This window comes from Roseateles sp. P5_D6, from assembly GCF_054049415.1.
Window position 1 is genome coordinate 109116 of record NZ_JBFUMK010000006.1, and the last position, 53375, is coordinate 162490.

At 68.1% G+C, this 53375-nt stretch carries 63 protein-coding genes (2 of these 63 cut by a window edge); 28 read left to right on the forward strand and 35 right to left on the reverse strand.

Translation table 11 applies throughout. The annotated features are described in order from the left end of the window. Positions 1-383, reverse strand: partial view of an Lrp/AsnC ligand binding domain-containing protein gene (locus tag ACXJKM_RS09910; protein ID WP_457352036.1) — the 5' portion only. Its footprint begins 88 nt before the window's first position; only the first 383 of its 471 coding nucleotides appear in the window; it begins with the start codon at positions 381-383; its stop codon lies off the left edge, out of view. A gap of 89 nt (positions 384-472) precedes the next feature. Here ACXJKM_RS09910 and ACXJKM_RS09915 point away from each other — a divergent pair, with 89 nt between their 5' ends. Continuing rightward, a complete protein-coding gene (locus ACXJKM_RS09915) occupies positions 473-4030 on the forward strand; it encodes an L-glutamate gamma-semialdehyde dehydrogenase (RefSeq protein ID WP_457352038.1) in 3558 nt (1185 codons plus the stop codon). Positions 4031-4068: 38 nt separating this feature from the next. Here the strand turns inward: ACXJKM_RS09915 and ACXJKM_RS09920 are convergent, their stop codons facing one another. After that, positions 4069-4938 (reverse strand): type 2 periplasmic-binding domain-containing protein, encoded by an 870-nt coding sequence (locus ACXJKM_RS09920; RefSeq protein ID WP_056201072.1) that lies wholly within the window; start codon positions 4936-4938, stop codon positions 4069-4071. Positions 4939-5099: 161 nt separating this feature from the next. Between ACXJKM_RS09920 and ACXJKM_RS09925 the strand changes: the two genes are divergently transcribed. The 4 genes from ACXJKM_RS09925 (at position 5100) to ACXJKM_RS09940 (ending at position 8076) form a co-directional block, all read left to right on the forward strand. Further along, the gene (locus tag ACXJKM_RS09925) at positions 5100-5471 is read left to right on the forward strand and encodes a hypothetical protein (protein ID WP_056201071.1); all 372 of its coding nucleotides are present in this window, start codon (positions 5100-5102) and stop codon (positions 5469-5471) included. A gap of 87 nt (positions 5472-5558) precedes the next feature. Further along, complete coding sequence (locus ACXJKM_RS09930) at positions 5559-7040, forward strand: alpha/beta fold hydrolase (RefSeq protein ID WP_457352040.1); 1482 nt, start codon at positions 5559-5561, stop codon at positions 7038-7040. Positions 7041-7063: 23 nt separating this feature from the next. Next, on the forward strand, positions 7064-7615 hold the full coding sequence (locus ACXJKM_RS09935) for an RNA polymerase sigma factor (RefSeq protein WP_056201067.1): 552 nt from the start codon (positions 7064-7066) through the stop codon (positions 7613-7615). Next, positions 7612-8076: a hypothetical protein gene (locus ACXJKM_RS09940; protein WP_457352042.1), complete on the forward strand. Its 465-nt coding sequence runs from the start codon at positions 7612-7614 to the stop codon at positions 8074-8076. The genes ACXJKM_RS09935 and ACXJKM_RS09940 overlap by 4 nt, the downstream gene beginning before the upstream one ends. A 207-nt stretch (positions 8077-8283) precedes the next feature. On the opposite strand, the gene ACXJKM_RS09945 is transcribed toward ACXJKM_RS09940, so the two are convergent. The 3 genes from ACXJKM_RS09945 to ACXJKM_RS09955 are packed head-to-tail and all read right to left on the reverse strand — an operon-like array spanning position 8284 to position 9317. Beyond that, the gene (locus tag ACXJKM_RS09945; RefSeq protein WP_457352044.1) at positions 8284-8706 is read right to left on the reverse strand and encodes a hypothetical protein; all 423 of its coding nucleotides are present in this window, start codon (positions 8704-8706) and stop codon (positions 8284-8286) included. After that, a complete protein-coding gene (locus ACXJKM_RS09950; RefSeq protein ID WP_457352046.1) occupies positions 8699-8986 on the reverse strand; it encodes a hypothetical protein in 288 nt (95 codons plus the stop codon). The genes ACXJKM_RS09945 and ACXJKM_RS09950 overlap by 8 nt, the downstream gene beginning before the upstream one ends. Before the next feature lie 4 nt (positions 8987-8990). Continuing rightward, complete coding sequence (locus ACXJKM_RS09955; RefSeq protein ID WP_056201061.1) at positions 8991-9317, reverse strand: YbjQ family protein; 327 nt, start codon at positions 9315-9317, stop codon at positions 8991-8993. Between the two features lie 144 nt (positions 9318-9461). Between ACXJKM_RS09955 and ACXJKM_RS09960 the strand changes: the two genes are divergently transcribed. The 5 genes from ACXJKM_RS09960 to ACXJKM_RS09980 all read left to right on the forward strand — a co-directional run bounded on the left by ACXJKM_RS09960 (position 9462) and on the right by ACXJKM_RS09980 (position 12973). Next, positions 9462-9641, forward strand: a complete 180-nt coding sequence (locus ACXJKM_RS09960) for an oxidoreductase-like domain-containing protein (RefSeq protein ID WP_457352048.1) — start codon at positions 9462-9464, stop codon at positions 9639-9641. Between the two features lie 15 nt (positions 9642-9656). Beyond that, the gene (locus ACXJKM_RS09965) at positions 9657-9935 is read left to right on the forward strand and encodes a DUF2277 domain-containing protein (RefSeq protein WP_057298967.1); all 279 of its coding nucleotides are present in this window, start codon (positions 9657-9659) and stop codon (positions 9933-9935) included. A gap of 42 nt (positions 9936-9977) precedes the next feature. Beyond that, positions 9978-10373, forward strand: coding sequence for an MAPEG family protein (locus tag ACXJKM_RS09970; protein WP_457352050.1), 396 nt, complete (start codon positions 9978-9980; stop codon positions 10371-10373). A gap of 200 nt (positions 10374-10573) precedes the next feature. After that, positions 10574-10999 (forward strand): hypothetical protein, encoded by a 426-nt coding sequence (locus tag ACXJKM_RS09975; protein WP_056201050.1) that lies wholly within the window; start codon positions 10574-10576, stop codon positions 10997-10999. Between the two features lie 138 nt (positions 11000-11137). Beyond that, the gene (locus ACXJKM_RS09980) at positions 11138-12973 is read left to right on the forward strand and encodes an ABC transporter ATP-binding protein (protein ID WP_457352052.1); all 1836 of its coding nucleotides are present in this window, start codon (positions 11138-11140) and stop codon (positions 12971-12973) included. On the opposite strand, the gene ACXJKM_RS09985 is transcribed toward ACXJKM_RS09980, so the two are convergent. Together ACXJKM_RS09985 and ACXJKM_RS09990 are read right to left on the reverse strand one after the other, a co-directional pair. Further along, a complete protein-coding gene (locus tag ACXJKM_RS09985) occupies positions 12956-13957 on the reverse strand; it encodes a hypothetical protein (protein ID WP_457352054.1) in 1002 nt (333 codons plus the stop codon). The genes ACXJKM_RS09980 and ACXJKM_RS09985 overlap by 18 nt on opposite strands. Positions 13958-13992: 35 nt before the next feature. Further along, entirely contained in the window at positions 13993-15021 is a 1029-nt protein-coding gene (locus tag ACXJKM_RS09990) for a hypothetical protein (protein WP_457352056.1), read from the reverse strand. A 71-nt stretch (positions 15022-15092) separates the two neighbouring features. On the opposite strand from ACXJKM_RS09990, the gene proC reads away from it, so the two are divergent. From proC to ACXJKM_RS10020, 6 genes are all read left to right on the forward strand, one after another. Continuing rightward, positions 15093-15908 (forward strand): pyrroline-5-carboxylate reductase, encoded by an 816-nt coding sequence (gene proC, locus ACXJKM_RS09995; protein WP_457352058.1) that lies wholly within the window; start codon positions 15093-15095, stop codon positions 15906-15908. After that, positions 15909-16451, forward strand: a complete 543-nt coding sequence (locus ACXJKM_RS10000) for a chorismate--pyruvate lyase family protein (protein WP_457325482.1) — start codon at positions 15909-15911, stop codon at positions 16449-16451. A gap of 235 nt (positions 16452-16686) precedes the next feature. Further along, positions 16687-17235 (forward strand): hypothetical protein, encoded by a 549-nt coding sequence (locus ACXJKM_RS10005; RefSeq protein WP_056201038.1) that lies wholly within the window; start codon positions 16687-16689, stop codon positions 17233-17235. 229 nt (positions 17236-17464) lie between these two features. Beyond that, on the forward strand, positions 17465-18619 hold the full coding sequence (locus ACXJKM_RS10010) for an HPP family protein (RefSeq protein WP_056201035.1): 1155 nt from the start codon (positions 17465-17467) through the stop codon (positions 18617-18619). Further along, complete coding sequence (locus ACXJKM_RS10015) at positions 18609-19640, forward strand: Gfo/Idh/MocA family protein (RefSeq protein WP_457321734.1); 1032 nt, start codon at positions 18609-18611, stop codon at positions 19638-19640. The genes ACXJKM_RS10010 and ACXJKM_RS10015 overlap by 11 nt, the downstream gene beginning before the upstream one ends. After that, positions 19637-20674, forward strand: coding sequence for a Gfo/Idh/MocA family protein (locus tag ACXJKM_RS10020; protein WP_457352060.1), 1038 nt, complete (start codon positions 19637-19639; stop codon positions 20672-20674). Before ACXJKM_RS10015 ends, ACXJKM_RS10020 begins: the two co-directional genes overlap by 4 nt. Positions 20675-20690: 16 nt before the next feature. Here the strand turns inward: ACXJKM_RS10020 and ubiA are convergent, their stop codons facing one another. Then, on the reverse strand, positions 20691-21605 hold the full coding sequence (gene ubiA / locus ACXJKM_RS10025) for a 4-hydroxybenzoate octaprenyltransferase (RefSeq protein WP_457352062.1): 915 nt from the start codon (positions 21603-21605) through the stop codon (positions 20691-20693). Between the two features lie 73 nt (positions 21606-21678). Between ubiA and ACXJKM_RS10030 the strand changes: the two genes are divergently transcribed. The 3 genes from ACXJKM_RS10030 to ACXJKM_RS10040 all read left to right on the forward strand — a co-directional run bounded on the left by ACXJKM_RS10030 (position 21679) and on the right by ACXJKM_RS10040 (position 23261). After that, positions 21679-22053 (forward strand): nuclear transport factor 2 family protein, encoded by a 375-nt coding sequence (locus ACXJKM_RS10030; protein ID WP_056201024.1) that lies wholly within the window; start codon positions 21679-21681, stop codon positions 22051-22053. Positions 22054-22110: 57 nt separating this feature from the next. Then, positions 22111-22470, forward strand: a complete 360-nt coding sequence (locus tag ACXJKM_RS10035; RefSeq protein ID WP_457321729.1) for an OsmC family protein — start codon at positions 22111-22113, stop codon at positions 22468-22470. An 86-nt stretch (positions 22471-22556) separates the two neighbouring features. Further along, positions 22557-23261, forward strand: coding sequence for a glutathione binding-like protein (locus ACXJKM_RS10040; RefSeq protein WP_457352064.1), 705 nt, complete (start codon positions 22557-22559; stop codon positions 23259-23261). A gap of 159 nt (positions 23262-23420) precedes the next feature. Here the strand turns inward: ACXJKM_RS10040 and ACXJKM_RS10045 are convergent, their stop codons facing one another. From ACXJKM_RS10045 to ACXJKM_RS10070, 6 genes are all read right to left on the reverse strand, one after another. Next, the gene (locus ACXJKM_RS10045) at positions 23421-24758 is read right to left on the reverse strand and encodes an aminotransferase class I/II-fold pyridoxal phosphate-dependent enzyme (RefSeq protein WP_457321725.1); all 1338 of its coding nucleotides are present in this window, start codon (positions 24756-24758) and stop codon (positions 23421-23423) included. 128 nt (positions 24759-24886) lie between these two features. Beyond that, positions 24887-25768, reverse strand: a complete 882-nt coding sequence (locus tag ACXJKM_RS10050; RefSeq protein ID WP_457321723.1) for a DUF2145 domain-containing protein — start codon at positions 25766-25768, stop codon at positions 24887-24889. Continuing rightward, positions 25765-26199, reverse strand: a complete 435-nt coding sequence (locus ACXJKM_RS10055) for a hypothetical protein (RefSeq protein WP_056201014.1) — start codon at positions 26197-26199, stop codon at positions 25765-25767. Before ACXJKM_RS10055 ends, ACXJKM_RS10050 begins: the two co-directional genes overlap by 4 nt. Positions 26200-26244: 45 nt before the next feature. Continuing rightward, entirely contained in the window at positions 26245-26655 is a 411-nt protein-coding gene (cueR, locus tag ACXJKM_RS10060; RefSeq protein ID WP_457352327.1) for a Cu(I)-responsive transcriptional regulator, read from the reverse strand. An 8-nt stretch (positions 26656-26663) separates the two neighbouring features. Next, complete coding sequence (locus ACXJKM_RS10065; protein ID WP_457352066.1) at positions 26664-28859, reverse strand: heavy metal translocating P-type ATPase; 2196 nt, start codon at positions 28857-28859, stop codon at positions 26664-26666. 59 nt (positions 28860-28918) lie between these two features. Beyond that, positions 28919-29803: a LysR family transcriptional regulator gene (locus ACXJKM_RS10070; RefSeq protein WP_457352329.1), complete on the reverse strand. Its 885-nt coding sequence runs from the start codon at positions 29801-29803 to the stop codon at positions 28919-28921. Between the two features lie 78 nt (positions 29804-29881). Here ACXJKM_RS10070 and ACXJKM_RS10075 point away from each other — a divergent pair, with 78 nt between their 5' ends. From ACXJKM_RS10075 to ACXJKM_RS10095, 5 genes are all read left to right on the forward strand, one after another. After that, positions 29882-30292: a DoxX family protein gene (locus tag ACXJKM_RS10075; protein WP_056201006.1), complete on the forward strand. Its 411-nt coding sequence runs from the start codon at positions 29882-29884 to the stop codon at positions 30290-30292. Continuing rightward, positions 30289-31002, forward strand: coding sequence for a glutathione S-transferase family protein (locus tag ACXJKM_RS10080; protein WP_457352068.1), 714 nt, complete (start codon positions 30289-30291; stop codon positions 31000-31002). Before ACXJKM_RS10075 ends, ACXJKM_RS10080 begins: the two co-directional genes overlap by 4 nt. Positions 31003-31172: 170 nt before the next feature. Then, the gene (locus ACXJKM_RS10085) at positions 31173-31382 is read left to right on the forward strand and encodes a hypothetical protein (protein WP_082532848.1); all 210 of its coding nucleotides are present in this window, start codon (positions 31173-31175) and stop codon (positions 31380-31382) included. Between the two features lie 108 nt (positions 31383-31490). Continuing rightward, complete coding sequence (locus ACXJKM_RS10090) at positions 31491-31841, forward strand: RNA recognition motif domain-containing protein (protein ID WP_056201001.1); 351 nt, start codon at positions 31491-31493, stop codon at positions 31839-31841. A 99-nt stretch (positions 31842-31940) separates the two neighbouring features. Continuing rightward, positions 31941-33104: a serine hydrolase domain-containing protein gene (locus tag ACXJKM_RS10095; protein WP_457352070.1), complete on the forward strand. Its 1164-nt coding sequence runs from the start codon at positions 31941-31943 to the stop codon at positions 33102-33104. A 7-nt stretch (positions 33105-33111) separates the two neighbouring features. On the opposite strand, the gene ACXJKM_RS10100 is transcribed toward ACXJKM_RS10095, so the two are convergent. Beyond that, positions 33112-33354 carry a glutaredoxin domain-containing protein gene (locus ACXJKM_RS10100; RefSeq protein ID WP_457352072.1) on the reverse strand — a complete coding sequence of 81 codons (243 nt, stop codon included), beginning with the start codon at positions 33352-33354 and terminating at the stop codon, positions 33112-33114. 64 nt (positions 33355-33418) lie between these two features. Here ACXJKM_RS10100 and ACXJKM_RS10105 point away from each other — a divergent pair, with 64 nt between their 5' ends. Next, positions 33419-33811 carry a hypothetical protein gene (locus ACXJKM_RS10105; protein WP_457352074.1) on the forward strand — a complete coding sequence of 131 codons (393 nt, stop codon included), beginning with the start codon at positions 33419-33421 and terminating at the stop codon, positions 33809-33811. Between the two features lie 36 nt (positions 33812-33847). Here ACXJKM_RS10105 and ACXJKM_RS10110 read toward each other — a convergent pair whose 3' ends face one another. The 4 genes from ACXJKM_RS10110 to ACXJKM_RS10125 form a co-directional block, all read right to left on the reverse strand. Next, positions 33848-34411 (reverse strand): hypothetical protein, encoded by a 564-nt coding sequence (locus ACXJKM_RS10110; protein ID WP_457352076.1) that lies wholly within the window; start codon positions 34409-34411, stop codon positions 33848-33850. A gap of 20 nt (positions 34412-34431) precedes the next feature. Continuing rightward, positions 34432-34680, reverse strand: a complete 249-nt coding sequence (locus ACXJKM_RS10115) for a hypothetical protein (protein ID WP_082532847.1) — start codon at positions 34678-34680, stop codon at positions 34432-34434. 223 nt (positions 34681-34903) lie between these two features. Next, positions 34904-35278, reverse strand: a complete 375-nt coding sequence (locus ACXJKM_RS10120) for a GFA family protein (RefSeq protein WP_457321708.1) — start codon at positions 35276-35278, stop codon at positions 34904-34906. Between the two features lie 63 nt (positions 35279-35341). Further along, positions 35342-35899, reverse strand: coding sequence for a carboxymuconolactone decarboxylase family protein (locus tag ACXJKM_RS10125; protein ID WP_457352078.1), 558 nt, complete (start codon positions 35897-35899; stop codon positions 35342-35344). 63 nt (positions 35900-35962) lie between these two features. On the opposite strand from ACXJKM_RS10125, the gene ACXJKM_RS10130 reads away from it, so the two are divergent. Further along, positions 35963-36316 carry a winged helix-turn-helix transcriptional regulator gene (locus tag ACXJKM_RS10130; protein WP_457352080.1) on the forward strand — a complete coding sequence of 118 codons (354 nt, stop codon included), beginning with the start codon at positions 35963-35965 and terminating at the stop codon, positions 36314-36316. Here the strand turns inward: ACXJKM_RS10130 and ACXJKM_RS10135 are convergent. From ACXJKM_RS10135 to ACXJKM_RS10145, 3 genes are all read right to left on the reverse strand, one after another. Next, positions 36313-37449: a response regulator gene (locus tag ACXJKM_RS10135; protein WP_457352082.1), complete on the reverse strand. Its 1137-nt coding sequence runs from the start codon at positions 37447-37449 to the stop codon at positions 36313-36315. The two genes, ACXJKM_RS10130 and ACXJKM_RS10135, sit on opposite strands and share 4 nt — an antisense overlap. A gap of 122 nt (positions 37450-37571) precedes the next feature. After that, on the reverse strand, positions 37572-37718 hold the full coding sequence (locus ACXJKM_RS10140; protein ID WP_157281872.1) for a hypothetical protein: 147 nt from the start codon (positions 37716-37718) through the stop codon (positions 37572-37574). Between the two features lie 78 nt (positions 37719-37796). Beyond that, on the reverse strand, positions 37797-38699 hold the full coding sequence (locus ACXJKM_RS10145; protein ID WP_157281870.1) for a helix-turn-helix domain-containing protein: 903 nt from the start codon (positions 38697-38699) through the stop codon (positions 37797-37799). Positions 38700-38801: 102 nt separating this feature from the next. On the opposite strand from ACXJKM_RS10145, the gene ACXJKM_RS10150 reads away from it, so the two are divergent. After that, the gene (locus ACXJKM_RS10150) at positions 38802-39713 is read left to right on the forward strand and encodes a DMT family transporter (protein ID WP_457352084.1); all 912 of its coding nucleotides are present in this window, start codon (positions 38802-38804) and stop codon (positions 39711-39713) included. Here ACXJKM_RS10150 and ACXJKM_RS10155 read toward each other — a convergent pair. The 13 genes from ACXJKM_RS10155 to ACXJKM_RS10215 form a co-directional block, all read right to left on the reverse strand. Beyond that, positions 39646-40629, reverse strand: a complete 984-nt coding sequence (locus ACXJKM_RS10155; RefSeq protein ID WP_056200982.1) for a branched-chain amino acid ABC transporter permease — start codon at positions 40627-40629, stop codon at positions 39646-39648. The two genes, ACXJKM_RS10150 and ACXJKM_RS10155, sit on opposite strands and share 68 nt — an antisense overlap. Beyond that, positions 40626-41513, reverse strand: coding sequence for a branched-chain amino acid ABC transporter permease (locus ACXJKM_RS10160; RefSeq protein ID WP_056200980.1), 888 nt, complete (start codon positions 41511-41513; stop codon positions 40626-40628). The genes ACXJKM_RS10155 and ACXJKM_RS10160 overlap by 4 nt, the downstream gene beginning before the upstream one ends. 160 nt (positions 41514-41673) lie before the next feature. After that, on the reverse strand, positions 41674-42870 hold the full coding sequence (locus tag ACXJKM_RS10165) for an ABC transporter substrate-binding protein (RefSeq protein WP_457352086.1): 1197 nt from the start codon (positions 42868-42870) through the stop codon (positions 41674-41676). Positions 42871-42896: 26 nt separating this feature from the next. Then, positions 42897-43610, reverse strand: a complete 714-nt coding sequence (locus ACXJKM_RS10170) for an ABC transporter ATP-binding protein (protein ID WP_056200976.1) — start codon at positions 43608-43610, stop codon at positions 42897-42899. A 118-nt stretch (positions 43611-43728) separates the two neighbouring features. Then, positions 43729-44499, reverse strand: a complete 771-nt coding sequence (locus tag ACXJKM_RS10175) for an ABC transporter ATP-binding protein (protein ID WP_457352088.1) — start codon at positions 44497-44499, stop codon at positions 43729-43731. Positions 44500-44559: 60 nt separating this feature from the next. Next, positions 44560-45402, reverse strand: a complete 843-nt coding sequence (locus tag ACXJKM_RS10180) for an alpha/beta fold hydrolase (RefSeq protein ID WP_457352090.1) — start codon at positions 45400-45402, stop codon at positions 44560-44562. After that, positions 45399-46490, reverse strand: coding sequence for a branched-chain amino acid ABC transporter permease (locus ACXJKM_RS10185; RefSeq protein WP_457352092.1), 1092 nt, complete (start codon positions 46488-46490; stop codon positions 45399-45401). Before ACXJKM_RS10185 ends, ACXJKM_RS10180 begins: the two co-directional genes overlap by 4 nt. A gap of 139 nt (positions 46491-46629) precedes the next feature. Next, a complete protein-coding gene (locus ACXJKM_RS10190; protein WP_457352094.1) occupies positions 46630-47604 on the reverse strand; it encodes a branched-chain amino acid ABC transporter permease in 975 nt (324 codons plus the stop codon). A gap of 703 nt (positions 47605-48307) precedes the next feature. Next, complete coding sequence (locus tag ACXJKM_RS10195; protein ID WP_457352096.1) at positions 48308-49042, reverse strand: ABC transporter ATP-binding protein; 735 nt, start codon at positions 49040-49042, stop codon at positions 48308-48310. Continuing rightward, positions 49039-49782, reverse strand: coding sequence for an ABC transporter ATP-binding protein (locus tag ACXJKM_RS10200; protein WP_457352098.1), 744 nt, complete (start codon positions 49780-49782; stop codon positions 49039-49041). Before ACXJKM_RS10200 ends, ACXJKM_RS10195 begins: the two co-directional genes overlap by 4 nt. A 13-nt stretch (positions 49783-49795) precedes the next feature. Continuing rightward, positions 49796-50995 (reverse strand): substrate-binding domain-containing protein, encoded by a 1200-nt coding sequence (locus ACXJKM_RS10205; protein ID WP_457352100.1) that lies wholly within the window; start codon positions 50993-50995, stop codon positions 49796-49798. A 193-nt stretch (positions 50996-51188) separates the two neighbouring features. Beyond that, positions 51189-51566: a hypothetical protein gene (locus ACXJKM_RS10210; protein WP_457352102.1), complete on the reverse strand. Its 378-nt coding sequence runs from the start codon at positions 51564-51566 to the stop codon at positions 51189-51191. Then, positions 51563-53056: a sigma-54 interaction domain-containing protein gene (locus ACXJKM_RS10215; RefSeq protein ID WP_457352104.1), complete on the reverse strand. Its 1494-nt coding sequence runs from the start codon at positions 53054-53056 to the stop codon at positions 51563-51565. The genes ACXJKM_RS10210 and ACXJKM_RS10215 overlap by 4 nt, the downstream gene beginning before the upstream one ends. Before the next feature lie 94 nt (positions 53057-53150). Between ACXJKM_RS10215 and ACXJKM_RS10220 the strand changes: the two genes are divergently transcribed. Beyond that, on the forward strand, positions 53151-53375 hold the 5' end (the start) of the coding sequence (locus ACXJKM_RS10220; protein ID WP_457352106.1) for a PEP-CTERM sorting domain-containing protein. It continues 444 nt past the right edge of the window; the window shows 225 of its 669 coding nt (coding positions 1-225); the start codon lies at positions 53151-53153; its stop codon lies off the right edge, out of view.

Below are 53375 nucleotides of genomic sequence, written 5' to 3' on the forward strand. Positions count from 1 at the left end.
CTGCCGATGAACTCCCGGTAGGCGCCCATATCGCGCACCCGGGTCTTCAGCAGATAGTCGAAGCCTCCGGCCACGAGATGGCATTCCAGGATCTCGGGCCGGGCCTGGATGGCGGCCTTGAAGGTGTCCATCACGTCCTGCACGGTGCGGTCCAGGTGCACTTCGATGAAGACCAGCATGGCCGCGCCCAGCTTGGCCGGGTTCAGCCGCGCCTCGTAGCCGAGGATGTAGCCGTCGCGGGTCAGGCGCTTGACGCGCTCCAGCACGGCGGTGGGCGACAGGTGCACGGCTTCGGCCAGCTTGAGGTTGGAAATACGCCCGTCGGCCTGCAGCACGCGCAAGATGCGGGCGTCGATCTTGTCGAGTTTGGTTTCGTCGTCCATCGGGATTTTTGTCGGCCGTTCCTGTAATCCTTGGAATTTAATCCAAGCGAAGCGTCGATAGAGTGCGAAACCTCACCAGGAGCTCTGCCATGCCCACGCCCTTCGTCGCCCCGACCGAACAGCCCCGCCTGCCCGATCCCTACCGGGCCGAGCACGGCGTCGTGCAGGCCCTGGCCGAGCGTGTTGGCGGTGCGCTGGACTGGCCTGGCGTCATCGCCATGGCCGCGCCCTGGGTGGAGCAGGTGCGCAAGAACCCGGCGCCTTTCTGGGCCATGGAATCGCTGCTGCGCGAATACCCCATCACCAGCGCCGAAGGCCTGGCCCTGATGCGCCTGGCCGAGGCGCTGCTGCGGGTGCCCGACGCGCCCACGGCCATTGCGCTGACGGCCGACCAGCTCGGCCGCGCCGACTTCGACGGCGCCAGCGAGGGCAGCCCGCACAAGATGCTGGCCGCGCTGTCGGCCTCGGCCATCTCGATGTCCAAGCGCTTCCTGCCGGGCGCGGAGGACGACGGCGGCCTGTTCAAGCGCCTGGGTGCGCAGACGGTGGTGGCCGCCACCGTGCGCGCCATCCAGCTGCTGGGCCGGCAGTTCGTGCTCGGCCGCAACATCAATGAGGCGATGAGCGAGGCCGACAGTGCCCGCAAGGCGCAGAAGCAATTGCGCTTCAGCTACGACATGCTCGGCGAAGGCGCCCGCACGGAGGCCGATGCGCTGCGCTATCACGCGGCCTATGTCGGCGCCATCAAGGCCATCGCAGCGGGCCAGCGCGCCGCATCGCCCGAGGCTTCCGACGGCATCTCCATCAAGCTCAGCGCGCTGTTCAGCCGCTACGAGGTGCTGCAGCGCGAGCGCGTCTTCGCCGAGCTGCTGCCGCGCGTGTGGGCGCTGATCGAGCTGGCTGCCGAGGCCAACATCAACCTGACCATCGATGCCGAGGAGGTCGACCGCCTGGAGCTGTCGCTGGACGTGCTGGACACGCTGGCCGCGCGCATCGCCACCCACTACCCGCATTGGCGCGGCTTCGGCCTGGCGGTGCAGGCCTACCAGTCGCGCGCCCTGGCCGTCGTCGACGAAGTTGCGGCCATCGCGCGCAAGCACGGCCTGCGCTTCATGGTGCGCCTGGTCAAGGGTGCCTACTGGGATGGCGAGATCAAGAGAGCCCAGGAGCTGGGCCTGACCCACTACCCGGTGTTCACGCACAAGCAGCACACCGACGTCTCGTATCTCGCCTGCGCCCGCGCGCTGATCCAGCATGCCGACGTCATCTATCCGCAGTTCGCCAGCCACAACGCCGGCACCATCGCGGCCATCGTGCAGATGGCCCGCGCCACCGGCGCGCCGTTCGAGATGCAGCGCCTGCACGGCATGGGCGAAGGTGTCTACCGCGAGGTGCTGAAGGACGGCAGCATCCCCTGCCGCGTTTACGCGCCGGTGGGCGAGCACCGCGACCTGCTGGCCTATCTCGTGCGCCGCCTGCTGGAAAACGGCGCCAACTCGTCCTTCGTGCACCAGTTGGCCGACCCCAGCGTGCAGGTGCCCGAGCTGCTCGGCTCGCCGCTGGCCGAGGTGCGTGCGACGAGCGCGCTGCCGTTGCCGCCGGCCCTCTACCTGGACAGCGAAGGCCGCGGCCGCGCCAACTCCACCGGCGCCGACCTGACCGCGCCGGCCCAGCGCGTGGCCCTGCAGGTCGCGCTGGAGACGACGCCTGTGCGTGCCGTCCCCGAGGCCTCGGCAGCTGAAGTCGACGCTGCGATGCAACGCCTGCACGCCGGCTTCCCCGCCTGGAACGGCACGCCCGTTGCCCAGCGCGCCGCCATCCTGCGCCGCGCCGCCGACGACCTCGATGCCCGCCTGGCCGAGTTCTGCGCCCTGCTCGTCAAGGAAGCCTTCAAGACGCAAGCCGATTGCGTCGCCGAGGTGCGCGAGGCCGTGGACTTCCTGCGCTACTACGCCGACCAGGCGGAAAGCGATGCGAGCCTGATGCAAGGCCGCGGCGTCTTCGTCTGCATCAGCCCGTGGAACTTCCCGTTGGCGATCTTTGCCGGCCAGGTCGTCGCCGCACTGGTGGCCGGCAATGCCGTCGCCGCCAAGCCCGCCGAGCAGACGCCTTATGTCGCGCTGAAGATGGTTGAGTTGCTGCACGCCGCCGGCGTGCCGGCCGATGCGCTGGCGCTGTTGCATGGCCCCGGCGAGACCGTCGGCGCCGGCCTGGTCGCCCATGCGCACACGGCCGGCGTCTGCTTCACCGGCTCCACGGCCGTGGCCCAGATCATCAACAAGGCGCTCGCCGCCAAGCCCAACTCGCCGATCCCGCTGATCGCCGAGACCGGCGGTCTCAATGCCATGGTCGTCGACTCGACGGCCTTGCCCGAACAGGTCATCGACGCCGTCGTGCAATCGGCCTTCCGCTCCGCCGGCCAGCGCTGCTCGGCACTGCGCCTGCTGTGCGTGCAGTCCAGCATTGCCGAGGGGGTCATCGAGATGCTCAAGGGTGCGTTGTCGCAGCTGCATGTCGGCCAGCCCGCGCAACTTGCCACCGACGTCGGTCCCGTCATCGACGACGAGGCCCATGCCAACATCAGCAAGCATGTCGAGCGCCTCAAGCGCGACGCCAAGCTGCTGGCCGAGGCGCCGGTGGCCGAGGCCATGCCGCGCCAGATCCGCCCCGTCGCCTTCGAGCTGCCGCGCGTGTCGCACCTCGGCGAAGAGATCTTCGGCCCGGTGCTGCACGTGGTGCGCTTCGAGGACTCGGTCGACGACGTCATCAAGGAGATCAACGCGCTGGGCTATGGCCTGACGCTGGGCATCCAGACGCGCATCGACAGCCGCGCCCAGCGCCTGGCCGACGAGGCGCGCATCGGCAACGTCTACGTCAACCGCAACATCATCGGCGCGGTGGTGGGCGTGCAGCCCTTTGGCGGTGAAGGCCTGTCCGGCACCGGCCCCAAGGCCGGCGGCCCCGACTACCTGCGCCGCTTCTGCGCCGAGCCCCAGCTCGACGCGCCCTTGCCGACCCTCGCGATGGACGGCCGCAGCGAGGCCTTGGCCGTGGCTGCCGACGCCGGTTGGCGCGACACACCGCTGCTTGAGCGCATCGCCACGCTGCGTCGCGCTGCCGACACGTTGGACGCGCCGACCGCTCTCGCCTTGCGCGGCCTGTTCGTCGCGGCGCAGGCGCAGTTCGCTGACATCGTGCTGCCCGGCCCCACCGGCGAGAGCAACACGCTGCGCCACCACGCGCGCGGTGTCTTCGCCGTGCTCGGCCGTGACGAAGCGGGCCTGGCCGCGGTCGTCAGCGCCCTGCTGGCCGGCAACAGCGCCATCTGGCTGGGCGGCGACGAACGCGCCCGCCAGGCCCTGCTGCGCGCCGGCCTGCCGGTCAACGCGCTGACGCTGCTGCCCGACGCGACGCTGCCGGGGCTGCTCGCCGCGCCGCAGCTCGCTGGCGTCGCGCTGGCATCGTCCGACTCCGCGGCCGCCCATGTGCTCGCGCAAGCCCTGGCCACGCGGGCTGGGGCCATCTTGCCGCTGGTCACTGGCGCCGGCCATGTGCGCCAGCTCTACCGCTTCGCGGCCGAGCAGACGCTGACGGTCAACACGGCGGCAGCTGGGGGCAATGCGGCCCTGCTGGCAGGGGTGCGCTGAGGGCGCTTGACGCAGCGGCCTGCGGCATCAATGCGGCGTCATTGTGGGATTGGGGCTCGCAGGCAGGTCGCCGGCGCGGTGGGGTGGTCCAGCTCGAAGACCAGGCGCTTGTCGAGCTTTGCGGCCTGCACCGCCTTGCCGAAGAACTGCTGGAAGAGCTGCTCGAACGACCCGTCCTTCTGCGCGCGCCGCAGGCCCTGCTCGATGTGCTCGGCCAGCTCGGTGTTCTGCCGGGCGACAAAGAAATAGCTGCACATCGGGTAGTGCAGCGCCAGGTGCGATTCAACGGCCAGGCCCAGGTGGCCGTAGTTGCTCAACTCGCCGTAGATCTCGCCGACGCCGCGCGGCAGGTAGCGAAAGCGCTGCGCCGCCAGCATCGTGAACAGGTTCTCGTAGCGCGCGGCGGCGACGACGGGCAGGCCGTTGCTCTGCAGGACGCCCGTGTCGACCCATTCCCTGACCAGCCCGGCTGGCAGCGCCTTGAGCTGCTCCAGCGAACGGATGCTCTCGAACTGGCCTCGGTCGTCCTCGCCGATCAGGAAGATGCGCCAGCCGAGGATGCCCTTGTCGACCGGGATCCGCACGGGCAGATAGTCGCGCTCGAGCTGGACCGTGGTCGGTGCCCAGACGACGTCGATATCCTGCCCCGCGGCCATGCTTACGAAGGCTCGCACGGCCACGCTCGGCTTCGCGGAGGGCTGCACGGCGAAGTGGCCATCCGCCTTGCCCAAGGCCAGCTTGAGCAGGCTGGCGTAGTAGTCGCCGCGCTTGTCTCCGGCGGCACCGGACGAAGGGTAGGTCACGACCTGCGGCGCGCCAGGCGAAGGTTCGGCCGACGCGCCGAACCCGCCAAACCCTAGCAGTGCCACGCTGGCCAGGGCTAACGCCCGGCTTGCGATGTGGATCACCGACTGCCTGCAATCACGCATTTTTCAGAGAGCCAATTAGGAATCGCGGTGAGCAGCATGGTGGCCGGCGGGCCATGACGGGAGGCGAGCTTGCCATGCGCGCGACCGTACGCCACCATCTCCCCACACGCCAGCCGTTCGGCGTGCAAGGGAGAAAAAGAATGTTCCCATGGTTTTGGCTCTGGGCGCCGCAGTTGCGCCTGCCCTTCAGCGGCGACGTGGCGCAGGACATCGAGCCGCGCCTGGACTGGTTCTTTGCCGGCATCAAACCCCAGGCCGGCAACGCGCGCATCGAGGCGCGGGCCTTCGACGTGGCGAGCTACGGCGACCAGCTGGGCGTGATCACCCAGCTGTTGATCGAGATGGCCGAGCGGCAGCCGGCCGAGGCCCAGGCCGCGTCCGCGCCACTGCAGGAGCTGCGCCGCATCCACGGCGAGATCGAGGCGATCAAGGCGCAGGAGTGTGATCGCGAGCTGGCCGAGCTGCAGGCGCGCATCCGCCTCCTCGAAAGCCGTCGTCGGCCTGCGGGCTGAGCCCGCGCGCCCAGGCCAGGCCTGGGCGCGCGGCGCGATGAACCTTTTTGTGGATCCTCCGACTACAGGTTGCAACGAGGAGGATTCATGAAGGAACTCAATGCCGGTATTTCCATGGCCCGTCTGGCGCCCCGCTTCGCCGTGTTCGCGCTATGGCTGCCGCTGGTGGGCACAGCTGCGCCAACTACGCTCATCGATCCCCAGGATGCACCACTGATCGCCACGGATGGCACCGCGTTCGTGGTTACTCGCGGGCGCGTGCGGGTTCCGGAGTTGCGTTCAGAGGCGGAAGGTCCTGCCATTGAATTGGCGGTGGTGCGTGTACGGCGTGCCGGTGCCGACGCCGAGAAGGCCCATGTGATCCTGGCGGGCGGCCCCGGCGATTCCGGCGTCAGGCAGGTGATCGATCTGGCCAGGCATGGTGGCGCGGCGCTGGCGGAGTTCATCGATGGCGACCTGGTTGGCATCGACCAGCGTGGCGTGGGCGCCTCCACCCCGAATCTGCGCGCCACGATGCGCTATGGCTTGCCACTCGACAGGCCGGCCTCGGTCGCCGCCTGGCTGCCCTTGATGGAGCAAGCAGCGCGTGCCGTCGCCGCAGAGATGCGTGGGCGCGGCATCCGCCTGGAGGCCTACAACACCGAGGAAAGCGCCGACGACGTCGATGCGGTGCGCCAGTCCTTCGGCTATGGCAAGGTGACCTTGTGGGGCCGCAGCTATGGCACCCACCTGGCGCTGGCCACTGCGCGGCGCCACCCGGGCGCGGTCGAGCGCATGGTTTTGATCAGCCCGGAAGGGCCGGATCACACATGGAAGCTGCCGTCGCAGGTGGATCGGGTGCTGCTGCGCATCGGCGAACGTGCGGGCGCGCCTGGGATGACCGGGCAACTGCGCGCCGTCATCGCCGGGCTGGCGCAGTCGCCGGTGGAGGTGGCTGTGACTGATCCGGCCACCGGGCAGGAAGCCAAGGTGGTGATCGGGGCGATGGACGTGCAGTGGGCGATCGCGCAAACCCTCGGCGATCCGCGCGCGGTCGCGACACTCCCCGCCACCGTGCAGGAGATGAGTGCCGGCAACTTCCGGCGCGTGGCGCAGCTGACCCTCTTGCTGCGGCGCCAATTCGGCATCGATTCAGCCATGAAGCACATGACGGACCTGAGCTCGGGAGCGAGTGCGGCGCGCAGCGCACGGATCGAGGGCGAGGCCGGCAACGCCCTGCTCGGCGACACGATGAATTTCCCGGGGCGCTATCTGTACGCTGCATGGAACGCGCGGCAGATCGGGGACGCGTTCCGTGAGCCGGTCGCGGTTCCGGTCCCCACGCTGATGCTGGTGGGCGACCTGGATGCACGCACGCCGGTGGAAAACGCACAGGAAATCGCTGCCACGCTGCCGCAGGCGCATTTGGTCGTCGTGGAAAACGCGGCGCACCAGTTCGACGTGTTCGGGAACGCAGCCATGAGAGCGCTGTTGGGCCGCTTTGTCCGCGGCGAAACCGGCCTGGACTCGCGCATCGCCTTGCCCCTGCCACGCTTCGAAAAGGTCGGCTCGATCCGCACTGAAAGATGACAAGCCCACACCGTGAGTCATCCATGCACAACCCGCTCGCTGACGAATTGCTGGTGATCCGCTGTCAGCTCGGCGAACGGCCGGCCTTTGATGAACTGATCGCGCGTTGGCATCAGCCGTTGTGGCGTTATGCACGTCAGCTTTCAGGCAATGACGCCGCCGCCGATGACGCTGCGCAGGAAGTCTGGCTGCGCGTGTTGCGCGGGATCTCCCGTCTGCGCGAAGGCGCCAAGCTGCGGTCCTGGCTGTTCGGCATTGCACACCGGGTGCTGATGGACCGGCTGCGTGAGCAATACAAACAGCCGATTTGTGTCGACACCGATATCGAGCTCGAAGAGCAGCCCGGCGACGACGGCGCGCTCGCCCTCGAATTCGAACTGGCCGCCATGCTGGAGGCGCTGGCGCGCCTGCCGCCGGTTGAGAAGGAGGTGCTGACGTTGTTCTATTTGCAGGAGCTGTCGCTCGACGAGGTTGCCCAGGTGCTGGACATCCCCATCGGCACCATCAAATCCCGGTTGCACCGGGCCCGAAAAATACTCCGGCATCAGCTTGGCATCCAAGGAGTGCAGTCGTGAATCCCGTTTCCATCTCCGCCTTGGCCAACCGCGAGCTGTCAGCCAAGGCGCGCTTCGGCCATGTTGCGCTGTTGCTGGCTGCATTGGCGATGTCGGTCGTCGTCGGCTCGCTGTGGCTGACCGAACCCGCATTGCCGCCACGGACCGTGATCGCCTTCGCCGCCATGACCGGCATCGGCCTGTGCTGGGTTGTCTATGCCGTGTGGGTGCTGGCGTCGCGCCGTGTGCTGCTGGCGTTTCAGCAAGTCGTTGCGGCTCGCATGGCAGTCGGGTTCAGCGCGGTAGCGCTGGCTGGCGCCTTGGCCCTGGGAATGGGCGAAGGCATCGCGGCGGCATGGCCAGCGGCGGCCGTGTTCGCCGTGATGCTGGTGATTGCTGTCATCACGCTGGTGCGCGCGCGCGGCAAGCACAGGCAGCTGACGCAGCGGCGCGCCGAGCTTGAACGCCAGCTTGGCTCTTGAAGGAGTGCTTTCGGCTGGCCGCGCCAAAGGCAGCCGGACAAGAAAAGGCCCTCTGCGGGTGGCAAGCCACCGAGAGGGCCAAATCCACCCAGGGGCGGTGGAGGAGACAAGCGGTATTGCGACGTTGCAATGTTGCGGCGCAGCATAACCGAATCCGGGCTGGATTTGTGTAACGGCGCTGCTCACCAAACGTGAGACGCGCGGGCGTCAGAAGAAGGCATCGAGAAAGCTGGCGGCCCGGTCGCCGAGCGCGACGATCTTGTTCGTCGCCTGGCGGTAGAACTTGAAGTTCAGCTCGGTCTCGGGCCGGCCATCGTTCCAGTCGGCAAAGGGCTTGAGCTCGGCGCGGCCCAGGCGGCGTTTCACAAGTGCAGCCCGCTTGACAGTGATGCTGACGCGCGGCGTCTGGCGCTCGATGCCCGGCTTTCTAGGCATGGCCTCAGCGGACGTGACCACGCCGCGTGCAACCAACCCCACGCCGCCCTCGTTCTCGCTGGCGAAGAGGTAGATCACGTCGCCGACGGCAATGCGCTTGCCGTCGTACATCGTCTTCTGCGCCGCAAAGGTCCAGGTGCCGGCCCGCGTGTCGGCGATCTCGGCCTTGATGGCGTAGCTCGAACGCTCAGGCATGCGGAGCCTGTTCGTAACGGCGCTCGCCGGTGTGCGGGTTGTAGAACACCAGCATGGTCTGCCCGGATTCCGGATCGACGAAGCGCTCCTCGGTCTGCTGCCAGTCGCCACCCGGCGTCGCGTCGCGGGACCGGTAGCGCCAACGCTCCACCAGCACGGCGGCGGCAATGATGCAGCCCCAGATCGCGAAGGGCGCCGCGTCGCGATGGCCGGCCAGGCGCGCGCCCAAGCCGATCATGCCGGCCGCCAGTGCCACGATGAGCAACAGGTTGCGCAGCATGGCGTCAGGCCGGCAGCCGCTCGACCACCACGGCCGTGCCGTAGGCGACGATCTCGCTCATGGTCTGGCCCATCTCCGACGAATCGAAGCGCATCATGACCACGGCATTGCCGCCCATCAGCTGGGCGTTCTTGACCATGCGGTCGATGGCGTGGCGTCGCGCCTCCTCCAGCAACTGCGTGTACTCGGTGATCTCACCGCCGACGAGGGAGCGCAGCCCCGCCATGATGTTGCCGGCCAGCCCGCGGCTGCGCACGACGACGCCAAAAACCTGGCCCTTGACCTCGACGACGCGGTGGCCGGCGAGGTTCTCGGTGGTGACGATGATCACGCGACTCTCCTTGTGATGTTGGGGTGGTGTGATCCTGGGCGCATGGGCGTTAGCAAGGCATAAGTGAAGCCGGGCATCGGTCCGCGGCATGGCCATCTCGCAGTGGAATGGGCGGATTTTCGCCACGCCGGACAATCGAGCGCGATGACGCCGCCGCCGCCACCCGACCCCGATCCGATGCCCCTGCCGCCGCCAGAGCCTGACCTGGACGCCTGCTGCGGCAATGGCTGCGACCCCTGCATCTTCGATCTCTACGACCTGGCCAAGGACGAGTACCGCCAAGCCCTGAGGGCCTGGCGCGAGCGCCATCCGCAGGCCAGTTGAATCAAGGACAGCCCCATGTGCCGCAACATCCGCACCCTGTTCAATTTCGAGCCACCGGCCACTGAACTCGAGATCCGCGACGCTGCGCTGCAGTTCGTGCGCAAGCTCAGCGGCTTCAACGTGCCGTCCCAGGCCAACGCGGCGGCCTTCGACCATGCAGTGGCGGCGATTGCCGACGAGGCGCGTGCGCTGATCGCCTCGCTCGTGACGACGGCGGAGCCCAAGAACCGCGAGATCGAGGCCGAAAAGGCGCGGGTTCGTTCTCAGGCCCGTTTCGGCAGCCCGGGGGGATGATCCGCGCGCGTCGGTCCGGCGCGGTATCCCTCGAGGAACTCCATGCCCAAGCTGATGTCGCTCGTCGTCTGCATGACCGTGCTCACCTGGCTCAGCGCCCTCATGGCCAGTCTCATCCGGGCGCGGGCCTGGACGCCCAAGGGCCTGATGCTGGCCATGGGCAACCGCGACCACATGCCCGAGGCCACGCCGCTGGCCGGCCGTGCGCAGCGCGCGGCGGCCAACACCTTGGAGAACCTGCTGTTCTTCGCGGCATTGGCCCTGGTTGCGCAGGCGTCCGGTGCGACGGGCGAACGCGTGCTGCTCGGCGCCCAGGTGTTCCTGTGGGCCCGTGTAGCCTTTCTGGCCGTGTACCTGGCCGGCATTCCCTACCTGCGCACGGCGGTATGGACGGTCAGCATCGTGGGGCTGGGCATGATGTTGATGGGCATGGTCTAAGGGAGCGCCGAACAAGCCCTCGCGCGCAGCGCATCCCCGCTTTGGGCGGCTTGCGGCGTTGCAAATGCTCGCCATAGCCTGAGCTATGACTGTGCTTTGCGCCTGGCAATCCATCCCAAACCAGGGCGCGCTGCATCGCACGGGCTTATCCGGCGCTCCCTGACGCACAATCGCCGCGCCCCGGCTCCCCAGACATCGCCATGCGCCTGAAGATCGCCCTGTCCTTCGTCGCCCTGCTGCTGCTCGTTGCGGCCTGGTTCGCCTTCGCCTGGCGCTGGAGCTATTCGGACGGCGAGCGTGCCGGTTGGGTGCAGAAGCTCTCACGCAAGGGCTGGGTCTGCAAGACCTGGGAGGGCGAGCAGGCGCTGGTGTCGCTGCCGGGCACGGCCAGCGTCGAGAAGTTCTACTTCACGGTGCACGATGAGGCCGCAGCCCAGGCCATCAACAAGCTCATGGGCCGGCGCGTCAACCTGCACTACGAGGAGAAGGTCGGCCTGCCGGGCTCCTGCTTCGGCGAGACGCGCTACTTCGTCACCGGCGTCACGCTGGTTGATGAAATCTCTCTGTCGCCGGGCGTTGTCGTGCCAGTCGCCCCGAACGCACCCGCATCGGCGGCCAGCCAGTAAGCGCCTCTCGACGAGCGCGTCGGCCATGTCGCCGCCGCTGACGCCAAGCCCCGTGGCCGGCACCGATGACATGACTGGACAGCGTTGTCCGGCGAAACTAGCGGGATGTCCTCGCTGTTCCAACCGCTTCTTCAATCGGTGACATCGCGCTTCGAGCGCCTCGTCGACCCCTATCCGGAAACCAGCGGCGCGGCGCCGCCGGCGCGCTTCTTCGCCTTCCTGTGGCGCTGCGCGGACGGCGTGCGGCGGCATCTGCTCGCGGTCACGCTGTTCACGGCCGGCATCGCGGCGGCCGAGGCGCTGCTGTTCAGCCTGATGGCCTCGCTGGTGGACTGGCTGGCGACCGTCAAGCCCGCCGAGCTGTGGAGCAAACCCCAGCCCGTCATCGCGATGCTGCTGGCCGTGCTCGGCGTCAGCATCGTGCTGGCCAGCGTGCAGGCGCTGCTGAAGTACCAGGGCGTGTTCGGCAACTTCCCGATGCGGCTGCGCTGGATCTTCCATCGCCGCATGCTGGCCCAGAGCCTGGCCTTCTTCGGCGACGAGTTCGCCGGCCGCATCGCCACCAAGGTCATGCAGACGGCCCTGGCCGTGCGCGACACCTGGCTCATCGTCGTCGACATCCTCGTCTACGTGGCCGTCTACTTCGGCACGCTGGTGGGCATCGTCGCCAGCTTCGACGCGCGTCTGATGGCGCCCTTCGGCGTCTGGCTGGCGCTCTACATCGTCGCGCTGCGCTACTTCGTGCCGCGCCTGGGCAAGATCGCCCAGGCCCAGGCCGACGCGCGCAGCCTGATGACCGGCCGCATCACCGACGCCTACACCAACATCGCCACCGTCAAGCTGTTTGCGCACGGCCGGCGCGAGGCCAGCTATGCCAAGTCGGCCATGCAGGACTTCATGACCACGGCCTACGGCCAGATGCGCCTGGTGACCGGCTTCGAGATCGTCAACACGCTGCTGTCGGCCCTGCTGGTTGGCAGCACGGCGCTGCTGGCGTTGTGGCTGTGGGGCGTGTCGGCCATCGGCGTCGGCGCGGTTGCCGCCGCCACGGCGATGGGCATGCGACTGAACGGTATCTCGCACTGGGTCATGTGGGAGATGGCCTCGCTGTTCGAGCACATCGGCACCGTGCAGGACGGGCTGGCCACGCTGTCCAAGCCGCAGTTGATCGCCGATGCGAGCGGCGCGGCCGCGCTGACTGTGCCGCGCGGGGAGGTGCACTTCGAGAACCTGCGCTTCGCCTACCCGAACGGCAAGGTCGTCGTCGATGGCCTTGACCTGCGCATCAAGCCGGGCGAGAAGATCGGCCTGGTCGGCCGCAGCGGCGCGGGCAAGAGCACGCTGGTGAACCTGCTGCTGCGCCTGTACGACATTCCGGAGGGCGGCGGCCGCATCCTGATCGACGGCCAGGACATCCGCCACGTCACCCAGGACTCGCTGCGCCAGCACATCGGCATGGTCACGCAGGACACCTCGCTGCTGCACCGCTCAGTGGCCGACAACATCCTCTACGGCCGCCCGAGCGCGAGCCAGCCCGAGCTGGAGCGAGCGGCCGAGCGGGCGCATGCCAATGAGTTCATCGCCACGCTGTCCGACCCCAAGGGCCGCACCGGCTTCGAGGCCCATGTCGGCGAGCGCGGCGTCAAGCTCAGCGGCGGCCAGCGCCAGCGCATCGCCATCGCCCGCGTCATGCTGAAGGACGCGCCCATCCTGCTGCTGGACGAAGCCACCAGCGCCCTCGACAGCGAGGTCGAAGCCGCTATCCAGCAAAGCCTCTACACGCTGATGGAGGGCAAGACGGTCGTCGCCATCGCCCACCGGCTGTCGACCATCGCCGCGCTGGATCGGCTGGTGGTGATGGATGCCGGCCGCATCGTCGAGCAGGGCAGCCACGCCGAGCTGCTGGCGCAGGGCGGCATCTACGCGCGGCTCTGGACGCACCAGAGCGGCGGGTTCCTAGGGCTCGAAGATTGACCAGCGCCCGTCACGCCGACGCAGCAACTGCTGGGTGATGGCCCCCTTGGCATCCGGCCCGATGCGCCGGCTGGCTTCGCGAATGGCGGCAATGCCCTCGGCCGAGTTCGCGTCGCAGAAAGCCAGCACATCGCGCGACGGGATGGCAACGACAGCGCCGTTGGGTGTCTTGTCGGCGAACAGGTGATCCCACAGGCCATCCAGCAGCACCAGGCAGGCCTCGTGGTCGCCGTCCAGCAGCAAGCCGTAATAGGGCGGATGGTCGACCAGCCGCAGGCCGGGCTGGCCTTTCACGAGCTTCATCAGGTTGGACAGGGCCTGGCGGTGCAGCACATCCAGGTTCATGCCGGCCGCGCGCATCTCGTCGCGGCCCACCGACACCCAATGCGAGCCGGCGTCGACGTGATAACCCACGGCGAAGACGCCGGCGCAAGCCCGCGTCGGCGGCATCATGCCGGGCTCGTTGGGGATGTCTGGCGGCAACTGGCCAGGGGCCACCCGCATCTCCAGCTCTTGCCCATCGGGCCCGACACCGTCGGCCACGCCGCGCAGCACCGGCAGGGCCTGCTGGACGGGCGCGCGCTGGGCCGCCGGCGCGGCCGGGGTGGCCGCCGCCTCAGGGCCACGCCGGCGCTCGCGCAATTCGGCCTGGCGGATGGCGGTGGCCAGCTCGGCCCGCCGCGTCTTGGAGGCCTGCCACACATACAGCGGCGCCAGCAGGCTCAGGAAGGGCATGGCGCAACTCAGGAACAGCGGGTATTTGACGAGCGGCGAGGTGCCCAGCACTGGCGCCGCGCGGCTGATGATCCAGGGGCCGAGGAGCCAGGTTCCCATCCAGCCGACCACGGCCAGGGCCGTCGTCTGTCCGAGCAGGCCGATGACGGCCGCCAGGGTCAGGCCGAACAGCCCCCAGACCGGTCGCTCCAGCGAGCGCAGCAGTTCATCCTGCAGCAGCAGCCCATCCAGTTCGTCGCTCGCGCCCATGCCCTCTCCGTCGGTGGCCGCGGAGTTTAATGAGCTCAGCGCGACGTCAGCGGCCCACCGGCCGACAGCGGTGCACCGCCGCGCAACTGCGCATCCAGGAATGCGTGGCTGAGCCGGAAGCCGTCGCCGATGTCGGACTGGGCCGCCTCGGTCGCGCTGCCGCTGCGTGGGCCGCGCGAGCCACCGCCCTGGGGCCCGTGCATGCCGCCGCCCTCGCCGCCAGCACCGCCGCGCCCGCGGCCGCCCCCCATGCCGCCGCCGAGCGGAGCCTGGCCATGGCGCTGGTCCTGCACATGAAATCCTTCGGGCGCCATCGTGCCGGCCAGGGCGGCATGCGAGACGGCGCCGAGGTTCAGCAACCAGCCGCTGCCCGGCGCAAAGCTGTCGAAGGCCTGCCTGCGCTCGGCGGGGCGGTGCAGCAGGCCGAGCGGGTCCTGGTCGATCTCGCTGGTGATCAGCAAGGTGGCCACGCCACCGGCCGGGGCCTGCATGGCCGGCGGGCTGATCGCAATGACGGCCTGCCAGCCGGTGTCGTCGCGTGCGTCGAGTGCGGTCTGCGCGCCGGTCTCGTATCCGGCAAGGCTGGCATGGCCCCAGTCCAGTGCCGGCTGGGCCGCGCGAAGGGCCGGCAGCAGGCGGCGCAGCGCGTCGAGCCGGTCGGCGCGCAGGGCCTCGCCATAGTGCAGCAGGCCGAGTTCGCGGAACTCGCCGGTGCGGGCCAGCTCGGAACGCCATGCGGCTGCATCGGCCTCCAGCGGCTGCACGCCCAGCACCGTGTAGCCGGCCTGGGCCCAGGCCGCCGCCCAGCGCTGGCCGGCGTCGCTGCCCTGCCCCAGGCCGGGCAGATAGACGATGACGGGCTGGGCCGCCGCAGCGCTCGCGCTGCGCGTGATGTGCACGCGCCGGCCCTGCAGTTCGAAGCTGCCCAGCGACAAATTCAATTCGCGCGTCGCCGTCTCGGCCCAGGGCTTGGGCGGCGGTGGCCCGCCGGCGCAGCCGGCGAGACCGGCGAATGCGAGGGCGCACAGGAGCAGCAAGCGGCGGGCGGGGCGTGGGAGGCTCATGAGCCGCAACGATAGCCTTGTCACGTCGCTGCTTTGTTTCCCGTCGGCGCTGGTCCCCTAGACTTCCGCCCATGAGAGCAGAAAAGATCGCCTTCATCGGTGGCGGCAACATGGCCAGCGCCATCATCGGCGGCCTGCTGCGCGCCGGCATGAGCCCCGCCCAGTTCATCATCGTCGAGCCCTATGCGCCGCAGCGCGAGAAGCTCGTCGGCGAGTTCGGCGTCGCGGCGCTGGCCGCGGGCGATGCTGGCCTGGCTGACGCGGGGACCATCGTCTGGGCCGTCAAACCCCAGCTCTTCGGTGCCGCCGCCGAGCCGGTCAAGGACTGGCTCGGCGGGGCCCTGCACCTGTCGGTCATGGCCGGCATCCGCTCGGAGTCCATCGTCACGGCCACCGGCAGCGAGCGCGTCGTGCGTTCCATGCCCAACACGCCGGCGCTGATCGGCCAGGGCATCGCCGGCCTGTATGCGCGGCCGGCCGTGTCCGCCGACGAGCGCGCCACCGTCGAGCGCCTGCTCAAACCGACCGGCCAGACGCTGTGGGTCGAACGCGAGGACGATCTCGACGCCGTGACGGCCCTGTCGGGCTCGGGCCCGGCCTATTTCTTCTTCTTCGTCGAGGCCATGATGGCCGCGGCCGTCGACATGGGTCTCACGGCCGAGCAGGGCCGGCGGCTGGCGCTCGCCACCTGTGCCGGCGCGGCCGGGCTGGGCCTGGCGTCCGACGAGTCGCCGACCACGCTGCGGGAGCGTGTGACGAGCAAGGGCGGTACGACGCATGCGGCCATCACGTCGATGCAGGCGGATGCGGTCGACGCTGCCATCCGGCGTGCCGTGCTTGCCGCACAAAGGCGTGCCGCGGAACTCGGCAAAGAGTTCGGCGTCTGAGTGGGTATTGCGACCAGAGACAGCCTGCGCGACTGGCTGCGGGCGCCAGGCTCGTTGAGCCGCCGCCTGGCCCGCCTGGGCGAGCGCTTCGAGGTGCAGGTGCTGCGCCAGGGCGTGGCGCCGTTCCGGGCGCTGGAGCGCGCGGCCCTGGGCCTGCCGCCGCGTGGCCTGACCGTCGTGCGCGAGGTCATCCTGCGCGTCGATGGCCAGCCCCTGGTGTGGGCGCGCTCTGCCGTGCACCAGCGCGCCACCACGGGCCCCTGGCGGGCGCTCAAGGGCCTGGGCACCAGGCCGCTGGCGCATCTGCTCTACGACGACTACCGCATCCACCGCAGCGAGCTGCAACCTCGCCGCCTCTCCCGCCACGGCCACACGCGCCGCCATGCCGAGCGGCAATGGCTGACGGCCACCGGCCAGCCGCCGTCGGCGCAGATGTTGTGGTCACGCAATTCGGTGTTCAGCCGCAGCGGCGCCCAATTGCGGGTGATGGAGCTGTTCGACCCGGGTTTGGCTGGCCAACGGCCCGGGCAGCGCGGCCGCTGACGTCCCCCGGAACAGCAAGCAGGCCAGCTTGCCACCTGCCCTGGGCGCCGACACCAGCCGCCGGACTGCGCGCTTAGCTGTCGCTGAGCTGACGGGATTGCAATGAAACTGTTTTCATGAAGTCATAAATTCGCACCGAGCCCATAAACCCCCATAAACTCAGTCCGTATCAGAGGGGCGTTAGTAGACCCGCCGCGCAATGACGCACAGGTGGGCTGAAAGACCGGGGGCAGTGATGAACACGCGTGACGTAGTGATCTTCAGCGGCGAGCATTTTGTCGTGCCGCAATGCATTCAAAGAATCGACCATTTGTCGACCCATGGCTGGCAGCTGCGTTATGGCGGCACCAAGCTGTTCTCCGACCACAGCCAGGACGGCAGCGGCGCGCGCCGTGCGCTGGCCATGGCTACCAAGGAGCTGCTCAAACGTATCGCGACGCTGCCAGCGCCATCGCGCCTGCGCCGCACGCCCAGCCGCAAGAAGCAGAGCGATCTGCCTTCGGGCATCTCCGGCCCGATCGTGCGCCAGCGTGCCGGCAGCCGTGTCCGTGATTGCAGCTTCGCGGTAACCCTGCCTCGCTTCGGCGAGACGCCGCTGGCGCGCAGCGTCTACATCGGCACCGAGAACACCTACACGATCGAGCGCTACCAGGAAGCCCTGGAGCGCGCCGTGGCCCTGCGCGAGAAGGCCGAGACCGCCTACCAGCGGGCCGCGACCAAGGAGCGCCGTGCTCAGGCCCTGACGCTGAAGGCGCAGATGAGCGGCCTGCTCGCGAAAGGTTGACCCCTCGCCCACTCTCGCCTCGCTGAACGCGGGCGAGACCGGTCGGTCCCCGGCGGGGACGTCGATGCTTGCCGGATTGACCGGCAGGCATCGCCAGACGGGCCGGCTTGGGAGCGGCCCGGCGCTCGGCCCACGACCGCGCGAGGGGCACATGAAACCTGTTTGAACCGGCGCGCGCGCCGGCGGCAGACACAATCGGCGGCCCGGCTACTCAGCCCTGCCGCCGCCCATGTCCACCGCCGTCTCCCTGTCCGACCGTGTCCTCACCTGGTTGAACGCGCTGCGGCCTGCACCGCAGGCCGTCAACGCGCGAGAGCGCCTGCGCGTCGTGCTCGGCGCCGGCCTCGGCCTGTTGCTGGCCGGCCTGCTGAGCCGCGCCGCGATGGGCTCTGGCCTGCCCTGGCTGGTCGCGCCGCTGGGCGCCAGCGCCGTGCTCGTCTTCGGGGTGCCGGCCAGCCCGCTGGCCCAGCCCTGGGCCGTCGTCGGCGGCAACACGGTGTCGGCCCTGGTCGGCATTGCCTGCATGGCGTGGCTGCCGCTGCCGGCGGCGGGCATCGCCGCGGTTGCGGTGGCCCTGGCCATCGGCTCGATGTTCCTGCTGCGCTGCCTGCATCCGCCCGGCGGCGCGGCCAGCCTGTTGATGGTGCTGACCGTCACGCACGACTGGCATTTCGCCTTCGTGCCGGTAGCACTGAACTCCCTGCTGCTGGTGCTGGCCGGCATGGCCTACAACAGTCTCACCGGCCGCCGCTATCCCCATGCCCAGCATGTGCAGCCGGCCGCCCCGGCCCCGGCGGGCGCGAGCGTCGCACCGCCGCGCTTCGGCGACGCCGAACTCAATGCCGTGCTGGCCCGCTACAACCAGGTGCTGGACGTGCCGCGCGACGACCTCGCCAACCTGCTGCACGAGGCCGAGTTGCTGAGCTATCGCAACCGCCTGGGTGGCCTGCGCTGCGCCGACATCATGTCCACGCCCGTCTTCACGGTCGAGTTCGGCACGCCGCTGGCCGAGGCCTGGGCGCTGCTGCAGCAGCACAGCATCAAGGCGCTGCCGGTCGTCGACCGGGTGCAGCGCATCGTCGGCATCGTCACGCGCGCCGACTTCATGCGTGCGGCTGAAGGCCAGCAGCGCGAGGGCCTGGCCGGCCGGTTGCAGACGCTGCTGAAGCCGTCACCGGCGACGCATTCGGCCAAGCCCGAGGTCGTCGGCCAGATCATGAGCCGCCAGGTTCGCGTGGCCAGCGCCGAGCGGCCCATTGCTGAGCTGGTGCCGCTGTTCTCGGCCACTGGCCACCACCATATTCCCATCGTCGGCGAGCAAGCCAGGCTCGTCGGCATCCTCACGCAATCCGACCTCGTGAAAGCGCTCAGCCATGGCCCATGACAACGACATCTTCCGCTGGGGCGTCATCGGCCCCGGCGGCATTGCCAACCGCTTTGCCGGCGCCTTGGCCGCAGTGCCCGGTGCCCGCCTTGCCACCGTGTTCGCGCGCGACGCCGTCAAGGGCGAAGCCTATGCCCGGCAATGGCAACGCGAAGGCGAAGCGCCGGCGCATGTGACGACAGCGCTGCCAGACCTGCTATCAGACGCCGCCATCGACGCCGTCTACATCGCCACGCCTCACTCCAACCACGGCGAATACGTCCGCGCTGCGCTGGAGGCCGGCAAGGCCGTGCTGTGCGAGAAGCCGCTGGTGACGACGCGCGCCGAAGGCCAGACCCTCATCGACCTGGCGCGCGCCAAGGGCGTCTTCCTGATGGAGGCGCTGTGGACCCGCTTCCTGCCCGCCTACGACCTCGCCGGCCGCATGCTGCGCGACGGTGCCATTGGCGAGCTTCGCGCGATGCAGTCGAGCTTTTGCTTCGCCTCCGTCTACGACCCGCTGCACCGCCAGTGGAACCCGGCCCTGGCCGGCGGCTCGCTGTGGGACATCGGCATCTACAACCTGGCCGTGACGCGCTGGGTGCTGCAGCAGATGAACGGCGGCATCTGCCCCGAGCCCGAGTCCATCGACGTGCAGGCCAAGATCGCGCCGACCGGGGTGGACGCGGCCGTCAACGTGACGCTGCACTTTCCCGGCGGCGTCACCTCGCAGTTCCGCTGCGGCTTCGACGCCGCCTCGGTCAACGCCTTCGAGGCCCTGGGGTCGAAAGCCGGCCTGCGCTTCCCGGTCGATTTCTGGCAGGCCGAGGCGGTCGAGCTCGTCACGCGCAAGGCGCCGGCTGAGCGTGTCGCGACGCCGTTCGTCATCAACGGCTTCGAGGGCGAGATCGCCGAGGCGCAAGCCTGCATCCGTCAGGGCCTGGTCGAGAGCCCGCGCATGCCGCATGCGGAGACCCTGGGCTTGCTGGGCTGGATGGATGCCATCCGCGCCCGCTTCCCTGGCGGCGTCAACAAGGCTTGAAGCCCTCAGCGGTGGCCGGCGACAACGACATCTTCCGCTGGGCCGTGATCGGCCCCGGCGGCATCGCCAACCACTTTGCCGCTGCCTTGGCCGCCGTACCCGGCGCTCGCCTCGCCGCCGTGTTCGCGCGCGACGCGGCCAAGGGCCAGGCCTATGCCGCGCAATGGCGGCGCGAAGGCGAGGCGCCGGCGCGCGTGACAACGGCGCTGCCCGAGCTGCTGGCCGACGCGTCCATCGACGCCGTCTACATCGCCACACCCCATTCCCACCATGGCGAATGCATCCGTGCGGCGCTGGAAGCCGGCAAGGCCGTGCTGTGCGAGAAGCCGCTGGTGACGACGCGCGCCGAGGGCCAGGCCCTGGTGGAGCTCGCGCGCAGGCAGGGCGTCTTCCTGATGGAGGCGCTGCGTACGCGTTTCCTGCCGGCCTATGACGTTGCCGGCCGCTGGCTGCGCGAGGGTGCCATCGGCGAGCTGCGCGCCATGCAATCGAGCTTCTGCTTCGCGGCCGACTACGACCCCCAGCACCGGCTGTGGAACCCGGCACTGGCCGGCGGCGCGCTGTGGGACATCGGCATCTACAACCTCGCCGTGACGCGTTGGGTGCTGCAGCAGATGAATGGCGGTATCTGCCCCGAGCCTGTCGCCATGGACGTGCAGGCCAAGATGGCGCCCACCGGCGTGGACGCGGCCGTCAACGTGACCCTGCACTTCCCCGGCGGTGTCACGTCGCAGTTCCGATGTGGCTTTGACGCCGCCTCGGCGAATGCCTTCGAGGTGCTGGGCAGCCGGGCGGCGCTGCGCTTTCCGCAGGGTTTCTCGAGTGCCGAAGTCGTCGAACTCGACGCGCACCAGTCGCCGGCCAGGCGCGTCGAAGCCCCCTTCGTGCTCAACGGCTTCGAGGGTGAGATTGCCGAGGCCCAGGCTTGCATTCGCGCCGGCCTGGGCGAGAGCTCGCGCATGCCCCACGCCGAGACGCTGGCCCTGCTGGGCTGGATGGACGCGATCCGAGCCCGCTTCCCGCAGGCGGCCTGAGGCCTCACCTCCAAAGTCAACGCAGGGCCAGGTCCACCGCAGTGCCGGCAAAGACCGCGAAGCCCAGCCAGTGGTTGGACCGGAAGGCCGTGAAGCAGCCCGCGCGGCTGCGCCGGTGGATCAGCTTGTAGTGCCACAGCGCCTGGGCTGCGGCCACTGCGATGCCGAGCAGGAACCAGCGCCCGAGGCCCAGGCGCAGGCCCAGGCCCGCCCACATGGCCAGGTAGGCGGCGTAGAAGATCATGATGCCGGGCACGTCCCAACGGCCCAGCGCGATGGCCGATGAGCGCAGGCCGATCTTCAGGTCGTCGTCGCGATCCACCATCGCGTATTCGGTGTCATAGGCCAGCACCCAGAACAGGTTGGCCACGAGCAGGGCCCAGGCCGACAGCGGCACCGCGCGCAGGTTCCACTCCATGCCGCCCAGGGCTGCGGCAAAGGCCATCGGGATGCCGAAGGAGAAGGCCACGCCCAGCACCGCTTGCGGCATGGCCAGCACACGCTTGGCGAACGGGTAGGCGATGGCCACGGCCAGGGCCGCGAAGCTCAGCAGGATGGTGGGCGGGTTGGTCGTCAGCACCAGGCCGAAGGACACCAGGGACAGCACCGCGCCGAGGATCAAGGCCTCCTTCACCGACACCGCACCCGTCGTCACCGGCCGCGCGGCGGTGCGCTGCACATGGCGGTCGAAATCGCGGTCGGCCACGTCGTTGACGCAGCAGCCCGCCGAGCGCATCAACACCGTGCCGAGGGTGAAGACGGCCAGCAGATGCCAGCCCGGCCAGCCATCCGCCGCGATCCACAGCGCCGACAGCGTCGGCCACAGCAGCAGCAGCCAGCCGGCGGGGCGGTCCCAGCGGATCAGCTGCAGGTAGAGCGCGAGCCGCGACGGCTGCGAGGGACCTGGGGCGGCGGGGGCGGTGGTCGACATGGGGGCATTTTCACGCCGCGCGGGGGCGCTGGTTTGCTGCATAGTCGTCGGATTGCATTGGGAGGTTTCTGCGATGAGCCTTGCCACCCGCGACCTCGTGCTGCTGCACTGGCAGCTCGCCAATGCCCAGGACTGGGCGGGCCTGGGCCGTTTGTTGCATCCCGAAATGACCTACGAGGCGCCGCAGAGCCGCGAGCGCATCCGCAGCCCGCCGGGCTATGTGGACTTCTTCGCGACCTGGCCCCAGCCCTGGCGGGTCGAGGTGCTGCGTTGCATTGCCGACCACGGCAGCGCGATGACGCAGATCAGCTTCATCAGCAGCGCGCCGCCGATGATGGGCCTGACCCTCTTCGACCTGAAGGACGGCCTCATCCTGCGCGTGACCGACTATTGGCCCGACCCCTATGAACCGGGGCCGCGGGCGTCCAAGCATGTGGAACGGTACTAGGGCACTATGCAAATCTCGGCTCGGCTCAGGAATACGACAACGTCGCATGCGGTCCAGGTGAACACGGCGGGTCAGGCCAAGTCCCTGGCCACAGAGGGTCGTGCGGGCGGTGGCTCAGCCGTCAACGGTGGTGAGTTCCTGATGCTGGCTCTCGCCAGCTGCTATTGCAACGACCTCTACCGCGAAGCCGTGCGGCTGCAGATCGAGCTGACCGAGGTGGAGGTCGAAGCGAGCGCCGAGTTCGACGGCATTGGCCTCGCCGCGCGCGACATCCAGTACCGCGCCCGCCTTGTCTCGCCGGCTTCGCCCGAGCAGATCGAGCAGCTGCTGGCCGAGACGGATGCCGTGGCCGAGGTGCACAACACGCTGCGAGCCAGTTCCATGGTCCGCCGCCTGCCCTGGCCCGAAGAAACCTGAGAGCTGCACCAAGTGCGATGCCCCGTCTGACGCAGGGCCATGCCTGGCGCCTCTAAAGTCACTGCGAACTCATTTCACCACTCGCCATGACCGACCTCAGCCGCTTCCCCATCACGAAGAAATGGCCCGCCGCGCACCCCGAGCGCCTGCAGCTCTATTCCCTGCCCACGCCCAATGGCGTCAAGGTGGCCATCGCGCTGGAGGAGATCGGTCTGGCCTATGAGCCGCATCTGGTCAAGTTCGACACCAACGACCAGCTCACGCCCGAGTTCCTGTCGCTGAACCCGAACAACAAGATCCCCGCCATCATCGACCCGAACGGTCCGGGTGGCCAGCCGCTGCCGCTGTTCGAGAGCGGCGCCATCCTGATCTACCTGGCCGACAAGACCGGCCAGCTGCTGCCCAAGGATGCGGCCAAGCGCTACGAAGCCATCCAGTGGCTGATGTTCCAGATGGGCGGCATCGGMCCGATGTTTGGCCAGGTCGGCTTYTTCCACAAGTTCGCCGGCAAGGACTAYGARGACAAGCGCCCGCGYGACCGCTACATCGCCGAGGCCAAGCGCCTGCTCAACGTGCTGGACGTGCACCTGAAAGGCCGCGACTGGCTGGTCGGCGACGAATACACGATCGCCGACATCGCCACCTGGCCCTGGGTGAACAACCTGGTTGGCTTCTACGGCGCTGGCGATCTGGTGGGCTTCGACGACTTCAACGAAGTCAAGCGCGTGCTCCAGGCCTTCCTGGCTCGTCCCGCAGTGCAGCGCGGCCTCAAGATCCCGGCACGGGACTGAATCGGCCCCTCGCCCAGTCTTGCCGCGCTGGACGCGGGCGAGCCTGGTCGGTCCCCCGAGGGGACGGCGATGCTTGCGGCATTGAGCCGCAAGCACATCGCCAGGGTGGGCCGGCTCGGGAGCGGCCCAGCGCTCGGCCCGAATACGAAATGCAGAGGTTCAGTTCGCGTGGCCGGTCAGGTCGCGTGCGCGCTGCAATGAATCTGCCACGATGCGCGCCGCCGTCTGCGCCAGGGCGGGCGTGTGGTCGGCCATGACCTGCATGCGCAGCCGGGCGCTGTTCAGCGACACGGCCGGGTACTCGACGAGGTTGGCCAAAAGCCCGGCCTGGCTCATCTCGCGGCTGGCCACGCGGGCCAGCGCGTCATGCCCCAGCATGACCGGCACGATCGGCGATGGATGTCCCAGCACGGTGATGCCCTGCTCGGTCAGCGCGCCGCGCAGACCCAGGATGGCGCGCATCAGCCGGTCACGCCGCTCCACGCCTTCGTTGGAGCGCACGATGGCCAGGCAGGCGCGAATGATGGCCACCTGCACCGGTGACAGCGCGTTGGAGAAGGTGTTGGGTGCGGCATAGAAGCGCAGGTACTCCTTGATCGCGCGGTCATGCGTGGCCACAAAGCCGCCGTTGGATGCGAAGGTCTTGGAGAACGACCCCATCACCAGGTCCACCTGGCCCAGCACGCCCTGCAGCTCGAGCTGCCCGCCGCCGCCGGGCCCCATGCAGCCCAGGTCGTGCGCCACGTCCACCATCAGCAGTGCGCCATGCTCATGCGCCAGCGACTGCAGCCGGCGGATGTCGGGCGAGTCGGCGTCCATCGAGAAGCAGCCCTCGGTGACGACGAGGATGCCGTTGTGCGGGTCGCGCTGGCGCACACGCTTGAGCAGGCGCTCGACATGGTCGACGTCCAGATGGCGGTGCAGATGGACGTTGGGCGTCGCCGCCCGCGCGCCCTCGTGCAGGCAGTTGTGGGCGAGCTGGTCGATGATGATGTGGTCGGCCTCGCGCACCAGGCCCTTGATGGCTCCGAAGCCCGCGGCCCAGCCCGTCGGGAACAGCAGCACCTCAGGCATGCGCAGCAGCTCGCCGAGTTCCGCTTCCAGGAGGGTCGCCTCCTCGACATTGCCGGCCAGTGCGGTGGAGCCGGCGCTGTGCACGCCATAGCGCTCCATCGCCGCCTGGGCCGCGGCGCAGATCCTGGGGTGCCGGGCCAGCGACAAATACTCCTGCGACGAGAAATTCAGCCCCGCATGGCGCTGACCGTCCAGCAGCGTCAGCTCGGCGGTGGCGCCCGGCCGGCCGCCCAGGCGCTTGGCATAGGGAAAGACGCCGTGCGCCACGCGGTTCTCGGCCCAGGCGTGGAAGGCCTGGGCCTTGGCGGCCAGGTCGGCGCCGGGTTGCGTCAGGTAGTCGAAGGAGGAGCCGCGCAGCTCGGCCCCGTCGGTGAAGTCCTCCCTCGCCGTGGTCTCCACGGCCCGTTCCATCAGTTCGTCCATTGCGGCCCCCAAAAGAAACTCGTTGTTGTGGGGGCGGACTGTGCGCAGCGCGGGTGCGCTACGCATCCTCATTTTTGGTGGGTCTGGTCAGCTCCCCCCGCAAAGGGGTGTCGGTTCTGCTGGCGGATTCATTTCAAGGCCATGACGCGGTCGCCCGCCTGCGGCACACAGTCCGCCGCCAGCGCGGCGCCGCCCTCGCGTTGCACGACGCCCTGCGGCCCATGGCAGAACTCGATGCGCCGCGCCGTGGGCCAGCGCTGCAGCGCGAAGGCTTCGAGGCTGTCGGGCAGGCTGGTCTTCACGGCGCTGGCGCGCAGCTGCTCCCGGGGCTGGTCGTCGAAATGCAGCCAGGGCATGAAGTGGCCGGCCATCAGCAGCCAGCCGGAAACCCGTACCGGCTCTGGCGCATAGCCCTCGCGTTGCAGCCAGGCCTGGGCGTCCGCTCGCGCATGGGTGCCACCCACGGCGGCGGCGAGCAACTCGGCCACCCACTGGTTGCAGTTCTGGTATTGCGTGCTGAAGGGATAGGCATTGGCGCTGTAGTTGGCGTTCAGCAGGCCCAGCGCTACGGGCTTGTCCAGTGCCGTGGCGGCCAGCGGCGCGGCGGCCTCGGCCGGCAGCAGCAGCAGGCTCACATAGCCTACGTCGGCATCGTCGCTGCCCGAGATGAAGCCGGCCAGGCCCTGGTCGAAGAGCCGAGGCGCGCCTTCGGCACAGGCGTAGTAGAGCTGTCGCACGGCCCAGGGCGTATCCAGACCGTCGGCCAGCGCGATGCCGGCATGGGAGTAGCGCAGACCGAAGCGCGACAGATCGGTGCCCGAGCGCGAAATCAGCGCGGCCGGGCTGCCCGACTCGGCCAGCGCCTGACGGACGACGGCCGCGAAGCGCAGCAGCCTGTCCTGCTGCGCGGCCGTGATGTCGTGCTTGGAATCGCAGCCCCGGGGCGGTAAGCCAGCCTCGGCGATGGCCGCCGTCAGCAGCAGCGCGGCCGTGACTGCGGTTCGGATCAAGGCTTGACGACGCGAGTCGCCAGCTCGCGTTGCCAGGCGTCTTCCAGCACGAGGAAGAAGGCGGTGCCGGTGTCGGCATGCGCGAAGGCGACGCCGTAGGCCTGGGGCGTGGCCTGCACCTCGTCGCCGACGTTGACGGCCCGCGCCGCCAGCGCCTGCTGGGGCAGCGTCAGCTCGACGGGCGCGGCGCCGTCGCGCTCCAGCTTCAGGCGCAGCTTGCCGGCGGTGTCCGCCCGTGCCACCTCGGTGACGCGGTAGCGGCCTTCGGCACGGCGTTCCTCGCCGCTGCTGCTGTTGGACGATCCCTTGAAGGAGTCTGACACGCTGCCCGACGCGGACGAGCCGGCATCGGCGGCCGAAGAGGCGGTGGTGGACGAGGCGTGGGCAGCCTGTGCGGCCAGGGCCAGGGCGGCGAGAAGGATGAGGCGCATCGTGGGCTCGCGTTGGTGGAAATGGCCAACGATAGCGCGGATGCGTCAGCGCTTTGTTAACGCCTCGGAGCCGGCCTCCAGCGTGTCGAGGATGGGGCAGTCGGGCCGCTCGTCGCCGTGGCAGCTTTGCACGAGCTGCTGCAGTGTCTCCTTCACGGCCTGCAGCTCGGCAAGCTTGATGTCCACCTCGGCCAGGTGTTGCTGCGCCAGCGCGCGCACCTGGCGGCTGGGCCGATCCCGGTCCTGCCAAAGGCCGAGCAGCGCGCGGATCTGCGCCAGCGAGAAGCCGAGGTCGCGCGAGTGGCGGATGAAGCGCAGCAGATGAACTTCACGCTCGCCATAGATTCGGTAACCCGACTCGCTGCGCGTCGGTGCTGCGAACAGGCCGATGCTCTCGTAGTGSCGRATCATCTTGGCCGACACGCCCGAGGCCTGGGCGGCAGCACCAATGTTCATGCCGATGTTCATCGCCGCTCCTGCATCGCCGTGCCGCGCCAGCGCTTGAGCGTCAGGGCATTGGCGACGACGCTGACGCTGCTGAAGGCCATGGCCGCGCCGGCGATGACGGGGCTGAGCAACCCAAAGGCCGCGAGCGGGATGCCGACGACGTTGTAGGCAAAGGCCCAGAACAGGCCCTGGCGGATCTTGGCGTAGGTGCGGCGCGACACATCCAGTGCGTCGGCGACGAGGCGCGGGTCGCCGCGCATCAGCGTGACACCGGCCGCTTCGGTGGCCACGTCGGCACCGCCGGCCATCGCAAAGCCGACCGACGCCGCAGCCAGCGCCGGCGCGTCGTTGATGCCGTCACCGACAAAGGCGACGACTGCGCCGCCCTCGCGCAGCTGCTGCACGACCGCAGCCTTGTCGGCGGGCAGCACTTCGGCGTGGACCTCGGTGATGCCGAGGGCCTGCGCGACGCCGGCCGCCGCGCCGTGGCTGTCACCGGTCAGCATGACGGTGCGGATGCCGCGGGCCTGCAACTGGGCGACGGCCTCGGCTGCCGTGTCCTTGACGCGGTCGCCAAAGGCCAGCAGGCCGAGCAGGCGCTGCTCGGTGCCGCCTTCGACCAGCCAGGAGACGGTCTGGCCCTCGGCCTCCAGCCGCCGCGCCTCGCCGGCCAGCGCGCCGCCGTCGACACCCAGTTCCTGCGCCAGCCGCGCGCTGCCAAGGGCGAACCTGCGACCCTGGACGACGCCCTCGACACCACGGCCCGGCAGCGCAATCGCGCCTTCGACCGGCAGCGCCACCAGGCCCTGGGCCGCGGCGAGCACGGCCAGGGCCAGCGGGTGGCTGCTGGTGCGCTGCAGCGCGGCGGCGAGTTGCAGCAGTTCCTCGCGGTGTATGCCTTCGGCAGGCAGGGCGGCGGTCAGCGTCGGCTGGCCCACCGTCAGCGTGCCCGTCTTGTCGAAGGCGACGATGGTGACGGCGTGCGCCAGCTCCAGCGCTTCGGCGTCCTTGATCAGGATGCCCTGGCGCGCCGCGACGCCGGTACCGGCCATCAGCGTCGTCGGCGTGGCCAGGCCCAGGGCGCAGGGGCAGGCGATGACGAGGACGGCCACCGCGTTGACCAGGGCCTGCTCGGCGTTGCCCGAGTGCATGAGCCAGCCCGCAAAGGTCAGCGCCGCGAGGGCCAGCACGACCGGCACGAAGACGGCGCTGACGCGGTCGACGATGCGCTGGATGGGCGCCTTGGCCGCCTGTGCCGACTCGACCATGCGGATGATGCGCGCCAGCGTGGTCTCGGCGCCGATGGCCGTGGTGCGCACGGTCAGTGCACCTTCGGCATTGATGGCCCCACCGGTCACGCGCTCGCCCGGCGACTTGGCCACCGGCAGGCTCTCGCCGGTGATCAGCGATTCGTCCACGTGGCTGTGGCCCGTGGCGATCTCGCCGTCCACCGGGATGCGGTCGCCGGGGCGCACGGCAACGAGGTCGCCGACGCGGACCTCGGCCACCGGCACCTCCGTTTCGGTATCGCCGCGCAGCACGCGCGCGGTCGCGGGCCGCAGCGCATTCAGTGCGCGGATGGCGTCCGTCGTCTGGCGCTTGGCGCGTTGCTCGAGGAACTTGCCGAGCAGCACAAGCGTGATGACTGCGGCCGAGGCTTCGAAGTAGAGATGCGCATGGCCGGGATGGCGCAGCAGCAGATAGACCGACAGGCCGTAGGCCGCCGAAGTGCCGAGGGCCACCAGCAGGTCCATATTGCCGCTGCCGGCCCGCAGCGCGCCCCAGCCCGCGCGGTAGAAGCGCGCGCCGAGCACGAATTGCACCGGCGTGGCCAGCAGCAGTTGCAGCCAGCCGGGCAGCACCACGCCCAGTAGCATGGGCAGCATCAGCGGCAGGCTCAGCAAGGCGCCCAACGCGACCGGCCACCAGGCGGGCAGGCCGCCATGGGCTTCGGGCGCGGGCGGCGCGCAGGCCTCGACGAGGGTGGCCGGGTAGCCTGCCTTGCCCAGGGCCGCCATCAGCGCGGCGACGGGCACATTGGGCAGGGCCTTGATGCTGGCCTTTTCGGTCGCCAGGTTGACGCTGGCCCGCAGCACGCCAGGCACGGCCTGCAGGGCCTTTTCGACGCGGCGCACGCAGGACGCGCAGCTCATGCCGCTGACCTGCAGCGTCACGTCGTTCAGTGCGGTGGCGGGGGCGGTGGTGCTGTTCATGCCGGTATCGTCAAGCTTCCCATCATGGCAAGGTCAAGCGCTTTCTGCTTTGACGCAGCTCAATCCAGCACCAGCGCCTCGGCCAGGTGGCTCCAGACCGTCTGCACACGCTGCAGATGGCGAGTCTCGGGGTGGGTCAGCAGCCAGAGATCGGTCTCGGCCTCGTCCAGCGGCTCGGTCAGCCGGCGCAGTTCTCGCTTCGGCTCGGCCAGGAACAGCGGCAGCACGCCCACGCCCAGGCCCTGCGCCACCAGCTCAGCCACGCTCTGCACGCTGCCGGTGCGAAACGCCGGCTGCAGCGCCGGGAAGTGCTTCTGTCGCCAGCGCACCGAGGGGTGCTCGGGCAGGCCGTCGTCGGGTGCGACCCAGGCCGCGTCGCCGGCCTCGACCTGGTCCCAGTGCTTGATGGGGCTTGAGCGTGCCGCATAGAGGGCGACGCGGATGGGGCCGATACGGCGGCCGATCAGGTGGGGCGGCGGTTTGCTGGTGGCGCGCAGTGCGATGTCGGCATCACGCCGCGTCAGGCTCGCCAGCTCGTTGCCGGTGTGCAGCTCGAACTGCAGCCGGGGCTGCGCCTGGTGCAGGGCCGCCAACGCCGGTGCGAGCAGGCCGTGCAGCAGCGTGTCGGTCGTCGTCAGGCGCACGGTACCGGCGGCCTGGCCGGGCTGGGCCTGGGCGGCGGCGCGGGCCGCTTCCAGCGCGGCTTCCACCTGCTCCGCCTGGGCGGCCAGGGTGCGTGCCAGCTCGCCGGCCTTGTAGCCGCGCCGGCCGCGCTCGAACAGCGGCTGGCCCAATCCGCGCTCCAGGCGCTGCAGCATCCGGAACACGGTCGACGCGTTGACGCCCAGCCGCTCGCCGGCCGCGGCCAGCGTGCCCGCGCGGTGCAGGGCCAGCACCAGGGCGAGGTCGGTGGGGGCGAGTTCGTATTGCATAGCTGCAATCAGAGTTGGCTTAGTTGCGTATTTTCATGCGCCAGATGCCTACCTACATTGGTTGCATCTCAACAATCCCTGGAGATCTCCATGGCACCCTCGACCTCACTCGGCCTGCTGTTGCTGCGCCTGTCCCTCGGCTTCATGTACCTCGCCCATGCGGGGCTGAAGCTATTTGTCTTCACCTTGCCGGGCACGGCGCAGTTCTTCGTCGGTCAGGGTCTGCCGGGCGCGCTGGCCTACGTGGTGTTCGCGGCCGAGGCCATCGGCGGCGCGCTGCTGCTGCTCGGCGTCTACCCGCGCCAGCTCGCGCTGGCCCTCACACCCATCCTGCTGGGCGCGGCCTGGGTGCATGCGTCCAATGGCTGGGTCTTCAATGCCGCAGGCGGCGGCTGGGAGTACCCGGTCTTCCTGGCCGCGATGTCTGTCGTGCTGTGGCTGGCCGGCGATGGCGCTGCCGCCCTCAAGCGTAGCCAGCGGTTCACCTGGCGTGCGGCATGACTGCGCTGACATTGATCAGCCACGCGCTTTGCCCTTATGTGCAACGCGCCGCCATCGTGCTCAAGGAGAAGAGCGTGGCCTTCGAACGCCTGGACGTGGACCTCGCCAACAAGCCGGACTGGTTCCTGCACCTGTCGCCGCTGGGCAAAACGCCGGTGCTGTGCGTTGGCCGCGAGGCGCTTTTCGAGTCTGCCGTCATCTGCGAATACCTGGACGAGACGCGGCCGCCGCGCCTGCATCCGCAGGACCCGCTGGCGCGGGCCCGCGAGCGGGCCTGGATGGAGTTTGGCTCCGCCGTGCTGAGCGGCATCGCCGTGCTCTACAGCGCGGCGGACGATGCGTCGCTGGAACGGGCCTATGCCGCTCTGCGTCTGCGCTTCGAGCAGGTGGAGGCGGTTCTTGGCGACGGCCCCTGGTTCGCCGGCCGGCGCTTCGGCCTGGTCGACGCGGTCTTCGGCCCGGTGTTCCGCTACTTCGAGGTCATCCCGCCCGAGGGCCTGTTCGACAGCCTGCCGCGGGTGCAGGCTTGGCGCGAGGCCCTGGCAGGGCAGCCCTCGGTGCGCGAGGCCGTCGCGCCTGGCTATGCGCAGAGGCTGCGCGACTTCCTGCTCGAACGCGGCTGCGCGCTGGCACGGCGTCTATGCACGGACGCGACCAATTCAATACCAAAAGAAATAACGATTCGTCCAAATATTCAAAAAAAGATATAATCCTAGGCTGCCGTGGTAATGCCTTCCTGACGGCTTGTCCACGGCCACAAAAGGCCGCGGTTCGCGACCTTCGACACTTCTTGGCCGGCAACCGAGCCAAAAAGCACTCCCGCCGGGCGACTCAAGCCGGGCAACCCTGACTGAACAAGATTTCGAACAACGCCATCTCCATGGGCAAATACGTCGTTTCGCCCGCGACACACCCGACCGACTGTGGCCGCTTTCGCGCCTCGTTCTCGGTTCACCGGGCCCAAGGCAACGACAGTTGCCGTCGTGTGTTCCGCTTCGACACGACCTTTGCCTCACGCGAAGCTGCCCGGCTGTTCGCCGTCACCCAGGGCTGGCTGCAGGCGTGCATGCCAACCCACCCCGGATGCTGACGATCTGGCTCCGCCAGTTTCCGCCGACATCCCACTCGCTGCGGACCCCCGATTCGCAGATCCGCATCCGCATCCTCGCGATGCGTCAATCCTCAGAAAGGCTCGTCCATGAGCAACAAAATTTACGTGGGTAACCTGCCCTATTCCGTGACCGATTCCAGCCTGAAAAGCAACTTTGCCGAGTTCGGCAGCGTCTCCTCGGCCAAGGTCATGATGGACCGGGAAACCGGCAGTTCCAAGGGCTTCGGGTTTGTGGAAATGGCTTCTGCCGACGTCGCCCAGGCCGCCATTGCCGCCCTGAACGGCATGTCCGTCGATGGCCGCGCCATCGTCGTGAGCCTGGCTCGCCCCCGCGAAGCGAACAAGGATTCGAGCGGTTACAGCGCAGCCGGGTACACCGCAGCCAAGCGTCCCGATGTCGGCTACGGCACGGGCGGCTTCGGCGGTGGTCGCTACTGAACCCAGCGGCGCCCTGTGAATGACCGGCTCTTCTGAGCCGGTTTTTTTTCGCCTCGCGCGAGACGACCGAACGGTGCAAGCTCTGGCCACAATGGCCTGATGAGCCGCCGCCGATTTGTCCTTCTCGCTAGCTTCGTCTGGACGTTTGCCGCCGCCGAGCCGGCCTACTTTCCGCCCCGTGGCGACTGGCAGCGCGCCGAGCCGGCCGCGATGGGCGTCGACGCCGCCAGGCTGGCCGAAGCCATCGCCTATGCCCAAGCGCATGAGAACCCCGCGCCGCGCGACCAGGCCCTCTACCTCGCCCAGAGCTTCGGCAAGAACGAACCCTATTTCGCGGGCCAGATCGGTCCCACGCGCGAGCGCGCCGCAGCCAACGGCCTGGTCATCTACCGCGGCAAGCTGGTGGCCGAGTGGGGCGACACGCGGCGCGTTGACATGTCGCACAGCGTCACCAAGACCTTTTTGTCGACGGTCGTGGGCCTGGCCTGGCAGCAGGGTTTGATCAAGAGCACCGACGAGCGCGTGGCCGACGCCATGCCGCCCGGTGTCGACCTTTTCGCCACGCCGCACAACGCGCCCATCACCTGGGAGCACCTGCTGCGCCAGACCAGCGACTGGCAGGGCACGCTGTGGGGCAAGCCCGACTGGGCCGATCGCCCCGTGGGCAAGACGCCCGAGGACTGGCCGAACCGCCCGCTGTATGAGCCGGGCACGCACTACAAGTACAACGATGTGCGCGTGAACGTGCTGGCCCTGGCCGCCTTGCAGGTCTGGCGCCGGCCGCTGCCCGAGGTGCTGCGCGAGCAGGTCATGGACCCGATTGGCGCGTCCAGCCGCTGGCGCTGGCACGGCTACGAGAACAGCTGGGTGGAACTGGACGGCCAACGCATGCAGTCGGTTTCCGGCGGCGGCCACTGGGGCGGCGGCATGTTCATCGACGCCTGGGACATGGCGCGCTTCGGCTATCTCCACTTGCGCCAGGGTGAGTGGGCCGGTCGCCAGCTCATTTCGCGCGACTGGATCGCCAAGGCCCGCCAGCCCGGGCCGGACAACGCCGAGTACGGCTACTGCAACTGGTTCCTCAACACTGGCCGCAACGCCCTGCCTGCGGCGCCCGAGAGCAGCGTGACCTTCCGCGGCAATGGCCAGAACATCATCTACGTCGACTGGGAGAACGATGTCGTGGCCGTCGTGCGCTGGATCGACAACGGGCCGGCCCTGAACGAATTCACGGCGAAGCTGCTGGCGGCCGTGAAGCGCTGAGAGGTACTCAGATCTTCAGCTGCGCGAAAGCCGCCCGAAGCCCATCCACACCGCCCACACGCTGGTTGTTGATGAAGATCTGCGGCATCTGGCGAACGGACGGGCCGCACTTCTCGTAGAAGGCCTTGCGCTGATCTTCGTCGTCGATCTTGATCTCCTCGAAGGCGAGGCTGCGGGCCTTCAACAGGCTCTTGGCGGTATCGCATTGAGGGCAGGCGGACTTGGAATAGACGACGATGTTGAGCTGCATGCCCACAGTCTAGAGGGAGCAGCGTCGCTAGCATCGGGCCCTCGATTCCTGAAGGAGAACGTCCATGATCCTGCGTCGATCCGATGTCGTCCGTCTCGCCGCCGCCGCACTGCTGGCGCCCTGGACGCTGCGCGCTGTTGCTGCTGATGAGCCGCGCCGCAAGCCCGACCTGGGCGATGCCGCCGAAGGCACGTACGAGGGCGACGTGATCTCGGACTCCAAGGGCTCGTCCAGGAGTGGCGTGACCGTGACGGTGACGCGCATTGGCAAGAACCTCGTGCGGGTCACGTCCAGCTATCCGCGGCTGCCGGTGGTCGAGGTGTTGCTGACGCTGGCCATGGGCAAGATCCTGCAGGCGCGCGGCGATAGCGTGTTCCTGCTCGACCGCACGCAGTCACCCGCGAAGCTGGACGTCAGCTTTCTCAACGAGGTGAGCTGGTCGGGGCTGCGGCGCTGACATGAGCAGCTGCGCTCGACGGGTCCGCCAGGAGTCCTATCTCACAGCGCTCTGAGCACTGCGGATGGTTTCGTACACGCTTTTCGCATTGAGGATGAGGTCAAAACTCGGACCAAAGTTCTGTTCCGCCCCAGGCCAACCACGCATGCCGCCGAACATGGCCGCCATGGGATGCTGAGCACCAAACGTGATGGTGCCCTCGCCTGACCTGGCCTCAGACAAGGACAAATCAGTGAGCGTACGGAGGCTGAGCGATTTCACCTTCCGCGCGAACACGCCCGAGACGATGATGACCCTCTCTGAAGTAACGGCGTAGTAGGTATTTGCGCGCTGGCGCGCCTCGACAAAGAACCTGCCGACCACGAAGTACACGCCGACGAGGACGAACGGAATACCCCACAGCACAAAGAATGCTGGCGTGTTTGGCGCCCTGAGTGCAGAGGCTTCCCAGAAGACCGCGAAACCGCACCACAGCAAGCTAAAGGGGATGGTGAAGGCATCCGACCCGCGGACGACCACGCCTTGCCGGGGCTGCCCCCACCAGAGGGGCTTTTCACTGGGCGAGAGCTCCCGCTGAACTTCTTCGTTCATGGAGTCCATGGCAGGTGAGGATCGGTCATTCATCTGTCGCCCCAACGCCAGCGTGGTGGCTCGCCTTTGAGCCAGCACACGGCGACAAGCCCCAGGCAGACCGCGACGGTATACGCGATGAATAACAGATGCCCTAGCTGCCCACGGAAGATCGCGCCCAGAGAGAGCAGCGCCGCAAAGGCGGACAAGACCACCCAGCCTTGCCAGGTGTTCGGGACACCCCAGCCCCAGCCATAGCGCTTGGCTGGGAACCAGTAGTCATCTGCTCTATTCGGCATGGTCGATGCTGGCCCACGTGCCGGTGTGCCATCTGTGACGGAGATGCCAATCTAGGGCTTCCGGTATTAGGTTCTCATAAGGGTTCGAAGCTGGGGCGACAAGAATGCGTCAAGGACGGCATTCACCTGGGCCATTCACACCCAGCACTTTCGTCAGCCTTGCGGGAAGCAGTCCCGCACCGATGCCCGGTAGTGGCCGCGAGGCGCCCCTTCGCATCAGCCATCAATCCACGAACGTCCAGCTGTCCGCCCCATCAAACCGCCGCACCTGCACGTCCTGCAGCAGCCGTGGCTCGAAGTTGTTCAGGTTCACGCCGTGCCGGGCACCGGCTTCGGCGACAAGGGGCTCCCAATGCGTCGAGCAACCGCAATGGGCGCAGCGAATATTGCGCAGCGTCTTGTCACCCCAGACGTACTCGGCCGTGTGTTCGGGATGCCCTTCGACCTTCACCGTGCCGAGCTCGTAGTAGGCCCACAGGCCGCCAAGGCGGCGGCAGATCGAGCAATTGCACTTCGTCGCCTTCTCGGGCGCAAAGGGCAAGGTAAGGCGAACGGCGCCGCAGTGGCAGGCGCCTTGGAGCAGAGGGTCAGGTGTCATAGGCTTGTCCATGGCACCTGACGATAGCTGCGTTCGGCGGCGTGGGCGAGACCCCAACGATAGCTATCGATAGCTGTCCGGAGCCGGCCTTGCCAGGGCCGCCAGCATCGCCACGCCGGTGTAGTGGCCAACCAGCTGCGTGATCTCGATCAGCGCGGCCTCGTCGAAATGGCGGCGCAGCCTGGCCCAGGTCGCGTCGTCGACGTCCAGGTACTGGACGAGACCATCGACCAGTTGGAACACGGCCGCCAGCTCGGGCGTCCACAGCGCTGCATCGGGCTTGGCTTGGCGCAGGTCGGCGATCTGCGCATCGCTCAGGCCCATGCGGCGCGAGATCGTCTGCTCGTGCAGGTTGAACTCGTAGTCGCAGCGTGCCATGGCACAGGTGCGCAGAATGACGGCCTCGCGCAGCATGGGTGCCAGGCGCTTGCGGTCCGCCAGGCCGGTGGGGCCGAGGAAGCCGGTGTCCACCATCTCCTTGAACAGCTCGCCGTGGCGCGCCACGGTCAAAAAGATCTGCGGCGGCGGCATGCCAGCCGGCAGCAGGCGGTTCATGCGCTCGGCGAGATCGAGCGGCAGCGGCAGGGTTTGCGGGGCAATGCGAGGTGTGTACGTGTTCATGCTTCGAATTTAGAAGCGTTGCGGTAGGCGGACTCTAGCCGAGCTTGCTTCTAAAATCAAAGCATGACGACAAAACGCCTCGCAAAGCTGGCCATGGCGGACGCGCCCGCCTCGGGCAAGGATGCGATCAACGCCGCGCTGGAGCTCTTCCACCGCCGCTGGACGCTGCGCATCCTGTGGGAGCTGCGCGCCGAGGACGCCAGCCTGAACTTCAGAGCGCTGCAGGCCGCCTGTGGTGACTTGTCGGCCTCGGTGCTGAACCAGCGCCTGGCGGAGTTGCGCGAGGCCCTGCTCGTCGAGCATGACGCAGGCAATGGCTATCGGTTGGCGCCCCACGGGCGCTCACTGCTGTTGGCGATCGAGCCGCTGCTGCAATGGGCGCCGCGCTGGGCGCGGGAGGTGCAAAAGGCCTCTTAGGCCGGCACCCGGACGGCGAGGCGGGCTCGCTCGATGGCGGCGATCAGCGCCTCTTCCGAATAGGGCTTGCCCAGCAGCTGGGTCACACCGGCGGCGGCGGCCTCGGCCTGCTTGTCGTCGGAGGACGTGATCATGACGACGGGCAGGTCGGCCGTCACAGCAGCTGCGCGCACCTGGCGGGTCAGCTCGAAACCGTCGATGCCGGGCATCTCGACGTCGGTGATCAAGAGGTGCGGCAGCTCGGCGGCCATCAACTCCAGCGCCTGCTCGCCGCTCTCGGCCAGCGCGACGCGATAGGTCTGGCCGGTCAGCAGGCGGCTGATCTTGACGCGCACGATCTTGGAATCGTCGGCAACGAGGACGAGGGTTTCGTCGGCCCGCAGTTCACGGGTGGCCAGGGCCGCCGCGGCAGCAGCAGCAGCTTCAGCGGCTTCCCGCGCGGCCTGTTCCTCCGCCCGGCGCCGGGCGGCAGCCGCGCGCTCGGCCTCGGCCTGTTCGGCGGCCAGCCTGAGGGCCTCGGCTTCTCGGGCGGCGCGTTCGTCCTCCAGGCGTTGCAGCTCGGCAGCCTCGCGGGCGGCCTGTTCGCGGGCTTGGCGTTCGGCCTCGGCCGCTTGTTGGGCTTTCAGGTCGGCCAGGCGGCGTGCTTCGGCTTCGCGGGCGGCGGCTTCCTGGGCGAGGCGCTCAGCCTCGGCGCGTTCCTGCGCCAGCCGTTCGGCCTCTGCAGCTTCGGCGGCCTCGCGGGCGGCCTGCTCGTCGGCTTCGCGCCGTTGTGTCTCGGCACGTTGCTCTGCCAGGCGCCGGGCCTGGGCCTCGAAGCGGAGGGCTTCTTCGTGCTCGACGCGTGCCCGCTCGGCCTCCAGCTGTTCTTCCTCGGCACGCTGCTGGCCCAGGCGCTGGGACACGGCGGCCTCGACCTCGCGCAGGGCCTGATCGTCGGCCTGCTGGCGGGCGGATTCGGCGGGTACGCGCGGGGCGCGAGTCGCATATTCGGCCCGCGCCTGCGTGAGGCGCTCGGCTTCGCGGCGCCGGGCGTTGGCACGGGACTTTTGTTGCCGGCGTCGGCCGAGCCACAGCAGGAACAGCACGACGGCGACCGCCACGGCGGCCAGAGGCCAGGTCAACAGCTCGTTCATCTTCGGGGGACGTGCGCTACTTCAAAGTCGCACATCATCGGGCCAGTGAGTGTCCGCTTCGCGAACAGGCCTTTCGAGGAAGGCCCAGGTGGCGCCGTTTGTCACGCCTTGGCGGCTGGAATTCAGCGCTGGGGCGGCGGCAACAGGCCGGCAGTGTGGGTTGCGCTACCGGGCGCGTCGTCCTCGCCGGGCACGAAAAGCGTCAGGACGCACGCCAGCACCGACACCACGAGCGTGGCGGTGAACTTGAAGCGGGCTGACGTGGCCATGGCCTGGATAGTGAGCCATGTCGCCGCCGGACGCTCCCCCTAACTCGCCAGTGAATGCTGACGACGTACTGGCAGCAGTCAGCGCAAGCCCATGGTGCGCCGGTACTGGCCCGGCGTAGCGCCCAGGGCGCCCTTGACGTGGCGGGTCAAATGGCTGGCGCCGGCATAGCCGCAGGCGGCGGCGACGTCGGCCAGGGGCAGGGCGGTGTCGCGCAGCAAGGTGCGGGCGCGGTCCAGGCGGCGGGCGGCGACCCAGTCGTGCACGCTGCAGCCCATGGAGACGCGGAACATGCGGGCGAAATGGAATTCGGACAGGTGGACCTGGGCGGCCAGCCGGGGCAGGCTCAACTCGGCGCTGTCGAGGTGGGCATCAACGAAGTCCAGCACCCGACGCCGCGCCGCCCCGGACAAGCCGCCCGGCGAGCGTTCGGCTCGCTCACGCAGCCGCGGCCGGGCGGCCTGCAGCACGAGGTGGTCCAGCGCGGCCTGGCTCAGCGCGTCGATGCGCAGGCGCTCGGCGGGGTCCTGCCAGTCGTACCTGGCAACGCCCTGGGCCCAGGCGGCAAGTGTGGCGTCCTCGCCAAAGATGCGCTGCTCCAGCGTGATGGCGCGGGGCTCGGCGTCCAGCAGGCGGACGATGCGGTCGGCCCAGGCGTCGTCCGACAGGTAGAGGTGGACGAAGCGCAGCGGCCCGGCCACGTTCCAGCGCGACTCGTGCTCGGCCGGCAGGATGCAGTGGCAGCCGGGCGAGCCGGTCTCGCGGGGTGTCTCGATGAGGTGGGTGTCGTGTCCGCCCTGCAGATAGACCGACAGGGTGTGGTGGCCGGGCCGCTGGTAGTCCATGCGCCCGCCGTCGTTGCACCACTGCACCAGGCGCAGGTCGTCGGCGAGCGTCAGCTCACGTTCCCGGCGCGCGCTGGAGCGGCCCAGCACGTCGAAGACGGGCTGGTGGGCCGTGGCGCCGGCGGTCAGGTCGAGCATGCAGCGATGCTAGGTGCTAAGCCCTTCCCCATGCCGGCCTGAGGCCGACGATGCGCAGGAATATGCAATCGCACGGCCGCCCGCGGCGCCACGATGGCGGGCATGAATGCCTTCCTCTACCTGCTCGTCGTGCTGATCTGGGGTACGACCTGGATCGCCCTGAAGTGGCAACTGGGCCCCGTGCCGATTGCGCTGTCCATCGCCTACCGCTTCGGCCTCGCGGCCCTGGTGCTGTTCGCCTGGCTGGCCTGGCGGCGCCAGCTCGTCGTGCCGCGTGGGCGGGCGCTCACTTGGGTGCTCGCCCAGGGATTGTGCCTGTTCTGCCTGAACTTCGTCTGTTTCCTGAACGCCAGCCAGACGCTGGCCAGCGGCCTGGTGGCGGTCGTGTTCTCCAGCGCGGCGCTGTGGAACGCGCTGCTGGCGCGTCTTGTTCATGGCCGTGCCATCGCGCCCCAGGTCCTGGCGGGTGGCTCGCTCGGCCTGACGGGGCTGGTGCTGCTGTTCTGGCCCGAGATCCGTGGTGGCCACGCCAGCCTGGCCGGCCTGGCCTGGGCGCTGGGTGGCACGCTGTGCTTCTCGACCGGCAACCTGCTGTCGGCCGCGCTGCAGCAGCAAGGCCTGAAACCGGTGCAGACCAACGCCTGGGGCATGGCAGTGGGCACGGCGATCCTGACGGGCTATGCGCTGTTGGCCGGCGTGCCTTTCGCGTTCGACGCGAGCACCCGCTACCTCGGCGCGCTGCTGTACCTGGCCATCCCGGGTTCGGTCATCGGCTTCACGGCCTACCTGACGCTGGTGGGCCGCCTCGGTCCCGAGCGGGCCGCCTACAGCACGGTGCTGTTCCCGGTCGTCGCGCTGAACGTGTCGGCCTGGGTGGAGGGCTACGAGTGGACGGCGCCGGCGCTCGCCGGGCTGGTGCTGGTGATGGCGGGCAATGTGCTGGTGTTCAGGAAGCGGGTTGCTTCGGCTTGCGCTCCAGCAGCGCCATCGCCTCACCCACCAGCCCGCGCCTGAAGGCCAGCACGCAGACGATGAAGATCAGCCCGGTGACGAGGCTGACGGATTCGCCCAGGCTGTTGAACCAGGTCACGCCGGTCAGCTCGCCCAGCCAATTGCCGAAGTCGCCGATCTTGTTCTCCAGCGCGATGATGACCAGCGCCCCCACCATGGGGCCGACCAGCGTGCCCATGCCGCCCACCAGCGTCATCAGGATGACGAGGCCTGAGGTGGTCCAGATCGCGTCGGTCAGCGTGGCGAAGCCCAGCACCAGCGTCTTGGTGGAACCGGCGAGGCCAGCCAGCGCGGCCGACAGCACGAAGGCCAGCAGTTTGAAGTGGCCGGTGTCGTAGCCCAGCGACGTGGCGCGGGCCTCGTTCTCGCGGATGGACGTCAGCACCTGGCCGAACGGCGAGTGGACGATGCGGTAGATCAGCCAGAAGGCGGCGATGAAGATGGCCAGAACGACGTAGAACAGCACCAGGTCGTTTTCCAGGTGCAGGCCCAGGAAGCTGCCGCGCGGCACCGACTGCAGGCCGTCTTCCCCGCCGGTGAAGGGGGTCTGCAGGAAGAAGAAGTACAGCATCTGCGCCAGGGCCAGCGTGATCATCGAGAAATAGATGCCCGAGCGGCGGATGGCCAGCAGACCGAACAGCAGGCCCACACCGGCCGCGCCCGCCATGCCGACGAGGATGCCCACCGGCGTCGGCAGGCCCCAGACCTTGAGCGCATGGCCGGTCACATAGGCCGCGGTGCCCAGGAAGGCCGCATGGCCAAAGGACAGCAGGCCCGTGAAGCCGACGAGCAGGTTGAAGGCGCAGGCGAACAGCGCGTAGCAGAGCACCTTCATCACGAAGACGGGGTAGACGCCGAACGCTGGCAGCAGTGCGATAGCGACGAAGAGCGCGGCGTAGCCGAGGACTTTCTTGTTCATTTTTCTTTGCCGAACAGGCCGGCCGGGCGAACGAGCAGCACGATGGCCATGACGACGAACACCACCGTGTTGGACGCCTCGGGATAGAAGACCTTGGTCAGCCCTTCAACGATGCCCAACCCAAGCCCGGTCAGGATGGAGCCGAGGATGGAGCCCATGCCGCCGATCACCACCACCGCGAACACCACGATGATGAGGTTGGTGCCCATCAGCGCCGACACCTGCAGGATGGGCGCAGCCAGCACGCCCGCGAATGCCGCGAGGGCCACGCCACCGGCATAGGTCAGCGTGACCATCAGCGGCACATTGATGCCGAACGCCTGCACGAGCTTGGGGTTCTCGGTGCCGGCGCGCAGCTTGGCGCCCAGCGACGTCTTCTCGATCAGCGCCCACACTGCGAAGCACACGATCAGCGACGCGACCACCACCCAGGCACGGTAGTTGGGCAGGATCATGAAACCGAGGTTGGTAGCGCCCTGCAGCGCATCGGGCACCTGGTAGGGCTGGCCCGACACGCCGTAGACCGAGCGGAACACGCCCTCGATGACGAGGGTGATGCCGAAGGTCAGCAGCAGGCCGTAGAGGTGGTCCAGCTTGTAGAGCCACTGCAGCATCGTGCGTTCAATGACGATGCCGATGAGGCCGACCGCGAGCGGCGCGAGACCGAGCATGAGCCAGTAGTTCAGCCCCAGGTATTCCAGCCCCATCCAGGCGAAGAAAGCCCCCATCATGTACAGCGCCCCGTGGGCGAAGTTGATGATGTTGAGCATGCCGAAGATGACCGCCAGGCCCAGGGACAGCATCGCGTAGAACGAGCCGTTAACCAGGCCGAGCAGCAGCTGGCCCAAGAGGGCCGGCAGCGGAATACCGAAGATTTCTGTCATGGCAATCGTGTTCAGACCCTGGACGCCCGCCGGGCCGCTCCCAAGGGCGGCCAGGGCCGATGTCGATGCCGGCTCTCGCCGGCATCGATCGGCGTCCCCTCGGGGGACCGACCAGAAACGCGCGCGTCCAGCAGCGCGGGGCTGGGCGAGGGGTTCACGTTCACTTCTTCACCAGCGGGCACTTGCTGTCCGCGAGCTTGGTGAAAGCCTCGTCGCCCGGGATGCGCGTCACGACCTTGTAGTAGTCCCAGGGCTCGGTCGATTCCTTCACCGACTTGACCTGCATCAGGAACATGTCGTGGATGCCGCGGCCGTCTTCCTTGCGGATGGTGCCCTTGGTGTAGAAGTCGTTGATCGGCGTGTCCTTCATCTTGGCCATGACCTTGTCGGCGTCGTCGGTCTTGGTGGCGTCGACGGCCTTCAGGTAGTGGGTCACGGCCGAGTAGTCCGCGGCCTGCAGCGACGAGGGCATGCGCTTCATCTTGTCGAAGAAGCGGCGGCTCCAGGCGCGGGCCTCGGGGCTCTGATTCCAGTACCAGGAGTCGGTCAGGTACATGCCCTCGGTCGTCTTCAGGCCCAGCGAGTGCACGTCGTTGATGAACATCAGCAGGCCGGCGAGCTTCATGCCCTTGGTGATGCCGAACTCGTTGGCGGCCTTGATCGTGTTGATGGTGTCGCCACCCGCGTTGGCCAGGCCGAGGATCTGCGCGCCGGAGCCCTGTGCCTGCAGCAGGAAGCTGGAGAAGTCGTTGGCGTTCAGCGGGTGCTTGACGCTGCCCTTGACCGTGCCGCCGCTCTTCTGTACGACGGCGGCCGTGTCGGCCTGCAGGGCCGCGCCGAAGGCGTAGTCGGCGGTCAGGAAGAACCAGGTTTTGCCGCCGGCCTTGGTCACCGCGGCGCCCGTGCCGTTGGCCAGGGCCACGGTGTCGTAGGCGTAGTGGATGGTGTAGGGCGTGCAATTGGCATTCGTCAGGGCCGAGCTGCCGGCGCCGATGGAGATGAAGGGCTTCTTCTTCTCGGCGGCTACGGTGGCAATGGCCAGGTTGACGCCCGAGTTGGTGCCGCCCACCAGCAGGTCGAGCCCTTGCGTGTCCATCCACTCGCGCGCCTTGGCGGAGGCGACATCGGCCTTGTTCTGGTGGTCGGCAAAGATCAGCTCGACCTTCTTGCCCGCAGCCATGCCCTTCAGGTCGGCGATGGCCATCTTGATGGCCTCGACGCCACCGGCGCCGTCGATGTCGGCATAGACGCTGGACATGTCGGTCAGGAAACCGATCTTGATGACGTCGCCCGAGATCTGGGCCTGGGCGGCAAGGCCGCAGGTGGCGAGCGCGGCGGCAATGAGGGTCTTTTTCATGGTTGTCTCCGGTGGGTTGTTTGGATTCAAACGCTGAGCAGCTCGTCCATCTGGGCCTGGTGGGCCGGCAGGTCGGCTGCGGGGAAGGACAGCACGACTTCGCCGTGCTCGATGACTAGAAAATGGTCGGCCAGGGGCGCGGCGAAGCGGAAGTTCTGCTCCACCATGACGATGGTGAAGCCCTGGCTCTTCAGCGTGCGGATCATGCGGGCCAGGGCCTGGACGATGACGGGAGCCAGGCCTTCCGAGATCTCGTCCAACAAGAGGATGTCGGCGCCCGTGCGCAGGATGCGGGCGACGGCCAGCATCTGCTGCTCGCCGCCGGACAGGCGCGTGCCGGGGCTGTTCTTGCGCTCGGCGAGGTTGGGGAACATCGCGTAGATCTCGGTCTCGCTCATGACCTTGCCGCGCTTGGTTTTCAGCGGCGGCGGCAGGCGCAGGTTCTCTTCGGTCGACAGGCTGGCGAAGATGCCGCGCTCCTCGGGGCAGTAGCCGATGCCGAGGTTGGCGATGCGGTGCGTGGACAGGCCGATGGTCTCTTCGCCGTGGATCTTGATGGAGCCTTTTCTTGCTCCCGTCAAACCCATGATGGCCCGCAGCGTGGTGGTGCGGCCGGCGCCGTTGCGGCCGAGCAGGGTGATGACCTGGCCGGGTTGGACTGACAGGTTGATGCCGTGGAGGATGTGGCTTTCGCCGTACCAGGCGTGGAGGTTTTGGATTTCGAGTGCGGGCGTTGCCATGGGTGTCACCTCGCTCGGTGCGGCAGGTTGCTCTTGCGAAGAGCGCGTGTGCTCGGTGGAATGCAGCGAGCAACCACGCTCTCAGCCAAGCAACCAACAACAGCGCGCAGCAGCACCATCAATGCGCCCCCTGCAACTCAGCAGCATCCGTGCCCATATAAGCCTCCAACACCGCCGGATGCTTCGACACCGTCGCGTAATCACCTTCGGCCAGAACAGCGCCACGAGCCAGCACCGTAATCCGGTCCGCAATGCTCGCCACCACCTTCATGTTGTGCTCCACCATCAGCACGGTCCGGCCCTCCGCCACGCGCTTGATCAACGCCGTCACACGGTCCACGTCCTCGTGCCCCATGCCCTGCGTCGGTTCGTCCAGCAGCATCAGCTGCGGCTCCATCGCCATCGTCGTGGCGATCTCCAACGCACGCTTGCGGCCATAAGGCAGGTCGGCGGCCTTCACCGCGGCCATGTCGCGCAGGTCGACCAGCTCGAGCAACGACAGCACCTTGGCGTCCAGCGTCTTCAGCCCTGTCAGCCCCTTCCAGAAATGGAAGCTCGTGCCGGTGAACCGCTGCAAGCCGATGCGCACGTTCTCCAGCACCGTGAGATGCGGGAACACGGCGGAGATCTGGAAAGACCGGATGACACCGCGCCGCGCGATCTGCGCCGAGGTCTCGCCAGTGATGTCGGTGCCGGCGAAGACGATGCGCCCACGCGTCGGCGTCAGGAACTTGGTCAGCAGGTTGAAGCAGGTGGTCTTGCCGGCGCCGTTGGGGCCAAGCAGCGCGTGGATGTGGCCACGCTGCACTTGCAGGTTCACGGAGTCCACGGCGGTGAAGCCTTTGAACTCCTTGGTCAGATCCTGGGTCTCGAGGATGAATTCGCTCATGGACTTCCGGGTTAGCGGCCCGACTCTAGGCCTTGAGGCGGGGGGCAGGGTTACGGGCATTCACGGGGTCTGGTCCGCCGACAGGAAGCGTTCGATCAGGCCGATCTGTTCGGGCGTGTTCAAGGCCGGCGCATGGCCGCAGCCGGGGATGAGCGCCACCGCAGCACGCGGGCCGCGCTCGCGCATGGCCTGCGCCGTTTCGGCGGTCAACAGCGTCGAGTCCTCGCCGCGCAGGCAGAGCACGGGCAGGTCGAGCTGGTCCCAAGCAGCCCACAGCTCGTAGTCGTCGGGATGGTGATCGAACTGCTGCACCAGGGCTGGGTCGTAGTGCGTTGTCACGCGGCCATCGGGCAGGCGGCGCAGCGAGGTTTCGGTGAGATGGCGCCATTGCGTGTCGGACAGATCACCAAAGCTCGCGTAGATCTCTCTGAAATAGACCTCCAGCTCAGTCACCGTTGCAAAGCTGGGCGGCTGCCCGGCGTAGGCTTTGATGCGTGTCAGCGCCGAGGCTGCCAGCTCGGGGCCGTTGTCGTTCAGCACAAGGCGCTTGATGCGGCCGCGCAGCTGGGTGGCTGCGCCGAGCGTGCCGATGGCGCCACCCATGGACGTGCCCACCCAATGCACCTTCTGCAAGCCCAACTGATCCAGCAGCGCTTCGGCTTGTTCGACATAGAACTCCAGGCAGTATTCGCGGGCCGGGTCCACCGCCCATTGCGAAAGACCACGACCCGGGGTGTCGGGGCAAACGACGTGCCAGCGGGCGCTCAGGGCGGCGGCGAGGTCGTCGAAGTCGCGACTGCTGCGCGCGAGGCCGTGCCAGGCAACGACGGTGTGCGAGCTTGCGTCACCCCACTCGGTGACGTGCATCTCGCGACCCAGGCAGTTGACGTAGCGCGATCTCATTTTTTGGCTCTCCCATGCGTCCACGCCGCCAGCCGCAGCCGCCCGACGATGCCGCCGGGGAAGTGGTAGACGGCCAGTACGAAGAGCAGGCCCAGCCACAGCAGCCAGCGGTCGGGCGAAATCAGCGTGCTCAAGACCGGCACGCCGTCGACCAGCGAGCCTGCTGCCTTCAGCAGCGCCTGCAGATAGTTCTGCGCGACGATGAAGAGCACGCTGCCGATGACCGCACCGTAGACCGTGCCCATGCCGCCGATGACGACGATGAGCAGCAGGTCCAGCATGATCTCCATGCTCATGGCCGTCTCGGGGCCGGTGTAGCGCAGCCACAGCGCCAGCAACGCGCCGCCGCAGCAGGCCAGCAGCGCGGCGATGACGTTGGCGCCCGTGCGGTAGACGACCGTGCGGTAGCCGATCGCCTCGGCGCGGAACTCGTTCTCGCGGATGGCCTGCAGCACGCGGCCGAAGGGCGAGTTGACGATGCGCAGCAGCAGCGCGATGAGGGCGGCGACGGCGACGAAGAGCAGGTAGTAGGTCAGCAGGCGGCCGTCGAGCATGACGCCGAGGAAAGGGTCGTCCATGAACTCGGTCGAGGGCCGCAGCACGTCGGGCAACTGGAAGTTCAGGCCGTCTTCGCCGCCGGTGAAGTCGCTCAGCTGCGAGGCCAGCGTCATGAAGGCCGAGGCGACGGCCAGCGTGATCATGGCGAAGAAGATGGCCTTCACGCGCAGGCTGGCCAGGCCCATGGCCAGGGCCAGTACGGCGCTCAATACGAGCGCGGCGAAGAAGCCGATGCCTAGCGACGTCCAGTCCGCACCCAGCCGCGCTGATGCGATGGCGATGCCATAGGCGCCGATGCCGACGAACATCGTGTGCGCAAAGCTGACGATGCCTGTGTAGCCCAGCAGCAGGTCGTAGCTGGCCACGAGCAGGATGAACACGAGGATCTTGGCCGCGACGTTGAGCGCCTGCGTGCCCGGGAAGATGAAAGGCGCACCGGCCAGGCCGACGGAGCAGGCGATCAACAGCGCGCCGAGGATGCGGCTGCGCGGCAGGTCGTGTGAAAGCAGAGAACGAAAAACGGATGTCATCGGAAACCCCTCGCTTCGTTGCGCGTGATCAACGATGCGAACGCCGAATGAAAAACCAAGCGACTGCCGTGGAACTGGCTTCGCCAGGCCACTGGCAGTGCCCCCTTGAGGGGGAGCGCGAAGCGCAACGGGGGTGGGCTCATTTCGCTCCCACGGGGTAGAGGCCCTGCGGGCGCCACAGCAGGATGGCCACCATCAGCCCGATGTTGGAGAACAGCGCCGCCTTGGGCGCGATAAAGCCGGCGTAGTTGGCGACGAGGCCGACCAGCAGCGCGCCGACCAGGCAGCCGACCGTCGAGCCGAGGCCGCCAATGATGATGACGATGAAGAGCAGCAGGTTGACCTGCGCGCCGATCTGCGGCGTGACGCCCTGCTGCACCAGGCCCCACAGCACGCCGCCCAGGCCCGCGAGCGCGGAGCCGGCGACGAACACGCCGACGAAGAGGCGTTTGATGCGATAGCCCAGCGCCTCGACCATCTCGCGGTCCTGCACGCCGGCGCGGATCAGCAGGCCGATCTTGGTGCGGTTCAGCACGAGCAGCAGCGCGATGAGCACGGCGAGGCCGATGAGCATGGACAGCACGCGGAACTTCTCGACCGCCACATCACCGAACAGGAAGATGCCGCGCAGTGCGTCGGGCATGGGCAGCGGGATCAGCTGGGCGCCCCAGGTCGCCTTGATCAGCTCCTCGCCAATGATCATGCCGCCCATGGTGATGAGGATCTGCTTCAGGTGCTGGCCGTAGACCGGCCGCACCAGCACGCGCTCGAAGACGATACCCACCGCTGCCGCGATGGCCATGCCGGCTGCGCATGCAGCTGCGAGGGCAGCGAGGTTGGCGAGTACGTCGGGGCTGGTGGCCCAAGGAGCCATTGCGGCGAGCACGGTGGTGGCCGTGAAGGCGCCCAGCGCGATGAAGACGCCGTGGCCGAAGTTGAGGACGTCCATCAGGCCGAAGACCAGGGTCAGGCCGGAGGCGATGACGAAGATGATGAGGCCCATGGCCACGCCGGCCAGGGTCAGGTTGAGCCAGGTGCTGGGGCTGCCGGTGAGGGGCAGGGCGAGCAACATGATGGCTGCGAGGAGCGCGAGGGGTCGGGGGTCGAGCTTCATGCTTGTGGGTTGCTCTTGCGAAGAGCGCGTGTGCTCGGTGCATTGCCGGGAGTCCGTCCCGGCGGCCGGGTAACTTTCTTCTGCGGGGCCAGAAGAAAGTCACCAAAGAAGAGGCCCTGAACCGCACACGCGCGCGGCGCCGCCATGAGCGGCGCGCGAAAACTTCCACTTCCATTTCGGGCGGACGCGACCCGCTTCGCTCTCGCTGCTGTCCTTATGACGAGCGGCGTGGCTTGCCCCTTCACGCCGCTTAACGTCGGCTGCACGCCGAACTCATCAGGGAATGCAGCGTCGCTCGGGCGACGCCACAGCGTGTTGGTGGGGCGTTGGGGTTCGCTGCGCTCACCCCAACCTACGCAAGACGACCGAGTCGTCCCGCCATCGCGTCGCCCGAGCGACGCTGTATTCGGTATTTCTGGTGAGCACGGCGTGCAGCCGCGCGTTAAGCGGGCAGGTGGTGCGATGGATGGTGCTGGTGATAGGGACAGCAGCGAGAGCGCAGCGGGTCGCGTCTGCCCAATCACCGAGTGGCTGTTGCACGGCGCAGCTCGTGCATGTGGTGCTGGTGTGCGGTTCAGGGCCTCTTCTTTGGTGACTTTCTTCTGGCCCCGCAGAAGAAAGTTACCCGGCCGCCGGGACGGACTCCCGGCAATGCAGCGGGCTCGCGCACTCGCCGCCAAAGCAACCAAAACCGAAGCCGCACTCATTGATGCGCCCCCAACGACAACCCGAGCAACCGCTGCTGCAGCGACGAATCCTCAATCAACTCGCGCATCAAACCGCAATGCACCACCCGCCCGTCATCCATCACCGCAACCGAATCGCCCAACTCAGCGGCGACTCGAAAGTTCTGCTCCACCAGCAACACCGTCGTCTGCGAGCTCTTCTTCAGCTCCCGCAACGCCGTGATCAGGTTCTGCACGATGGCCGGTGCCAGCCCCTTGCTGGGCTCGTCGATGACGAGCAACTCGCGCGGCTCGATCATGGCGCGGGCAATCGCCAGCATCTGCTTCTGCCCACCCGACAACTTGCCCGCCGGGTGCTGCCAGAACGTCTTCAGCGCCGGGAACAAGCCAAACAGCCAGTCCAGCCGTTGAGCATCCAAATCCGCCGACCGCTTGGCCGAACGGGCCGCCAGCAGCAGGTTCTCCGCCACGCTCAGCTCGCCAAAGATGCCCATCGTCTCCGGCACATAGGCGATGCCGCGCGACGCAATGTCCGGCGTCGCCAGCTTGGTGATGTCCTCGCCCTTGAAGTGTACCGAGCCCGCGCTCGCCGTCCACAGCCCCATCAAGGTCCGCAGCGTGCTCGTCTTGCCGGCGCCATTGCGGCCTAACAGCATCGTGACTTGACCAGCCGGCACGGCAAGATCCACGCCATGCAGGATGTGATACGCCCCGACGTGGGTATGAACCCCGCGCAACTCCAGAAGGTTCATGCCGCCACCCCCAGATAAGCCTCTTGCACGATGGGCGAGGCAATCACCGTGGCCGGGTCACCATCGGCCACCAGCTTGCCCTGGTGCAGCACGATGATGCGGTCCGCCAGCTCGCGCACGACGTCCATCTTGTGCTCCACCAGCAGCAGCGTGTGCTTCTTCTCCGCCTTCAGTGCGCGGATCAGGTCCAGCACCACAGGCACCTCGTCCACGCTCATGCCGGCCGTCGGTTCGTCGAAGAGATAGACCTTGGGGTCGAGTGCAATCAGCATGGCCACTTCGAGCTTGCGCTGGTCGCCATGCGGCAGGCTGGCGGCCAGATCGTCGGCGCGTGAGGCGAGCCGCACGCGGTCGAGAATGGCGCGCGCCTCGGCTATCAGCTCCTTGTGCGACAGCCACACCGACAGCATGTGCAAGCCTTTGCCATGTCGCGCCTGCACAGCCAGGCGCACGTTCTCCAGCACGGTCAAGTGCGCGAACAGCTGTGTCAGCTGGAACGCCCGGCCCAGGCCGCGCCGCGTGCGCACCGGCGCCGGCAGCTTGGTCAGGTTCTCGCCATCCAGCCAGACCTCGCCACTGCTCGCGGGCAGCTGACCCGAGATCAGATTGAAGTAGGTCGTCTTGCCCGCACCGTTCGGTCCGACGATGGCCGTCAATGTGCCGGGCTGGAAGGCGCACGACACGCCGTCGACGGCCACGTGGCCACCGAAGCGGATCGTCAGGTTCTTGGTTTCGAGCACAGGCCGTCCGCGTTCAACGCTTGTTGCGGATGGGCACGGCCATTTCTTCGGGTTTGATTTCCCTGACCAGCTCCGGCACGCCCCACGGGAACGCCGGGTCCACCTTGATCTTGAAGTGGTACATCGACTGCATCGCCTGGTGGTCTTCGGCGCGGAAGGTCATCTTGCCCTTGGGCGTCTCGAAGCTCATGCCTTCCATCGTCTTGATGAGCTTGTTGGTCGCCGTGTCGCCGCCCGTCTTCTTCAGCGCTTCCACCAGCGCAATCGCCGCGCTCATGCCGCCGGCCGTGAAGAAGTCGGGCGGGTTCTTGAACTGCTTGTAGTGGTTGGCCACCAGCCACTCGTTGACCGGGTTCTTCGGGATGCCGAAGTAGTAGTACGTCGCGCCCTCCATGCCCGGGAACTGCTTGTAGGCGGTCATGGCCGGCAGGATGTTGCCGCCCGAGCCCACGCCAATGCCGTAGCGCTTTTGCAGGTCCAGCGCTGCCAGCGCGCCGAAGGGCGGCGTGGCGCCGGCCCACACGACGGCAATGACCTTGGGGCCTTGCTTGTCCTTCAGTGCGTCCACCAGGCGCTGGATACCGGCGGTGAAGTCGGTCGTCGCCGTGGGCAGGTATTCCTCGTGGACGATCTTGGCCTTCTTCAGCGCTTCCTTGTAGGCCTTCACGGCGTCGCGGCCGAAGGCGTAGTCCTGGGCCAGGATGCCGATGTTGAGACCCTGGATGTCCGAGGCGACGGCGTTGCCGATGGCGTCTTGCGACGAGTTGCGGCCGGTGCGGAAGATGTATTTGTTCCATTTGTCGCCGGTGATCGAATCGGCCACGGCCGGCTCCACCAGCAGGATCTTCTTGTACTCCTCGGCCACGGGCAGCATGGCCAGGGCCACGCCGCTGGACGACGGCCCGACGGCGATGTCGGCCTTGTCGTCGCCATAGGCCGCGGCCAGCAGGCTCTTGCCGACGTCGGGCTTGCCCTGATCGTCCTTCTCGATGACGACGAGCTTCTTGCCCGCCACGGTCATGGTGCCGCCGGTGGCGTAGTCCAGGCCCATCATGAAGCCGGTCTGCGTCTGCTTGCCGTAGGCCTCCAGGGGGCCGGTCTTGCTGTAGACGTGGGCGATGCGGATTTCTTTATCGGCAGCCAGGGTGAGGCCGGGCAGGGCGACCGCAACGGTGGCGGCGGCGATGGCGAAGCGGCGCGTAGTGAGGCGCATGGGCTTGTCTCCTGAAGTTCGTCAGGCCTGCTCTGTCGGCAGACGGTGTCTTCCCTTTTTGCAAGGGCCGTGCCCGGCGGGGAAGGGTCGCCGGCGGCGGATTTCGTGCGGGTTGTCCCGAGGTTTTTCGCCTCGGACGTGGTGCTGAGTGTCCGGGAGTTAGGCGATGCCTGAAATATGGACGAACGCCACCCTAGCGTGGCGCGCGTTGCCACCGTCTCGCGACCCTTTGAGCAAGCGTCGAAAGCACGACCACGACCAGCGCAGTGGGGAAATAGAGGATCCAGGCCAGGCCGCTTTCACGCGCGGGCACCCACCACAGTACCCACGCCTGGACGGCGAACAGCAGTGTCGTCAACAGCGACAAAGGCAGCCATGCGGCGCGGCGGTACGGCGGGTACGACGCTGCGACTGCCACTACGAGAAGCTGCGGAGCGGCCATGTAAAGCCAATTCATAGGCAGCAACGGCCACAATTCGGCATGGTCGCTCCAGATCGCACGTCCCAGGACGAGTGCCAGCGGAGCAAGCAGCGCGGCCGTGGCGCTCTTGATGAAGCCGGGCGCGTTCATTCGGCCTCGCGATGCTGCTCCAGCTCCGGCCAACGCGCGAGCCGCTCATAAAGCGACGCCCGCGAGATCTGCAGCAGCCGGGCCGCCGCCATGCGGTTGCCGCCAGTGGCCTGCAGCGCGCGGGCGATGGCGTCGCGTTCCAGGGCTTCGATCAGCTCGGGCAGAGGCGCAACGGCCTGGGCCGTGGTCATGACCGGGGCGGCGGGCTGAGGTACCGGCGCGGGCGCGGAGGTCGGCAACGCCGAGCCGCCCTGGAAAGTGGCCGCCGTCAGCTGCATGTCGTCGCTCATGAGGCTGACCTGCTCCAGCGTGTTGCGCAGCTCGCGGATGTTGCCGGGCCAGGCTTGCTGCATCAGCCACTCGATGGCATCGGGGCTCAGCAGCTTTTGCGGCATGCCGCTGCGGCGGGCGATGTCTTCGCCCAGGGCCTCGGCCAGCGCCTCGATGTCGTCCAGGCGCTCGCGCAGCGCCGGCACGCGGATGGGCAGCACGTTGAGGCGGTAGTACAGGTCGGCGCGGAACTGGCCGGTGGCGACCATGCTTGCCAGGTCGCGGCTGGTGGCGGCAATCACGCGCACATCCACACGCAGCACGGTGTTGGACCCCAGCGGCTCGACCTCCTGCTCCTGCAGCACGCGCAGGAGCTTGCTTTGCAACGCCAGCGGCATGTCGCCGATCTCGTCGAGGAACAGCGTGCCGCCATCCGCCAGCTTGAACTTGCCGTCGCGGCCCTTGCGGTCGGCGCCGGTGTAGGCACCGGGCGCGACGCCGAAGAACTCGGCCTCCAGCAGCGTCTCGGGCACGGCGGCGATGTTGACGCCCACCAGCGGCCGGTGCGCGCGGCGCGACGCCGAGTGGATGGCGTGGGCCATCAGCTCCTTGCCGGTGCCGGTCTCGCCGAGCAGCAGCACCGTCGAGTCGGTCTGCGCCACGCGGCGGGCCTGGCGCTTGACCTCCAGCGCTGCGGGGCTGGTGCCGATGAAGCTGGCAATCGTGTACTTGGGCCGGCGCTGCGCGGCGAGCTGGCGGCGCGTGTCCTCCAGTTCCTGCTGCATCCGCGCGAACTTCTGGATCAGCGGCTGCATGGTCGTCTCGGGGTGATCCAGCAGCACCAGGCCCAGCGCGCCGATGACCTCGCCGGCGTCGTTGCGCAGCGGCAGGCGGCTGACGAGGAAGGTGCCGGCCTTGTTGGTCAGCAGATCCACCAGCACCGGTTTGCCGGTCTCCAGCACCTGCAGCATCTGCGTGTTGGGGACCACGTCCTCCACGCGCTTGCCGACGAACTCATGCTCGTCGGTGAACCCCAGCGCCGGCAGGAAGCGCTTGTAGCCGTCGCTGATCCAGACGACCCGGTGGTTGCGGTCGACGACCATCATCCCTTCGGTCGACCGGGCCAGCACGTCGAACATCGACTGGGCGGCCAGGCGCAACAGCCCGTCGACGTCCTGGGGGATGTCGAGGGGAGTGGCTGAGGGTGGGCTCAACGGCATGGCGACGGGCAATGTAACGCGGCCGTCAACCGCAGGTCGCCAATGCTGCGCCCCCCGCATCCGAGGTTGTCGAACAATTTGACACACTGTGAAGATGCATACCGAAGTACTTGAGCAAGTTAATGATTCTTATAGGGTTTTCTGTCTTGGCTCGATGCTTGCAAGCGCACCCATTGCCGATGTGGCTTTTCCAAATAGATGGGGTGGGGGTATGACCAAGTTCATGAAATTCGTTGCTGCAGCTTCGCTGCTGGCTTCTTCGCTGTTCGCCGCCCCTGCGGCATTCGCGGGCTGGGTGGTCACGCAAGGTTGCGGAGGT

Coding starts and splice junctions, on each gene's coding strand:
- ACXJKM_RS09915 (WP_457352038.1), top strand. CDS start 473: ATGCCCACGCCCTTCGTCGCCCCGACCGAACAGCCCCGCCTGCCCGAT.
- ACXJKM_RS09925 (WP_056201071.1), top strand. CDS start 5,100: ATGTTCCCATGGTTTTGGCTCTGGGCGCCGCAGTTGCGCCTGCCCTTC.
- ACXJKM_RS09930 (WP_457352040.1), top strand. CDS start 5,559: ATGAAGGAACTCAATGCCGGTATTTCCATGGCCCGTCTGGCGCCCCGC.
- ACXJKM_RS09935 (WP_056201067.1), top strand. CDS start 7,064: ATGCACAACCCGCTCGCTGACGAATTGCTGGTGATCCGCTGTCAGCTC.
- ACXJKM_RS09945 (WP_457352044.1), bottom strand. CDS start 8,706: ATGCCTGAGCGTTCGAGCTACGCCATCAAGGCCGAGATCGCCGACACG.
- ACXJKM_RS09950 (WP_457352046.1), bottom strand. CDS start 8,986: ATGCTGCGCAACCTGTTGCTCATCGTGGCACTGGCGGCCGGCATGATC.
- ACXJKM_RS09960 (WP_457352048.1), top strand. CDS start 9,462: ATGACGCCGCCGCCGCCACCCGACCCCGATCCGATGCCCCTGCCGCCG.
- ACXJKM_RS09965 (WP_057298967.1), top strand. CDS start 9,657: ATGTGCCGCAACATCCGCACCCTGTTCAATTTCGAGCCACCGGCCACT.
- ACXJKM_RS09970 (WP_457352050.1), top strand. CDS start 9,978: ATGCCCAAGCTGATGTCGCTCGTCGTCTGCATGACCGTGCTCACCTGG.
- ACXJKM_RS09975 (WP_056201050.1), top strand. CDS start 10,574: ATGCGCCTGAAGATCGCCCTGTCCTTCGTCGCCCTGCTGCTGCTCGTT.
- ACXJKM_RS09985 (WP_457352054.1), bottom strand. CDS start 13,957: ATGGGCGCGAGCGACGAACTGGATGGGCTGCTGCTGCAGGATGAACTG.
- ACXJKM_RS09990 (WP_457352056.1), bottom strand. CDS start 15,021: ATGAGCCTCCCACGCCCCGCCCGCCGCTTGCTGCTCCTGTGCGCCCTC.
- proC (WP_457352058.1), top strand. CDS start 15,093: ATGAGAGCAGAAAAGATCGCCTTCATCGGTGGCGGCAACATGGCCAGC.
- ACXJKM_RS10005 (WP_056201038.1), top strand. CDS start 16,687: ATGAACACGCGTGACGTAGTGATCTTCAGCGGCGAGCATTTTGTCGTG.
- ACXJKM_RS10010 (WP_056201035.1), top strand. CDS start 17,465: ATGTCCACCGCCGTCTCCCTGTCCGACCGTGTCCTCACCTGGTTGAAC.
- ACXJKM_RS10015 (WP_457321734.1), top strand. CDS start 18,609: ATGGCCCATGACAACGACATCTTCCGCTGGGGCGTCATCGGCCCCGGC.
- ubiA (WP_457352062.1), bottom strand. CDS start 21,605: ATGTCGACCACCGCCCCCGCCGCCCCAGGTCCCTCGCAGCCGTCGCGG.
- ACXJKM_RS10030 (WP_056201024.1), top strand. CDS start 21,679: ATGAGCCTTGCCACCCGCGACCTCGTGCTGCTGCACTGGCAGCTCGCC.
- ACXJKM_RS10045 (WP_457321725.1), bottom strand. CDS start 24,758: ATGGACGAACTGATGGAACGGGCCGTGGAGACCACGGCGAGGGAGGAC.
- ACXJKM_RS10055 (WP_056201014.1), bottom strand. CDS start 26,199: ATGCGCCTCATCCTTCTCGCCGCCCTGGCCCTGGCCGCACAGGCTGCC.
- ACXJKM_RS10065 (WP_457352066.1), bottom strand. CDS start 28,859: ATGAACAGCACCACCGCCCCCGCCACCGCACTGAACGACGTGACGCTG.
- ACXJKM_RS10075 (WP_056201006.1), top strand. CDS start 29,882: ATGGCACCCTCGACCTCACTCGGCCTGCTGTTGCTGCGCCTGTCCCTC.
- ACXJKM_RS10080 (WP_457352068.1), top strand. CDS start 30,289: ATGACTGCGCTGACATTGATCAGCCACGCGCTTTGCCCTTATGTGCAA.
- ACXJKM_RS10085 (WP_082532848.1), top strand. CDS start 31,173: ATGGGCAAATACGTCGTTTCGCCCGCGACACACCCGACCGACTGTGGC.
- ACXJKM_RS10090 (WP_056201001.1), top strand. CDS start 31,491: ATGAGCAACAAAATTTACGTGGGTAACCTGCCCTATTCCGTGACCGAT.
- ACXJKM_RS10095 (WP_457352070.1), top strand. CDS start 31,941: ATGAGCCGCCGCCGATTTGTCCTTCTCGCTAGCTTCGTCTGGACGTTT.
- ACXJKM_RS10100 (WP_457352072.1), bottom strand. CDS start 33,354: ATGCAGCTCAACATCGTCGTCTATTCCAAGTCCGCCTGCCCTCAATGC.
- ACXJKM_RS10105 (WP_457352074.1), top strand. CDS start 33,419: ATGATCCTGCGTCGATCCGATGTCGTCCGTCTCGCCGCCGCCGCACTG.
- ACXJKM_RS10110 (WP_457352076.1), bottom strand. CDS start 34,411: ATGGACTCCATGAACGAAGAAGTTCAGCGGGAGCTCTCGCCCAGTGAA.
- ACXJKM_RS10115 (WP_082532847.1), bottom strand. CDS start 34,680: ATGCCGAATAGAGCAGATGACTACTGGTTCCCAGCCAAGCGCTATGGC.
- ACXJKM_RS10120 (WP_457321708.1), bottom strand. CDS start 35,278: ATGACACCTGACCCTCTGCTCCAAGGCGCCTGCCACTGCGGCGCCGTT.
- ACXJKM_RS10125 (WP_457352078.1), bottom strand. CDS start 35,899: ATGAACACGTACACACCTCGCATTGCCCCGCAAACCCTGCCGCTGCCG.
- ACXJKM_RS10130 (WP_457352080.1), top strand. CDS start 35,963: ATGACGACAAAACGCCTCGCAAAGCTGGCCATGGCGGACGCGCCCGCC.
- ACXJKM_RS10135 (WP_457352082.1), bottom strand. CDS start 37,449: ATGAACGAGCTGTTGACCTGGCCTCTGGCCGCCGTGGCGGTCGCCGTC.
- ACXJKM_RS10140 (WP_157281872.1), bottom strand. CDS start 37,718: ATGGCCACGTCAGCCCGCTTCAAGTTCACCGCCACGCTCGTGGTGTCG.
- ACXJKM_RS10145 (WP_157281870.1), bottom strand. CDS start 38,699: ATGCTCGACCTGACCGCCGGCGCCACGGCCCACCAGCCCGTCTTCGAC.
- ACXJKM_RS10150 (WP_457352084.1), top strand. CDS start 38,802: ATGAATGCCTTCCTCTACCTGCTCGTCGTGCTGATCTGGGGTACGACC.
- ACXJKM_RS10155 (WP_056200982.1), bottom strand. CDS start 40,629: ATGAACAAGAAAGTCCTCGGCTACGCCGCGCTCTTCGTCGCTATCGCA.
- ACXJKM_RS10160 (WP_056200980.1), bottom strand. CDS start 41,513: ATGACAGAAATCTTCGGTATTCCGCTGCCGGCCCTCTTGGGCCAGCTG.
- ACXJKM_RS10165 (WP_457352086.1), bottom strand. CDS start 42,870: ATGAAAAAGACCCTCATTGCCGCCGCGCTCGCCACCTGCGGCCTTGCC.
- ACXJKM_RS10170 (WP_056200976.1), bottom strand. CDS start 43,610: ATGGCAACGCCCGCACTCGAAATCCAAAACCTCCACGCCTGGTACGGC.
- ACXJKM_RS10175 (WP_457352088.1), bottom strand. CDS start 44,499: ATGAGCGAATTCATCCTCGAGACCCAGGATCTGACCAAGGAGTTCAAA.
- ACXJKM_RS10180 (WP_457352090.1), bottom strand. CDS start 45,402: ATGAGATCGCGCTACGTCAACTGCCTGGGTCGCGAGATGCACGTCACC.
- ACXJKM_RS10185 (WP_457352092.1), bottom strand. CDS start 46,490: ATGACATCCGTTTTTCGTTCTCTGCTTTCACACGACCTGCCGCGCAGC.
- ACXJKM_RS10190 (WP_457352094.1), bottom strand. CDS start 47,604: ATGAAGCTCGACCCCCGACCCCTCGCGCTCCTCGCAGCCATCATGTTG.
- ACXJKM_RS10195 (WP_457352096.1), bottom strand. CDS start 49,042: ATGAACCTTCTGGAGTTGCGCGGGGTTCATACCCACGTCGGGGCGTAT.
- ACXJKM_RS10205 (WP_457352100.1), bottom strand. CDS start 50,995: ATGCGCCTCACTACGCGCCGCTTCGCCATCGCCGCCGCCACCGTTGCG.
- ACXJKM_RS10210 (WP_457352102.1), bottom strand. CDS start 51,566: ATGAACGCGCCCGGCTTCATCAAGAGCGCCACGGCCGCGCTGCTTGCT.
- ACXJKM_RS10215 (WP_457352104.1), bottom strand. CDS start 53,056: ATGCCGTTGAGCCCACCCTCAGCCACTCCCCTCGACATCCCCCAGGAC.